This window comes from Microbacterium nanhaiense (assembly GCF_014646015.1).
GTDB classification, from domain to species: domain Bacteria; phylum Actinomycetota; class Actinomycetes; order Actinomycetales; family Microbacteriaceae; genus Microbacterium; species Microbacterium nanhaiense.
In genome coordinates, this window is the sequence record NZ_BMMQ01000001.1 from 388046 (window position 1) to 444452 (window position 56407).

The following is a 56407-nucleotide window of genomic DNA, read 5'->3' on the forward strand; positions in this document are numbered from 1 at the left end:
TAGAAGGACGGCCCCGTCACCAGTGGCAAGGTTGTCGACTGGGTACAGGCGCCAAGTCCACTGTGCGAGGCCAAGCGATGTCAGACGGAGAGTTTCAGGATGCTGTTGGGCGAGGATCAGCATGTCGCCCAGCTTCAATTCGGCATCTTGGGAGGTCCCATCCTTCATCACTAGGACCGCTGGGACACGTACGTTGGCGCGATCGGCGTACCTGCCGCGGTGAAGATGCATGTCGAGGAAAGCCACTACGGCGTCCAGATCTCTGCGCTCCAGCACCTGGCTATTGCGTAGCCTGTTGATAGCAACGACACCGTCGCTCTCGATGCGCCCGTACTCGCTCTCCAAGTCGAGGCTCATGACCTGGGGATCGTAGACGTAGCTCACTACTGAGGCATTCATGATTGACGACGGGTACCCGCGTCCGTGCTGCAGGTCGATTACGTCTACGACATTCTTCTTGTTAGCCCAGGCAGAGATGTAGCCTCTCGTGACCATGTGTCCGCGTCTGGTGCTTGACGCGGCTTTTTTGGTCTGGGTAGGGCGAGCATCGCTCGGGGTCGCGGAGGGGAAGCCTGACATCCTGTCAGGATATGTCCTGAATCCCCTGAGGTGACATGAACCGTGGTCCGCAAAGCCGTGAACTAGGGCGGTCACTAAGCTGGGGGATCATCATCATCAATACAAGAGCTCGTAGCTTGCGAAATTGGGTATGGAAGCCGCGCGCCGTAAGAATTCTTCTGCGGCGACGCAGATCAGGTTCAAAACCTCTGCAAATACGTCGTCATATCAAAGCGCTGAAGCTCCATGTCGTATCGCGCCCGCGACGGATGCCGAGGGTGATGTCTCTTTAACGGGGAGCCAATCGACATCCAGTCGCAGGACGACTGTTCTGCGATCGATGCGATGCTATGGAGCATTTCCGGGAGGTAATCGCGTGTCTCGATCAGCTCGCCCCACGCAGCCAGCAATGTGTGCCTGCCGTTCTGTAGAACTTCGGCAATGTGTTGCTCGTTTTGGGCTTTCAGATACGGAAGATATCGGGAGTGCATGCCTTCTGGTGCCGTCGATCGCTGCGGGTAGAGATTCAGCATGATCCAGCTGTCGAAGTTGCTGTCCCTTGCTCTCTTGGCGACGCGCGTCACCGTAGGATCTAGCCGCTGGGGCGTTGCAGTGCTCGGGTTGACGCCCACGCAGATTAGGGGATTTGTGCCAACCGTGCCTAGGACGTACCGCGCCGTGTTGTCCTGGTTGATTCGGTATAGCCAACCGTCGGGTTGTGTCACTGTGGATCACCAATCTCGAGGGCTCCTGACTCGAGTCGGACCTGCCAAGTGTCGAGAACGAACTCCGCGACGGTGACCGTAGCATTCAGCGCCAGACGGGCGTGACGTGCAAGGGCTTCACTACGCCGTGATTGTCCATGTCCGATACCCAGCGCGTTCCGCAGTTCGGAGAGCGAGTTGATGGTGGTCACGAGCGTGCGCAATATCCTCTGCGACGTCTGGCTCGCTCGGACAGACTCCGGCACTGCCTCTGCGTTCAGCGCGAGGAGGTCCGCGACCTTGCGGTAAAGCTCCGGGACGTCAGCGCTGTGGCTGTACTCCACGTCACTGCGGTCGAGGATGATCTTGAACAGCGACTCGATCAGGTTCTTGCATGAGGAGATTGCCGCCGGCGGGTCTGAGACTAGACCGGCGCGGATCCGGTTGAGGTGTTCTTGGAGAACATCCGGGTCAGTGAGGGGGCGTTCGCTTAGGCGTAGCTCAGGCGAAGTGCCATGGAACGCGTCCAGGCGCCTCCACCCATAGATCGCATGACCACTGATCCAATCGGACGCGTAAAGTTCGTAGCCATCGCGCGAGAGAGCATCATTGAACGCTTTCAGATAGAGCGCCGTCTCAGTCTCGTCCGTTCGCACGACCGGGTGGAGCATCTCGGCGAGGAACACGAGGAGCACTTCGTCGTCGCCGTGCATGAGGCCGAATCTGCTGTCAGTGAAGACCCAATCGTCTTCCCAGTCGTACGGGTTGTTCACGCGGTGTTGCCAAATATCCCCGGCCGCATCTCGGTAGCGGGTATCCGTGCTCGGCAGTGCGCTCAGGTCGTAAATCCGCCCGAGGAAGCTCGGCTCGTCAAGACGCCCGGACCAGCTGAGACCGGAGAGGGAAATCGAGTCAACTAGTTTGCGACGTGTGATGGCGGTGATGCGTTTCGAGCTATGCGGCATGATCTGATCGTATTCATCCGAGCGGCTTTCACTGCCTCTGGGCGCGGCACGCGCCGTCTTTGATTCCCCTCTATGCCCGTTGTATCTGAAACCGGCGACCGCGTGGCGCGGGTATCCGTTAGCGGCAGGATGCAGGGCACACCTGCGTTGCATGACGGTCTCGATGCGAGTGATGAGCGCGGGCGACGGCTACAAGTACCTGCTCCGCACCGTTGCGGCCGGCGATGGGAAGCGGTCGCTCTCGACTCCGCTGACGCGCTACTACAGCGCTGAGGGCACCCCACCAGGCGTATGGCTCGGAGCGGGAGTGTCCTCGCTCGGTTCCGGGGAGATCGCGGCTGGCGACGAGGTCTCGGAATCGCAGCTTCAACTCCTCATCGGGATGGGCGTCGATCCTGTGAGTGGCAGCCCGTTGGGCCGTGCATATCCGACGTACCGCTCCTCGCAGGAGCGGACAGAGGCGCGGGTGTCGCAACTGGATGCGTCACTGGGGGTGCTCGAGCGCGCACAGGCGGTGGCTCAGATCGAGCAGGAGGAAGCGACTGTCAAACATCGGAAGGCAGTCGCGGGATACGACTTCACGTTCTCGATTCCGAAGGCCGCGAGTGTTCTGTGGGCAGTCGCTGATGGAGGGACGCAGGCCCTGATCGCAGACGCGCATCATGCGGCTGTTGCGGAGATGGTTGCCTACATGGAGCGCGAGGTTGCAGCGACGCGCACCGGTACGACCGCACTCGACGGCGCCGTTGCGCAGGCTGACGTCGCAGGCCTGATTGCAACTGCTTATGATCACTTCGACAGCCGTGCCGGCGATCCGCATCTCCACACCCACGTGGTGATCTCGAACAAAGTCAAGACCTTGCTGGACGGACGGTGGCGATCCCTCGACGGACGACCGATGCATGCGGCGACCGTCGCTCTGTCGGAACTCCACGAGGCAGTCTTCGCGGATCACCTCACAAGGCTGTTCGGCGTTGAGTGGGAAGCGCGCTCACGGGGGCGGGACCGAAATGATGCCTGGACCATTGCCGGCGTGCCCGCAGAACTGGAAAAGGAGTTCTCGACACGAGCCCGCGGGATCGACCAGGAGACCGACCGACTGGTGGCGGAATACGTCGAAACGCACGGGCGGCGGCCATCGCCAGCGACGGTGATGAAGTTGCGAGCACAAGCCACGCTGTCGACCCGACCGGACAAGGAGATCCACTCACTGACCGACCTCACGGCATCCTGGCGAGCGCGAGCCGCAGAGATCCTCAAAAGCGACCCGACTGCCTGGGCATCGTCGGTGACTGGTAACGACGTTCCACTGGTCTTGCGTGCCGACGACATTCCTCTCGACGTGATCGCGACACTCGGGCGGCACGTCGTCGAAGCCGTGGGGGAGAAGCGTGCGACCTGGAGACGATGGAACCTCACCGCCGAAGCCGCACGGCAGACGATGCCGTACAGATTCTCGACGACGCAGGACCGGGAGGTCGTCGTTGGCATGATCGTTGACGCGGCCGAATCCGAGTCGCTGCGGTTGACTCCACAAGATCTCGCCGTGACGCCGGCGAATTTCCAACGGACGGACGGCTCGTCCGTGTTTCGTCCGCGCCACTCGACCGTGTCCTCCTCGGAGGCGCTACTCGCGGCCGAAGACCGACTGTTGGCGCATTCTCGCGATTTGAACGGGCCGGCTCTGGATGTGACCTCCGTCGAGCGAGCGATCCGGAAGCGCCTGCCAGGCAGTCAACGGCTCGGCGATGACCAGGCAGAAGCGCTCGTGAAGATCGCGGTGTCGGGCCGAGTCCTGGATGTCCTCGTTGGACCGGCCGGTGCCGGGAAAACCACTGCGCTCCGTGCTCTGCGCATCGCGTGGGAGACGCAGCACGGGCCGCATAGCGTCGTCGGGCTTGCCCCGTCGGCGGCAGCGGCGCAGGTGCTCGGCGACGACCTCGGCATCGGGACCGAGAACACCGCGCGATGGTGGACCAATCACGAACTCACCGGGGCCACCTTCTCACCACGGCAACTGGTCATTATCGACGAGGCGTCGCTTGCCGGCACGCTCTCGCTCGATCGCATCACTGGGCTCGCGGGAAAGGCCGGTGCGAAGATCCTCCTTGTCGGCGACTACGGCCAGCTTCAAGCCGTCGACGCCGGAGGAGCTTTCGGGATGCTCGTCGATGACCGGGAAGCTGACCTTCCCGAGCTCACCGACGTACACCGGTTCTCCAACGACTGGGAGAAGCTCGCGTCTCTCGAACTCCGCCATGGCCGCACCGACGTCATTGATACCTACCTCGAGCACGGGCGGGTGTCTGACGGCGATGCCGAAGCAATGCTCGAAGCGGCGTACGCTGCTTGGCGACACGACTCAGAAAGCGGGAAGCGGAGCGTGCTCATTGCGGAGACGCGCGATGACGTCGCTGCACTCAACAACCGAGCACGCGCAGACCTCATCATGGATGGGGTCATCGAGCCGACGCACGAAGTCGCCCTGCACGATGGCTCCTACGCCGGAGAAGGCGACACTATCGTCACCCGGCGCAACGATCGGAGACTCCGCACCGCCACCGGTCGCGGCTGGATCAAGAACGGCATCACCTGGAGCATCCGCAAGGTGAATGACGACGGCTCGCTCGTCATCCGTCATCCGAGCCGACGAATCGGCGGCAACATCGTCCTGCCAGCGCAATACGTTGCCGAGCACGTCGAACTCGGATACGCCGTCACGGCGCACCGGGCGCAGGGGCTCACAGTCGACACCGCTCACGCCCTCGTCGAACCGACCTCCACGCGCGAGAACCTGTACGTCGCGATGACGCGCGGCAGAGAATCCAACCGCGCCTACGTCGTCACCGACCGGCCCGACGAGCTTCACCGCATCCCGCACCCCGACGATGATGCCTACGCGAACGCGCGTGCCGTTCTCTACGGCGTGCTGCAGCACCTCGCTGCAGAACCCACCGCGCACGAGACAATCACCGTCGAGCAGGAGCACTGGGGGTCGATCGCACAGCTCGCCGCCGAATACGAGACGATTGCGGCCGCAGCCCAACGCGATCGGTGGGCGAGCGTCATCCGTCACGCCCCGCTCAGCACGGAGCAGCAACAGCAGGTACTCGAATCCGACGCATTCGGAGCGCTCGCAGCCGAGCTTCGCGCCGCGGAAGCGAACCGGCATGACGTCGAGGCACTGGTGCCAAGGCTCGTCGCTGCCCGCGGCTTCGACGACGCGGACGACATCGCGTCGGTCCTTCACTATCGGGTGGCTCGAGCGACGGCACGCCCCGCGAGCTCCGGCCATCGCTCTCGAAGCCCCCAGATGATCGTCGGCCTCATCGCAGCAGCGTCCGGACCGATGGCAGCCGACATGCAGCAGGCGCTGACCGAGCGTCAGACACTCATCAACGCGCGCGCGGAGACGGTCCTCAACGATGCGATCAACGACGAGCGGCCGTGGACAGCAGCGCTGGGCACGATTCCCGGGACGCCTGGACCAGCAGAGCAATGGCACAGGGCAGCCTTGACAGTGGCAGCGTATCGGGACCGCTACGGCGTCATTTCGGACGATGCGCTTGGGCCGGACGCGGAAACAGAGACCCACAAGGCAGACCGTGCCCGGGCGCAGCGCGCGCTCGAACGAGCACGTACCGTCGCAGGCGCATCCCGCGGCATCGTTCAACAGGCGCCGCGTCGTCCGGCGCCGGTCGCGGGCATCGGCTTGTGATCATGATGGCGCCAGGAGCGCAATGAACCTGGATCAGAACATGCGGCGCGGGGCCTGGTCAGGGCTCGCTCTGAAGACGGACCGCGTCGGCAACGGGGCCGCCCGATCTGCTTGCAGGAGTCGAACGTCTCGACCGCTTGTGACGAGCTGAGCCGTGCCAGTTCTGATCAGTTGGTGGGCGCCGCTGCTGGCGGAGTTGGTGACCGGCCCGGGGACGGCGCCGATTCCTCGACCGAGCGTTTCTGCCTCGGCCGCGGTGCGGAGCGCCATCGAGCGTGCGCCCGCCTCGACGACGATCGTCGTATCCGAGAGTGCGGCGAGCAGCCTGGATCGAGCGATGAAACGGGCGCGTGTGGGGACAGAGTCCGGCGGCAGCTCGCTGATGACAGCTCCGGTCGAAGCGATATCTGCGAAGAGATCGGCGTGGCCGGTGGGGTAGCGGCGGTCGATACCATTCGCGATGATGGCGATCGAAGGCTTGCCTTCTGCGAGAGCCGAACGGTGCGCGGCCGCTTCGATGCCGTAGCTCCCGCCCGCGACGATTACGGTGCCAGTCTCCGCTAGTTCGCGCGCGATGTCGGAAGACACATGCTCGCCGTATGTCGTCGCCGCGCGCGCCCCGGTGATTGTCGTTTCCCCGCGGTATTGCATCAGATGCGAGATCCGAACGGGCGTCTGCGTCAGAAAGGCTATCGGTCGTTTCGATAGCCCCGCGATTTTCCGCGCGACGAGGTCTGACGGGCTGATAGATTCGCATCTAATGCACGATTAGCGCGTTATGTGGATGGATTGGGTGGTTGATGGGACGAGTTCCACACGGTGCGTCGTCGCTGTATCTTGCGGGCGGGGTGTCGTTCCTCAACGCTCATGAGGCCGTGTTTGAGGCGATGATCGAGGGCTGGCGGATGCAGCAGATCGGTGGCCGACATCTCAAGGAGGATTCGGTGTCGCGCGCTTTGGGCGTGGTCCGGAGGTTCGAGTCGTACGCGGGCAAGAAGCCGTGGGAGTGGTCCGCGGGCGACTTTGACGAGTGGATGGCGCTGCTGGTGTCGCAACGGAAGGTCGAAGCGTCGACGATCCGGTCGTACCAGGGGGCGGTGCGCGCGTTCTGCGATTACATCTGCTCGCCGCACTACGGCTGGGTTGACGAGTGCATGGAGCGTTTCGGGACGCACCCGGTTCAGGTCTGCCATGAATGGAACACGCTCGCGCACCTGCAGGATTACGAGGGCAAGCCGGGGCGACGCCCGTTGACGCGGTCGGAGCTGCAGCGCTTGCTGGATCATGCTGACGCCGAGGTGACGCGGTTGCTGGACGAGCGCCGCAAGGGTGCTCTGCCTGCGTTCCGGGACGCGACGCTGTTCAAGGTCGTCTACGCATGGGGGATGCGGGCGAGCGAGGCGGTTGGGCTTGATGTGACCGACTTCTACAGGAATTCGAAGGCTCCACAGTTCGGGGAGTTCGGTGTGATGCAGATCCGGCACGGGAAGTCGTCGCGGGGCGGGCCGCCGAAACGGCGGGCGGTCGTGTCGTTGTTCGGCTGGGCGGTTGAGGCTCTTCAGGAGTATGTCGAGCAGGTGCGTCCGTTGATGGTCCGGGACGGGTCGCCGGCGCTCTGGGTCTCGGAACGCGGGACGAGGCTGCGCACGCGGGAGCTGGCGTCGAGGTTCGCCGTCTACCGGACGGCGCTGGGGCTGGATGAGGTGTTGACGCCGCACGCGCTGCGTCATTCCTACGTGACCCACCTGATCGAGTCCGGGGTCGATCCCGCGTTCGTGCAACGTCAGGTCGGGCACCTGCACCAGTCGACGACGGCGATCTATACGGGCGTGAGCGCGGACTACATGAACACGATGATGAGTCAGGCGATCGAGAAGACGCGGCACAGGCCGCGCGATGAGGAAGAGAGCGGGCGATGAGACTGATCGGGTTTGAGTGGCGGCTTCGGGAGGTGATGGCGGCGGCGGGAATGTTCTCCACGACGAAGCTGGTCCCGCTGCTGGAAGAGCGGGGCGTCTACTTGTCGACGAGCCAGGTATATCGGCTCGCCGCGGAGAAGCCGGAGCGGATGAACATGCAGGCGCTGGTCGCGCTGCTGGACATCTTCGATTGCACGTTCGAGGAGCTCGCGCCGCGGGTGGTCCTCGGCAGCGCGGTCGCAGCGACCGGGACGACCGATCCTGGGCCGGAGCGGGGCGATTCGGCGACGAACCGACTCCGGGAGTCGGGCCTGAAGCCGCGTAGGGCGCAGATTCTCCCGCCGGATGCTTGACCCGGTCTTCGCCGCGCTGACCACGCAGATCGCCGCCGTCGAGCAGGCTCTTCCGCGTGAGCGGATCGCCGAGATCGTGAACGGCTCGTTCCGGCAGCTGCCGGTTGCCCGCCGGACGCTCGACCTGGTCACGCAGGCACCCGGGCTGCTCACCGCGGCGGATCCGCAGACCACGCCGGCTCTGGCAAGTCTGTTGCTTCGCCTCCACGAGGCTGGAGCGCGGACTGTCCGACCGCCGCGTTGCGCACACTGCGGCGGGCTGCGGAAGCTGCTGCAGCGCACGCCGACCGGGCGGATCTGCGCTCCATGCGGTCGCCGTCTCGCTTCCAGGAGCGGACTCTGTGATCGTTGCGGGCACACCCGCCGCGTGCAGACAGGGCCCGGTGAGAGCGCGTACTGCAAACGATGCTGGGTCGACATGAAACCCGAAGCGGCCGAGCGCATCGTCGAGCAAGTCCGCCGCCATCGCCGTGTCGCGACCGCGACCATCCTTCGAGCGGTGGAGCAGATGGCGGCGGACGGGAGGGACCGCCGAGTGCGGCTGATGCTCGAGCTGCAGGCCCACGGCGCGGAGTGGTTCTCCGACCCGGCCGCGGGCTCTGTGCTGTTCGGCACGTTCTACGACCTTCTCCACGCGGACGGCGCGCGTCTGCCCGAACGACGCTGCGGAGGCTGCGGCACCACGCGCACGCTCACCGAACGCGTCGAGGGACGAGTGAGCTGCCGACGCTGCTACCGGATCGCGCACCATGCCCCCTGCGATGGCTGCGACGACGTCACCAACCTGGAGCGGGTGCTCTCCGACGGGCGGCGACTCTGCCAACGCTGCACGAACAAGCTCCCCGACGAGAACGCCGTCTGCGTGAGCTGCGGCAACCATCGACTGATCGCCTACCGCAGCCCGGAGGGCCCGCTGTGTTCAACGTGTCGGAGCTCCTCCCGGCTGGACACCTGCACGGACTGCGGGGAGCTTGCGCCCTGTTTGTTCCACGGCAGCGAGAAAGCGATCTGCAAACCCTGCTCCGACAAGGCCAGCGTCGACACCTGCACGATCTGCGGGAACGAGCGGCAATGCCGCTGGCCGGGAACCGCGCGCGCCGCCTGCGAGCAGTGCTCCAACCCTCGCCAGCCCTGCGTGAGCTGCGGGGAGGTCCGGCTGCGCCACAAGCGCACCGAAGACGGCTCCGGCTATCTCTGCTGGGCCTGCGTTCCGCCGATCATCGAGACCTGCACAAGCTGCGGAGACGCTCGGATAGTGAACGGCCGGATCGAGGGCCGGCCGTTCTGCCCGCTCTGCTATCCCCGCCAACCGGAGTCGTTCCGCCCCTGCACCAGCTGCGGGACCATCACACGGCTGATCGCGAAGCTCTGCCCCCGTTGCCGAGCCGATCAGATGATCCGGGAGATGGTGCCCGACGAGCTCGCCGCCTCCGATGCACGCATCGCGCATCTGCGAGAGCGGTGGTTCCAGGGTGCTCCGTCGAAGATCGTCTACGCCTTCGAACGCGGCACCGTCGCCTGCACGCTGATCACCCGAGTGCTCACCGCCCCATCCCTGCGCACTCACGCCTACCTCGACCAGGCCGGCTCGGAGTATCAGACCCGAGCGGTTCGGTCCGTGCTCATCGACCACGGGCTGCTCCCACCGCGGGACGAGCTGCTCGCCCGGTTCGAGCTCTGGCTCGACAGCGCACTTGCCGAGATCCCCGACCCGGGTGAACAGCGCACCGTCACCCAATACGCGCGATGGCGACACCTGCGCGCACTGCGCCGCAACACGATGCCGTCCCGATCAGGCCAGCTGTCCTGGCGGCGGCTCGAGATCGCGGGGATCATCGAACTGCTGGAATGGATCCATACCCGCGGAGGTTCTCTCGTGTCCCTCACCCAGGCGGATGTCGATGAATGGCTCACCGGCGGCCGACGCCCGTTCCTGCACCACTTCCTGACCTGGACCGCACGGGCCGGCGCATCCCGACCGCTCACCGCTCCACGCCCGCCATCAGGAGCCTTGAGCCCGCAAGCCATGAGCGACGAGGAACGCTGGCGGCTGCTCGCCGATGTCACCTCCGACCCGTCCATCAACCCGCACACGAAGCTCGCCGCGGGGCTGATGCTCATGTTCGGCGTCCGGGCGGCGAAGATCGTCCAGTTGCGCGCGGAAGACGTCACCGTCACGGACCAGGCCGTGGTCGTCCGCCTCGGCCAGGAACCTCTCGTGCTCCCCGCCGAGCTCGCGCCGGCGGCCGCGGGAGCCGCCAGCAACCGCACCGCGCCTCGCATGTTCGTGGAGAGCATCGAACAGGAGTGGGTCTATCCCGGAACCCGGGCCGGGCATCACATGGCCCCCGACACGCTGAATACCCGGCTCCGCGCTGCCGGCATCCCGCCGCGACTTGCCCGCACCGGCGCGCTGATAGCGCTCGCGCAGGAACTCCCACCCGTCGTTCTCAGCCGGCTGACTGGCCTGGACATCTCCTCCGCGATCGCCTGGTCCAACGCGATCGGCGCGAACAGCACCGCCTACGCCGCCGCGGTCGTCGAGCGCGTCGGCATGCCCCTCCCAGTCGTCCTGCACTGAAATCTGACGATGACGTTTCCAGGGATGTCACGTCGTGAGAATCGGGCGGCACCGATTCTGCTCGGCGGTCAACTCGTCCTGATCGTGGCCGCGCTCTCCTTCGACATAGGCCACGAACAACACCCACGCCGTGTCCGATGATCGGCGTCGGGTGGGAGGGCGTCTGGTGTCCGAGTTCGTCGTTCCGGTCAACCACGTCGTATGACCTTGACGTGCAGGAGCCGCTCAATGCCGCTCGGTCGGCACGCTCGGCCGGTCCCCGGGAGAGTGCGTCGACTGAGGGTCGCAGCAGTCCTCCTCGGTCCTCCGTCCGGAGTTCCGACGGCGTTGATGAAGGAATCCGCTTAGTAGCACGATGAGCACCACGGTGGTAGACAGGCCGGCGATGACGCCGGTGTTGCTTTGGAGCCAGTTCGATATCGTCGCCGAGACAGCGGCGACGTCGGTGCGCCCTGCGGAAGGGGCATCGCCGACGACAACTGGAAACCAGTACCAAGCCAGGTAGACGCCGGTGAGGATCAGGACGGCGGCGGTGACCTTGGGAACGAATCGTGTCAGTGCGGCGATCCGCCTGGACAGCACAGAACCGGCTACGGCGGCGACCACGGCGACAAGCAGCAGGACGGTGGCGGAGCCGGCGGCATAGATGGCGAAGACGAGGAGCAGCCCGACGAAACTGGCTGTCGCCTGGGCCTGGGCGATGACCGCGAGGAGTACGCCGAAGGTGCACGACAGCGAGGCCGCGGCGTAGCCGACGCCGAAGACGACCATGCGCACGGCGCTGGGCAGCCGTTCGATTGCGCGGCCGGGTATGCCGGGAAGCCGGAGGGACATAGAGCGTCCGGCTAGCATCGCCCCGCCGAGCAGCACCAACAGGATCCCGACGGCGAGGCCGAGGGCTGGGGCGGCCTGGATCAGGCCCCGTGCGCCGGCGCTTACCGCGACGCCAGCCAAGGCGAGCGTGCCCGCAAACCCGATCGTCAGCGCGAGGCCAGCCCGTAGGGCGCGCAGCAGGCGCACCGGGGCTGAGGAAGAGGCGGCGTCGCCCAGCGCATGGGTGATCCAGGCCGGGAGCAGCGCGAAGCCGCAGGGATTGACGGGGGCGATCATCCCGGCGGCGAAGGCAAGGGCGAGGAGTCCGCCCATCGCTCAGGCCCCGGCCTTGTGGAGCGCGGAGACGATCGTATCGGCGTCGGGGTCGGTGGCGCGGAAGGTCACCTGTCCGTCACTGTCGACGATGATCAGTGTAGACAGCGCGGCGACCCCGAAGCGCTGGGACAGCGCCGCGCCCTCGTCGATGGCGGCGGGGACATGCACGGCGTCGACGTACTCCATGAACCTCTGAATGGTCTCGGTAGGTTCGCGCGGATCCATGTCGACGGCGAGGAACTGGGCATCGATGCCGGCCTCCTCGGCCGCGGCTGCCGCCTGACCGAGGGATCGGACTCCGCCGACGCATTCGCCGCAGCCGACGGAGAAGAAGAACACCGCGGTGGGCTTCCCGGCGGCGGGCAGGCTGATCCGCTGAGCGTCGATGCTGGTCACCGTCGCGGCGGTGGCAGTCTCGGCAGAGACGGGATCCTTATCAACGGTGCCGCAGGCGGTCAGGATGAGCGAGCCTGCGAGCAGGAGGGTGGCGAGCGAACGACGGGCGCGGGAGCTGATCATTGGTTCTGTTCGCCCTTCGGGTCGGTGCGGTGAGCGGATTCGGTGGGCGGGCAGCAGTCAGGTTCGACACGGCCGCGGCGGGTTCGGCGGCGGACGACGACGAGCAGCACGATCGCGAGGAGCGCAATGCCCACGCCGATCACCCACGGGTTGCCGAGAAGGAGCCCGCCGATGCCAGTAAGCATTCCGCCGGCGATGAGCACGGGCAGCGCGCAGCAGATCGTCATGAGGAGCACGGCACCGGCTCCCAGGAGTAGGCCACCGCCTCGCGTTCGGTCGTCGTGTTTGGAGGTCATAGCGTTCTCGAATCCTTCTGTGTCGCGGGTCAACAGCAGCGGGGACAGTCGTCGGCCACCGGGGTGTCGTCCTGAAGCAGGTCGAGCAGGCTCGTTGTGAGCTCGTTGCCGATCCGGTAGGCCTCGGCCACCGACACCACCTCGGCACCGGGATGCTCAGAGAGCCACCCGGTGGCGTCGTCGACGGAGGCGAAATAGTGCACCTGGTTGCAGAAGGCCGAGCGGATCGAGGTGATCTGCTCCAGGTTCACCAGCGACACCACGGCGCTCGGGGGTGTGACGCCGGTGACACCGGCAACCGGATCGATGGTGACGCGGATCGTCTCTCCGCTGGCCGGGGAGACGGACTCCACGCGCGCTGGGCGATCGAGGAGGGCCGGGAAGATGAGGGTGTCCAGGGCGCACCAGGTGTAGAGCTCCTCACCGTCGACGGTGAACCGGTGCGGTGTAGGGCGCAGCGTGAGGCCCTGGCCGACGATTCGGCCCTGGTCGTCGTACTCGGTGTCCTGCATCGCGGCCAGTCCGAGCCGTACCTCGTCGATCGTGCGGCCCGCAGCCACGGACAGCTGTTGGACGGTGACGGGGTCACCGTCGGCGAGCAGCCGCAGCAGCGGGATGAGCAGGCCGGTCTCTCCCAGTCGGCTGAGCCGCTCGGGCAGTTGCATGCTGAGGTCAGACATCGTGGGTTCCTCCAGTTCGTTCACGCGCAGCACGACAGGAGCGACGGGTCGGTGGTGAAGGCCTTGGCGGCGATCCGGATGCCCTCGGCCATGGTCAGGTAGGGGGCCCAGGCGTCGGCGACCTCGGCGACCGTCTTGCCGAGCACGTGGACCCCGGCGGCGGCGAGCTCGCCGGCGTCCTTGGCGACGGCGGTGATGCCGAGGATCTTCCCGGTGTCGGCGTCCACGACGATCTTGACGAAGCCGCGGGTGTCGCGGTTGACCAGTGCGCGGGGCACGTGGTGCAGGGGCAGGACGCGGCAGTCGCAGCGGATCCCGGCGGCGACGACGTCCTTCTCGGTCATCCCGACCGCGCCGATCGCCGGGCCGGTGAACGTCACCCTCGGCAGTCGGGCGTAGTCCACGGCCCGATCGGCGTCGGCGAACGCGTTCTCGGCGACGAGGGTGCCGTGGTGGGCGGCGACGTAGACGAACTCGGGGTGGCCGGTCACGTCGCCCGCGGCCCAGATCCGCGGGTGGGAGGACTGCATCCGGTCGGAGACGACCACCTCGCCGAGGTCCCCGGTCTTGACCCCGACCCTGTCGAGGCCGAGCCCATCGGTGGCCGGTCGTCGTCCGAGGGCGACGAGCACCTGGTCGGCGCGGAACTCCTCCCGGCCGCCGGCGACGTCCGCGGTGACGACGGCCTGCCCGGTCGCGGCGTCGCGGGACACCCGCGTCGGCAGCGCGCGGCGGACCACCCGGATGCCCTCGTCGGCGAACACCTCCTGCAGCGTCCTGGACACCTCCGGCTCCTCCTTCGACGCGAGCCGGGACCGGACCAGCACGGTGACCTGGGAGCCGAGCCGGGCGAACAGCTGCGCCTGCTCCAGGGCGACGTAGCCGCCGCCGAGCACGAGCAGGGACTCAGGGAGTTCGGTCAGCTCCATCGCCGTGGTCGAGGTCAGGTACCCGGTCTGGTCCAGGCCGTCGATCGGCGGGGCCCACGGCCGAGAGCCGGTCGCGACCAGGTAGTGCCCGGCCTCGATCGTCTCGGTGCTCCCGTCGTCCCCGGCGACCTGGAGGACCGGTGCGTCGGGGGTGCCGGCGAACGCGGCGTCGCCGCGGCGGACGGCCCAACCGTAGGAGTCGGCGACGTCGGCGTACTTCTCGCCCCGCAGCGACTCGACCAGCGCCTGCTTCCCGGCGATCAGGGCGGGCATGTCCACTGGCCCCGCCGTCGTCGCGATCCCCGGGAACCGGTCGGCGGCGTCGGCCGCGGAGTGCCGTGCGTCGGCCGCGGCGATCAGGGCCTTCGACGGCACGCAGCCGGTGTTCACGCAGGTGCCACCGAGCGTCCCGCGCTCGATCATCACCACCGACTTGCCGAGTGTGGTCGCGCGGATCGCGGCGGCGAACGCACCACCGCCCGATCCGATGATGGCGAGGTCGTACTTCGTGGGCATCGCAGCTCCCGTCACTTGGGTTTCTCTTCTTTCTCGGCCATACTGGACCTTCCAGTGCAGGGGAAGGTCAAGAAGGCTTCTGCCGAAAGAAAAGGGGGCCTGCGATGCGCATCGGGGAACTCGCCGAGCGGGCGGGAACGACGGCGAAGACGCTGCGGTTCTACGAGGAGCAGGGCCTGCTGCCCCCGGCCGAGCGCACGCCGTCCGGATACCGCGACTACGCGCCCGAGACGGCCGCCCGGATCGACTTCGTCCACCGCGGCCAGGCCGCGGGCCTCACCCTCGCCCAGATCCGCCAGATCCTCGACATCCGCGACGGCGGCGCTGCTCCCTGCGAGCACGTGCGCGATCTCCTCGACGCGCGCCTCGCCGAGATCGAGCAGCAGATCGCCCAGCTCACAGCGCTCCGAGACACCATCGCCGAGCTCAGGCACGACGCCGCGCAGCCCGACCCCGACTCGTGCAGCGCGGACCAGGTCTGCCGGTACCTGTAGCTCACGGAAAATCCTCTCGGCTCTCCCAAGCGACGAGAACGGAAAGTCGTGCAGAATCCCCCGTCCGCCAAATAGCGCCAAATCAAATAACGCGCACTACCAATACCGTTCGTACGCCGGTCGCGAGAGCAGCGAAGCATCGCCCGCGACCCAGATCGCGAGGGGAGCCCGGGCACGGAGATCATTCAAACTCGTCGGCCAGTCGTCGTCACGGGGAACGAGCACACCTGCCGGATCAGTATTGATCTCGTACCTGAGATCCCGGGCCTTCGCGGCCAGCTGCTCTTGCCACAGCAACGAGTCAGCATCGTTCAAGCCGGGCACCATCAACGGGGACTCAGCGAGCTTCAGCGCTTCGAGCGCGCCGGCGCGTCGCACCACCGCGCTGGTGCGTTCATCGCCGGGCTCGGAGAGGTGGGAGAGCACGATACGCGCGCTCCGTTCATCGGAAGCAAGATCCGACAGATGAGTGGTCATGGTGCGGCCTCCGCGTGGCTGGTGATGCGAGAGAGGTGCACTGTGCACGAACAAGTGGCTGAGAGTAGGCATTGTTAGCGATCGGAATAGCGGCACAGGGCGTTAAGGCTCCGCTTCCTTAGATCCCCTTCAGATGCTGGCGAAGCAATGTTGCTAGCGGCGTAGCAAGTCGCAGCGATCGTGCCGTAGTGACCGCTTGCGGGAACCCTGCCAATAGATCCACTTAGCATTGAATCGTGACGATTGTCGTGCTCGATACCAACGCGCTACCCCGCGGACATTTTTCGGTGGCAGCCATAGAACGGGTAGTCGACGAGGTGGGTGGAGAGGCGATCGTCGTTGTCCCTGAAGTGGTTGTATGGGAGTGGGCAGAGCACGCACGAGCGTCGTATGTGGCGTTTGAAGAAGCTGCTAGATCCGTGCATACGGATCAGCTGATCATCCCTCGCCCCGAAATCGCGGCGGCGCCACCTATTGACGAGCTTGTGGACCGCATCCAGCGGAATCTTCCTCGTCATGTGCAGGTATGGTCGCCACCGGATCACGTCTGGCGCGACGCGGTGCGTGAGCAAGTGTTGCAAGTCGGATCAGGTGAGTTGAAGGTAAACATCAAGACAGGCGCTGCGGATGCGATCGTCTTGGCGTGCGCGGAAGCTGAATCGGCAACGGGGGACGAACTAGTCCTACTTGTGACGAACGATAAGAAGCTCAGCAGAAACGCACGCAGTCTCGAGAACGTACGGTGCGCAACGGGTTACAAGGGCCTTCTAGAGGCGATGTACTCGTTTGTCCCAGCAACTGACGATCTTGCCGTTGCTCTGGGGGAAACCCTCCCGGACTACTTCAACGTTTTCCTTTCGGAGCACGGCGAAGCGATTTCCTTCGCAGAGCACGGCGTTGCTGTGCACGTTAGTCCCGGGCCGTGGAACTGGCCGGCCGACGCGGTGCTCACCACCGTTCATCTAAAACGCATCGATATCGTCGAAGTACATGACCTCGAAGTCGAGACAGGGGAGCGGACGCGACGTGGGCTGGCAGAACTTCGTCTGTTCGGCGACATCGCTGGAACGGTCATCGAGCAACACGCCGAGAACCTCGGGCACACCTCGGCCACGCGGAGAGTCGTCGATTTCAGCCAAGAGTTCGTTGATGTAACCGTCGAAGTCCGATGGGATCGGCATTGGCGTGTCGAGGAAGTACGAACAACCGGCGCGGCAGTGGTTGTGCTCGTCGACCCGCGGATAAGCGACGAGCTCGATGACGGGTACAGATTCTGCGCGACGGCAGACAGTTGAGTCACGACCGCACGATCTAGCCCTACTTCTTATCGAGCTTCGAGGGCAGCCCCGTCAGCTCACCAGATTTGGTTCGGGCCCGGTGGGGGAACAGATGACATCGGCGCTTCCAGAGCCAAGTCGTGCTGGAATGCGGTGGTTCCTCTAATACGCGGACCACACTGCCGGACGGCCCTTGAGGTGGGCGACAGCCACGGCAAGCGTGGTGAGACTCTTGGCATGTAGATCGGCGCGGGCAAGGTTATTCCCGTACCCTTCGCGGTCGACGGACGTGGAGAGGTACCGGTATGGGGCGCGAGGGGGGCGGGCTTCCCGAGGAGAACAGCCAAGATAGCGGCCCAGCGCGCCTCTGGTGCCGATTTTGGGGGAATGTGCTCGCTCGAGCGCGAGGCGCGTCCGGTGCAGGTTCGCTCGTACGGCGGTGCTGTCGTCGGCCTCGTTTATGGTGACGGTTATGACAGACGCGCGCGCCCCACTGATCAACCTGGCTCTCGACGGATTTGGCGCGGACGCTGATCCGGCGTTCGTCGGTGCATTATCTTTCATGATTGAGCAACAGGGACTGCTACAGACCCTGCTGACAGGGGTCGTCGAGTTGGTCCCGGACATCACTCGATGGCGGCTAACGCTCACCGACGACATAATCTCGACCGTGAACAGTGTTTCGGGGCGTGCCGATGACGACCCCTACACTACCGACCGCGGTGCCGGCCACGCCGGCGCGATCACCCTCCCACGCGATGACGGCACCTTTGACATCGTGGTCTCCGCAGACGTGCTGTTCGCCACGAGAGAGGAGCTAGCAACCGTTGACGATCTGGCCGCGCACGTGAGTGCCGCGGCTGCCCACATAAGCCGACATGAGGCCGGGCATGCCGCTTTGCGGCTGCGTGGCGAGGACGCCGACTCCTACCAAGACGTTCAGGGCCTGAGCAACAGCGACGCCGCCTGCCGCAAGCCGCTAGCAGCGCATGTCGATGATAACCGTATCGAGCAATACACCGCCCTCCACGCTCCTTCGCCGCTGCACCATGTTGACCACCTCACGGACGCGATCGCGCACCTGCGCGCGGAGCTCAACGAAGCCAAGCGCACCTGGCGGGCCGATATCGGTGCGGCTGCCTACCGCACCCTGACCGCCGCGAATGGTTTGGTCCGTGTGTTCGCCTACCTCTCCCCAGAACTCGGCCTGGACGAGAACGGCACGCCGCGCCGACCGGACCCGCTGCCGGATGGCTGGGAGGAATACATTGAGCACAGCTGGGACGACTGGAGCCTGACATTTCACCGACTCCGGCCCGTCGACGAGCGCATGACCACCGATGAGATCGGCACGGTCCTGGCCGACCTATGTCGGCTCATGAACTCGTGGATGAGCTCGATCGGCGTGGACTGGGGCCTCACCGAGGACGACCGGGAATACATTTTCTGGCGGAAGAACCGCTACTAGGCGAACGCCAGCAGTCCCGACGCCGATTCCGGAACACTTGGTGCCCCTTCAACAACGGGTATTGCGCGACGCCCAACAGCGCGACATGCCAGGCCCCTTCGTACACCGCTTGCGAAAGCCGCGAGGCATCGTCCGCGACTCAGATCGCGAGCGGCAACCCGTGCGCGGGATCAATCGAGTTCTTCGGTCAGCCGCCGTCGCCGGCCACGAGCACACCTGCCGGCTCAACATCAATCTCGTACCTGAGGCCCCGGACCTTCGCGGCAGTCTGCTCTTGCCACAGCAGTAAGTCGGTATCGTTCAAGCCGGGTACGAACAATGGCGACTCAGCGAACTTCATCGCCCCGAGCGCGCCGGCACGTCGGAGCACGGAGCCGCTGAGTTCAGCGCCGGGGTCGGAGAGATGGGAGAGCACGATACGCGCGCTCCGATCATCGCAAGCAAGATCCGACAGATGAGTCGTCATGATCCGGCCTTCTTGTGTCTGCGATCAGGGAGAGGTGCACCTAGCTTCAGCGGCGCGTCGCAGTCTGCGCGATGTAGGACTCCGCGTGCAGCACGAGAACTGCGTGGGACCGCAGAAGTGGTGGGCGGCGCGAGACGCCGTTGCGGTCCGTCGGAGGACTGCACTGTGGATAACGTGCTGCGTCGACGTCCTTGTTCCTACGGTCGGTGGCACGACCGATCTCGATGAGAGAACTGGATGAGGGGACGAGGGCGATGATTCTGTATCTGAGTTTCAGGCTCGCTGGATTTCTGCAGGTGTTCTTCCAACGATGCATGCCGACGAACATCCTCATCAACGTGCTGCGCACCCGCCGCGGCTTGAAGTGGTCGATGGTCACCTGGCTGATCGCGCCGATCTACTATCTCCTCGCGCGCTGGTTCGCGGAGATCATCGAAGCAGGCGGTTCTGGATGGGTCTACATCGTGATGGGGATCGCGAGCTGGGACGCGCTCAAGATGTTCGTCGCCGGGCCGACGCTTTCGGTCGTGCTGCTCGTGACGAAGATCCGAGAGGCGGTGTCGATCACGAGGTCCGAAGATCCGTCCGTAAACCCGTCCGAAAACCCGTCCGTTTACTCCCGTAGACGTCCGTAAACCCCCAGAGATAGAATGGGCCCCAAGCAGCGGCTTGCTGCCTGGGGCCCAGTCAATCACTGGCCTCGAAGCCCATCGGAACGTGCTTCGGGAACCGTCAGGATTCACACACCATAGTAGAGCTCGAACTCGTACGGGTGCGGGCGCTGCGCCATCGGCAGGACCTCGTTGTTGTACTTGTAGTCGATCCAGGTGTCGATGAGCTCCTGCGTGAACACGCCGCCCTCGAGCAGGTAGGCGTGGTCGTTGCGGAGCGACTCGAGGACCTCGGGGAGGGTCGTCGGAACCTGGGGGATGTTCTTGGCCTCCTCGGGGGGAAGCTCGTAGAGGTCCTTGTCGATCGGGTCCATCGGCTCGATGCGGTTCTTGATGCCGTCGAGGCCCGCCATGAGCTGCGCCGCGAAGGCGAAGTAGGGGTTGCCCGACGCGTCCGGCGCGCGGAACTCGATGCGCTTGGCCTTCGGGTTGGATCCGGTCAGCGGGATGCGGATCGCGGCCGAACGGTTGCCCGCCGAGTACACGAGGTTGATCGGCGCCTCGAAGCCCTTCACCAGGCGGTGGTAGCTGTTGATGGTGGGGTTCGTGAACGCGAGCAGCGACGGGGCGTGCTTGAGGATGCCACCGATGTACCAGCGCGCGATGTCGGAGAGCTGACCGTAGCCCTGCTCGTCGAAGAAGAGCGGCTTGCCGTCGAGCCACAGCGACTGGTGGGTGTGCATGCCCGAACCGTTGTCGCCGAAGATCGGCTTCGGCATGAAGGTGGCGGTCTGGCCCCACTCTTCCGCGGTGTTCTTCACGACGTACTTGAACTTGAGCACGTCGTCCGCGGCGTGCACCATCGTGTCGAAGCGGTAGTTGATCTCGGCCTGGCCGGGGGCGCCGACCTCGTGGTGCGAGCGCTCGAGCTGAAGGCCCACGCCTTCGAGCTTCAGGCAGATCTCGTCGCGCAGGTCGGCCTGCTTGTCGACGGGCGCGACGGGGAAGTAGCCGCCCTTGACGGAGGTCTTGTTACCGAGGTTTCCGCCCTCTTCTTCGCGGCCGCTGTTCCAGTGCGCCTCTTCCGAGTCGACCGAGTAGAAGCTCTTGCCGCCGGTCACCTCGTAGCGCACGTCGTCGAAGATGTAGAACTCCGCCTCGGGCGCGAAGTACGCCGTGTCGGCGATGCCGGTGGAGGCCAGGTACTTCTCGGCCTTCTTCGCGACCTGGCGCGGGTCCTTCGAGTACACCTCGCCGTTGCGCGGGTTGTAGATGTCGAAGATCATCACGAGCGTCTTGTGCGTGCGGAACGGGTCGATGTACGCCGTCGTCACATCCGGGATGAGCTGCAGGTCCGACTCGTCGATCGAGGCGAAACCGCGGATCGAGGAGCCATCGAACATCTGGCCCGTCGTGAAGAAGTCTTCGTCGACCGTCGACGCCGGGATGTTGAAGTGCTGCTGCACACCGGGGAGGTCGGTGAAGCGGATGTCGAGGAACTTGACGTCCTCTTCCTTGATATAGGCGAGAACTTCGGACGGGTCCTTGAACATGAGTGCTCCAGATTGGGAGAGATGTCGGATCAGCGCCAGCCGGGCTGATACATCGAAACTATCGCCGCACGATTGCTCCGGCATGTCTCGTGTGTTTCCCCGATGTTACGGGGGTAACGGTGCGGTACTCAAACCCGCACCGCTCCCAGAGGCGGCACAACGCCGCCGAATAGGCTGGATCCGTGACCAGTTCTGCATCTTCGTCCGACTATGTCGGCAAGTCGCTTGGGCTTCCGCAGAGCGGGCCCGGAAGCCTCGCCACCTTGCCACGCAGGATCGGCGCGTTCGCGACCGACTGGGCCGCCGTCGTCCTGATCTCGGCCGCGTTCTTCGACTACACGTGGTGGTCGGAGCTCATCATCTTCTTCGTGCTCCAGGTGGTGTTCATCCCCACGGCGGGAGGAAGCCCGGGGCATCGGATCTGGGGCCTGCGCGTGACCCGGGCCGACGGATCCTGGACGGGCCTGTGGCGACCGATCGTTCGCGCGGCCCTGACGGTCATCGTGATCCCCGCGGCGATCTGGGACGCGGACAACCGCGGCCTCCACGACCTGGCCGCGGGCACGATCCTGGTCCGCGCCCGGTAACGCAGAAGGGTCCCGCCACGCGGCGGGACCCTTCTGCGTTACCGGAGCGACTAGCGGGGCGTCTTCGGTGCGCGGGCGCGCATGGGGTCGATGCCCTTCGGGATGGGCAGAGCCGTGGCGCCGCCGCGCGAGATCGACTCGGTCCGGGCGACGAGCTGTGCCATACCGTTGCGGTCGACCTTCTTCGGGAGCTTCTTGATCTGCTTCGCGAGCTGATCGATGGCGACCTCGCCCTCGCCCTTGCCGATGAAGAACTCCGTCACCGGCACCGAGTCATGCGTGATGCGGCGCGCGACGGTGCGCTCCTTCTTCATGAGCTTCTCGAGCTTCGAACGGGAACCCTCGCCGACCAGGACGACGCCGCCGCGGCCGACCGCACGGTAGACGACGTCCTGCGTCTTCGGGTTGATGCCGACCGGCATCTCCTCGCCGCGCCAGTTCCGCCCGAGCATGTTCGAGACGACGTGGCCGCCGGCGCCGGGCATGCCGTCGAGCTTGATGTACATCGCCTTCGTGGCGAGCCGGTTCATCGTGAGCATCGCCACGATCATGCCGACCATGAGGCCGAAGAAGCCCCAGAGGATCGCGAACCACCAGCGCTGCTGGGTGAGCAGCGCGAACAGCACGCCCAGGCCCGTGCCGAGGACGAGGATGACCGGCAGAACCCACACCACCCACGGGAACGGATCCTTCGTGAACGTGATGAGCTGTTTGATCGTGGAGAAGATGCCGGGGCGCTTCTCGGGGGCTGCCGTGCGTGATGCCATACCCCCAGTTTACCTAGCTCGGGCTGGGGTATGTATGCCGGGGCAGCGCGTGCACAGGGCGCGAGTGCCGGGCAGTTATCCACAATGCGCGGCCGCACCGCTCGCGGGCGCGGCCGCGCGCGTCATGCTGGGGCCATGGACGCGACCGTACCCACCATTGAGGTGCTCGACCTGGCCGTGCATCGGATCCGCCGGGTGGCCCCGCCCGAGGCGCCGTATCCCGCGACGCGCGCAACGGTGGGCGGCGAGGAGACCGTGCTGCTCGTCGACACGGACGCCCTCCAGGGGTGGCGGGGTTGGCGCTGCCGCGGAACGCAGCACCTCCTCGCGCCACTGGACATTGTGCGGTGCGACGACGGGCACGAGGCCGTCTTCCCGGACCTGCGCGAGCCGGTGTCGCGGGCATGCGGCGAACGCGAGGCCGCCGGGGTCGGCTGGCGGCGAGGCGAGGCCGTGACCCTCCTGGTGTCGCTCGTGCGGGGCGTGGCCGAGGCCGCGGCCATCGATGCCGTCGAGGGGCCCGGTGAGTGGTGGATCGCCGCCGACGGCCGCCCCATGTTCGTATTCGTGGACGGAGCGGGCGACACCGTCGTGTCCGCCGCACGAATCTTCGTCGACAGGGTGGCCGCGCAGATCGACGACCGCGTTCTGGTGCGGGCGATCGACGATGTTCGGGCGGGCCTCGACCGACCCGAAGCACTCGCGCGCCGGCTCGATGACCTGGAGGAGCCGTTGTTCGACGCGGCCGCGCCGCAACCGATCGAGAGCGAGGCGCGGCCCACTGGCGAGGGTCGAACGGGGCGCGCGATCGGGTTCGACGCCGAAGACGCCGACGTATCGGGGTCGTGGCTCCGTGATGCCCTCGACCGCCACATCGATTCATCCCTGGGCGAGCTGCTTCGCGACGCCGTCAGCTCGGTCACGGACCGGCTCGCGTCTCGTCGGGCCCGGCGGGCGTCGAGCACGCGGCCGCGTGGGCGCCGCCGGAACGGGGGAGCGCGCGCGGAAAAGGGGGCGCGGTGGCCCCTCGCAGTCGTCGGATCGGCTGTCGTCGCAGTCGTCGTCGGCGCGGGGATGCTGTGGCCCGCGGGAGCCCCGGATGCGCGTGCGCGCGAGGAGGGCCCCGCGCCCGTCGCTCCCACGCAGGCGGCTCCGTCTCCGACCGCGGAACCCGAGCCCGACGTCGACGATGTGCACGGCGACGATCCTCTGCGGGCCGCCGACGCTCTCCTCGCCGCGTGGGACGCGTGCGGCGAGGCCTGTGGGGCTCCCGATCATGTCGGACGGGCGGGCGCGGCGGCGCACGAGGCTCGCGCGCTGCGTCTCATCGACGACTACGGGGCAGTGGCGCTCATCGAAGTGACGGCACCCGAGACCCGAGCGCAACTCCTCGTCGTCGAACTCGTCGGCGAGGTGTGGCGGGTCCGCGATCTCTACGACGCACCCGAATAACGCCGGAAGGGGCCGCGCCGGACGGCGCGACCCCTTCCAGGGACGGAACTCGATTCACATACCGAGGTTCGCGGCGAAGTTCGCCTCCTCGAGGCGGTTCTTGACCGCCGAGAGGTAGCGGGCCGCGTCGGCGCCGTCGATCGTGCGGTGGTCGTACGACAGCGCGAGGTACACGTACGAGCGCACGCCGATCGCGTCGACGCCGTCGACCTTCGTCACGCCGGGGCGCTTGTAGACGATGCCGGTACCCAGGATCGCCGACTGCGGGAGGAACACGAGCGGCGTGTCGAAGAGCGCGCCGCGCGAACCCGTGTTGGTGATCGTGAAGGTACCGCCGGCGAGGTCGTCCGGCTTCAGCTTGCCGTCGCGCGTGCGAGCGGCGAGATCAGCGATACCCGCCGCGATCTCGGCGATCGACTTCGACGAGGCGTCGCGCAGCACGGGCGTGTACAGGCCCTTGGGCGTGTCGACCGCGATCGAGAGGTTCTCGTGGTCGGGGTAGACGATGTTCTCACCGTCGACCGTGGAGTTGATGATCGGGTACGCCTTGAGCGCCTCCACGGCAGCCAGCGAGAAGAACGACAGGAAGGACAGCTTCTGTCCGGTCTTCGCGAGGAAGTCGTTCTTGTACTGGTCGCGGAACTGCGACAGCTTCGTCACGTCGACCTCGACGACGGTCGTGAGCTGAGCGGTCGTGTTGAGCGACTCGACGGCGCGCGATGCGACGACCTTGCGGAGGCGGCTCATCGGCTGGGTCGTGCCGCGCAGCGGCGAGGTCTCGAGAACCGTCGACGGTGCAGCGGCCGGGGCTGCGGGAGCCGTCGATGCCGGGGCAGCCGGTGCGGTGGCCGACTTGGCGGCGGCGAGGACGTCCTCCTTGCGGATGCGACCGCCGACGCCCGTTCCGGTGACCGTCGACAGGTCGACGCCGTTCTGGGCGGCGATCTTGCGCACGAGCGGGGTGACGTAGGTCTTGCCGCTGGCGTCGGCGGGTGCCGCCGGAGCGGCGCTCGCGGACGGTGCGGGCGCGGGAGCCGGAGCGGCGGGTGCCGCAGGTGCCTCGGGAGCCGGAGCGGCGGGCGCGGCCGGAGCCTCGGCGGCGGGAGCCGGTGCGGCGGGGGCCTCGGCGGCCGGGGCGGCGGGGGCGCCGGATCCGATGCGGGCGAGGACTGCGCCGATCTCGACGGTGTCGTCCTCGGGCGCGAGGAGCTCGAGAACGGTGCCGGCGACGGGCGAGGGAACCTCGGTGTCGACCTTGTCGGTGGAGATCTCGAGGAGGGGCTCGTCGACCTCGACGGTGTCGCCGACCTGCTTGAGCCAGCGGGTGACGGTGCCCTCGGTGACGCTCTCGCCGAGTTCGGGGAGCGTGACGTCGGTGGCGTCGCCGGATGCGGCGGGAGCGGCCGGGGCAGCGGGTGCCTCGGCGGCGGGAGCCTCGGGAGCCGGAGCGGCGGGCGCGGCCGGAGCCTCGGCGGCGGGAGCCGGTGCGGCGGGGGCCTCGGCGGCCGGGGCGGCGGGGGCGCCGGATCCGATGCGGGCGAGGACTGCGCCGATCTCGACGGTGTCGTCCTCGGCCGCGAGGAGCTCGAGAACGGTGCCGGCGACGGGCGAGGGAACCTCGGTGTCGACCTTGTCGGTGGAGATCTCGAGGAGGGGCTCGTCGACCTCGACGGTGTCGCCGACCTGCTTGAGCCAGCGGGTGACGGTGCCCTCGGTGACGCTCTCGCCGAGTTCGGGGAGCGTGACGTCGGTGGCGTCGCCGGATGCGGCGGGAGCGGCCGGGGCAGCGGGCGCCTCGGCAGCGGGAGCGGCAGGAGCGGGAGTGGCCTCGGCGGCTGCGGGCTCGGCGGCCGGGGCAGCGGGCGCGGCGCCCGTGCCGGAACCGTCACCGACGATCGCGAGCTGGGCGCCGACCTCGATCGTCTCGTCCTCCTCGGCGAAGATCGCCTCAAGGACACCCGCGACGGGCGACGGGATCTCGGTGTCGACCTTGTCGGTCGACACCTCGAGCAGCGGCTCGTCGACCTCTACGGTGTCGCCGACCTGCTTCAGCCAGCGAGTGACCGTTCCCTCGGTGACGCTCTCGCCGAGCGCGGGGAGGACAACGGAAGTACTCATATGTGAGTCTCCTTTATAAAAAGGTTGAATTCTTGTATCAGCTTAGGGCACCGAGCCCACTGCCACGTAAGTGCCAGGTGGGCGCGGCGTCACATCGTGTGAAGAGGAGAACCCGCCAGCGCGAGGAATGCTTCCCCGAGCGCTTCGCTCTGCGACGGATGGGCGTGGATCAGCGGTGCGAGGTCATCGGCGCGCGCCTCCCACGCCACCGCAAGCTGGCCCTCCGTGATGAGTTCGCCGACGCGTTCGCCGACGAGGTGGACTCCCAGGATCGGACCGTTGTCGAGCGCGACGATCTTGACGGATCCGGCTCGCACGGGGCTACCCGCGGAAACGATCTCGCTCTTCGCATTGCCGGCGAGCGATACCTCCTGCGTGACGACCCTCTCGCCGTGAGCCTCGCGAGCCTGCGGTTCGGTCATGCCCACGGACGCGATCTCGGGGTTCGAGTAGGTCACCCGCGGGTAGAGCGCGTCGTCGAGCGGTGCCGGCGTGCGACCGGCGATCGTCTCGGCGACGAAGATGCCCTGCCGGAAGCCGCGGTGTGCGAGCTGAGGGCCGGCCACGATGTCGCCGACCGCCCACACGCGGGACGCCGCCGTGCGCAGCTGAGCATCGGTCTGCACGAAGCCGCGCTCGAGCGTGATGCCGGCCTCCTCCAGGCCGAGCCCGGCGGTGTTCGGGCCGCGCCCGACGGCCACCAGTACGACATCCGCCTCGATGCGCGACGCATCGCCGTCGCGCTCGATCGCGACGGTGACGCCGTCCGCCGACTCCGTCACGCCCGTCACCCGTGCGCCGAGCTCGAGGGCGATGCCGCGGCGCCGGTACGCCTTCTCGAGAGCGGTGCGCGATGAGGGATCCTCGTTCGCGACGAGGTGATCGAGCGCCTCGACGATCGTGACGTCTGCGCCCAGCGAACGCCAGGCGCTCGCGAACTCGACGCCGATGACTCCGCCGCCGAGAACCGCGACGCGCGCGGGAACCGATTCGAGCGCCAGCGCGGCCTCGGAGTCGAGGACGCGATCCGAGAACGCGATGCCCGGAATGGACCGGGAGGACGCCCCCGTCGCGACCACGACATCGGAACCGATGTATCGGTCGCCGTCGACGGCGACAGCGGGGCGGCCGTCGACCGACGTCAGTGTTCCGCGACCCGTGACGAGCTCGATCCCGCGCGCCCTCACGAGCGAACTCAATCCGCGGTGCTTTCCCTCGACGAGCGCACGGCGCCACTCGAGGGCGGCGGTCGCGTCGATGCCGTCGAGGCTCGCCGTCACGCCGACGGCCGCCGCGTGCCGCACGCTGTCGGCGACCTCCGCCGTGTGCAGCAGGGCCTTGGTGGGAACGCAGCCGCGGTGCAGGCAGGTGCCGCCGAGCAGGTCTTGCTCGACGACGACCGTGCGCGCACCGAGCTCGGCAGCGCGCAGCGCGGCGGCGTAGCCGCCGCTGCCGCCGCCGAGGACGACGAGGTCGAAGGTGTAGTCCGTCACGAGCGGATCCGTTCTCGCGTGGTCAGGCGACGTCGCCGCCGGCGACGACGAAGTCGATGAGCGCGCGCGTAGAGGCGCCCGTCGGACCCTTGTCGGTGAAGCCATAGGCGGAGGAGGTGCTCATGCCGCTACCCGCGATGTCCAGGTGCACCCACGGAATCCGATCGGCTTCCGGGTCGTTGTCGATCCGGCCGACGAAGCGCTGCAGGAAGAGCCCAGCGAACACCGTGCCCGCGGCGCGGTCGCCGACGTTCGCGTTCTGCATGTCCGCCACGCGCGAGTCGAGCGCGGGCTGCATGTGCTCCATGAGCGGCAGGGCCCAGGCGTGCTCGCCCGTTCGGTCGGCGGCGAGGAGGAAGGCATCGGGGGCGTCGCCGTGACCCATCACGCCGGTGTGCCGCGTGCCGAGCGCGATGATGACGGCGCCCGTCAGGGTGGCGACATCGACGATCACGTCGGGGTTCTCGCGGCTCGCCGCGACGAGACCGTCGGCCATGACGAGGCGGCCCTCGGCGTCGGTATTGGTGACCTCGACGGTCGTGCCGTCGGCCATGACGAGCACGTCGCCGGGCCGCGTCGCCTTGCCCGAGGGCATGTTGTCCGCGATGCACATCCACGCCGTGACGTGTACGGGCAGCTCGAGCTGCGCGGCCGCGCGGACGACGGCCAGCACCTCGGCGGCGCCCGTCATGTCCTCCTGCATGCCGATCATGCTCGCGGCGGGCTTCAGCGAGAGGCCGCCCGTGTCGAAGGTGATGCCCTTGCCGACGAGGGCGACGTGACGCTCGGCGCCTTCCGGTGCGTAATCGAGGCGAACGAGGCGCGGCGGACGGTCCGAGCCGGCGCCGACGCCGAGGATGCCGCCGAAGCCGCCCTCCGCGAGGGCCCGCTCGTCCCAGATCGTGGCCTGGATCGGCAGAGCGGCGACCGATTCGGCGGCGTAGTCCGCGAGCTGAGCGGGGCTCTGACGGTCCGCGGGAGTCGAGACCAGGTCCTTCACCATCGCGACGGCCTCACCCGCGACGCGCGCCGGGCGGAGATCCTCGTCCGAGACCGACTCCGGCGCCGTCACGAGCACCCGGCTCGCGCGGCGCGACGCGGCGCGCTCCTCGTCGGAGAGGTTCTTCAGCGAGTCGAACGCGTAGCCGCCGAGGATCGCACCCTCCGCGGCGCCCCGCCATGCGCCGTCGATGTCATCGGCGACGTCGACCGCGACGGTGTCGAAACCGGTCAGCTGGCGCACGCCGGCACCGATCTGCTCGCGCACATCGTGCACGCTGGCGTTCTCGCCGATGCCGACGACGGCGAGGGGCTTGTCGGTGTACTCGGGTGCGTGGACGCGCTGGTAGGAGCCCTTCTTGCCCGTGAACGCGATGGCGTCGAGCGCGGTGCGCAGACCGGGGAATCGGTCGGCGTCGAGGTCTTCGACGCTGGCGACGGCGAGCACGAGGGCGTCGGCCTCGGCATCGCGGAAGGGAACATGCGAGATCGAGATATCAGGAATCGGCATGATTCCATCCTAGGTCGGCCGCCGGCCCAGGCGGCGGCTCGCGGAATTACGATAGAGGGATGCCTGAGATCTTCGAACGTGTCGCGAGTGCACCGGTCGTTCCGCCGCGCCTGCCGCTGGTCGTCCTCCTCACGGGCTTCACCGACGCGGGCGCGACGGTGCAGACGACGATCGAGTACATGCGCGAGAAGCTGAAGCCCCAGCCCGTCGCGGTCTTCTCGAACGATGCGCTCCTCGACTATCGCGCGCGCCGCCCGATCGTGACCTTCGATCAGGATCACCTCACCGAGTTCCGTCCGCCGCGCCTGGAGCTCTCGCTGGCGCACGACGCCCTCGGACAGCCGTTCCTCCTGCTCGCCGGCTACGAGCCCGATTTCGTCTGGGACGCATTCACCGACATCGTGGTGGCGCTCGCGGACGAGTACGACGTGCTCACGATGACCTGGGTGCACGCGATCGCGATGCCCGTGCCGCACACGCGGGCGCTGGCGACGACCGTGAGCGGGTCGCGTCACGAACTGATCCAGGCGCATTCGGCGTGGAAGCCGCGCACGCAGGTTCCCGCCACGGCGGGGCACCTGCTCGAGTACCGGCTGTCCGAGCAGGGCTTCCCTGTCGCGGGCTTCGTCATGCTCGTCCCGCACTATCTCGCGGAGACCAGCTACCCGGCCGCGGCGCTCGCGGCGCTCGACAAGATCATGACCGCGACGGGGCTCGTCTTCGGCCTCGACGGGATCCGGGAGGAGGATCGCGACTACCTGCAGCGGATCGGCGAGCAGATCGCCCGCAACGACGAGCTCGCCCAGATGATCGCGACCCTCGAGCGCCGGTTCGACGCGTACATGGCCGGTGAGCTCGACCAGGCGCGCCGCGACGCGCACCCCGGCTTCGAGGAGGGCGACTTGCCGAGCGCCGACGAACTGGCGGCGGAGCTCGAGCGCTTCCTCGCCGACCGTCCGGACGACGACTTTCGCCTCTAGTCCGGAATAGGCGTCGCGCGGACCGCGTTATCTCATACTGCGACGTGCCGGGTCAAGAACCCAGCCGAATGTATGAGAGAATGAATGCCCGAGCCGTTGTCAGGTCGATCCTTCGGGATCATCCGCTTGACAAGGGCCTTAATCGTGTTCGAACACACCCGAGTGCGGGCGCCAGGCGCACCCGGGGAAAGGTGAAACGTGACTCCTGCCACGAAGACCACGAAGACCGACGAGCCTGAAGAGGCTACGCCGGCAGCGAAGAAGACTACGGCCAAGAAGACGACCGCCGCCGCCAAGAAGGCGCCGGCAAAGAAGAACACCCGCGCCAAGGGCGACGCGGTTGACCAGATCCTCAACGACGGCGCCGCGGAGCCCGACGAGGCGGACGAGCCGAAGGCCGCAAAGGCCGAGCAGGTGGAGCCGCTGCCCTCGGGCGCGATCGTGATCTCCGCGTCCGAAGAAGAGGACGTCCCGGTCTACTCGACCCAGATCACGGGTGCGACCGCGGATCCGGTCAAGGACTACCTCAAGCAGATCGGTAAGGTTCCGCTGCTGAATGCGGCCGAAGAGGTCGACCTCGCGATGCGCATCGAGGCGGGCCTGTTCGCCGAAGAGAAGCTGTCGCACATGTCGGCGGCCGAGAAGCAGACGCAGCTCGGCCTCGACATGCAGTGGGTCGTCCGCGACGGTCGCCGCGCGAAGAGCCACCTGCTCGGTGCGAACCTGCGCCTCGTCGTCTCGCTCGCCAAGCGCTACACGGGTCGCGGCATGCAGTTCCTCGACCTGATCCAGGAGGGCAACCTGGGTCTCATCCGCGCCGTCGAGAAGTTCGACTACACCAAGGGCTTCAAGTTCTCGACCTACGCCACGTGGTGGATCCGACAGGCCATCACGCGCGCCATGGCCGACCAGGCCCGCACGATCCGCATCCCGGTGCACATGGTCGAGGTCATCAACAAGCTCGCCCGCGTGCAGCGGCAGATGCTGCAGGACCTGGGACGCGAACCCACGCCCGAGGAGCTCGCGCACGAGCTCGACATGACGCCCGAGAAGGTCGTCGAGGTGCAGAAGTACGGTCGCGAGCCGATCTCGCTGCACACGCCCCTCGGCGAGGACGGCGACAGCGAGTTCGGTGACCTCATTGAGGACACCGAGGCCGTCGTGCCCGCGGACGCCGTGGGATTCACCATGCTCCAGCGCCAGCTCGAGGGGCTCCTCGACTCGCTCTCGGAGCGCGAAGCGGGCGTGATCCGCATGCGCTTCGGCCTGGGCGACGGACAGCCGAAGACCCTCGACCAGATCGGCGACACCTTCGGCGTCACGCGCGAGCGGATCCGCCAGATCGAGTCGAAGACCATGGCGAAGCTGCGGCACCCCAGCCGTTCGCAGTCGCTGCGGGACTACCTCGAATGAGCGAGGCGAACGAGGGCAAGGCCCTTCAGGTTCACGTCGACGGCATCGACTTCCTGCGCATTCCCGTGCGCACGCGCGTCATCATGCCGGGCGACACGCTCGACGAGGTCATCCGCACCTATGCGGTGGACCAGGTTCAGCCCGGCGATCTGCTGTTCGTGACGGAGAAGATCGTCGCGATCATGCAGGGCCGCTCGTACATGATGAGCGAGATCAAGCCGCGTAAGCTCGCGACCTTCCTGTCGCGCTACGTGACGAAGACCGCGTACGGCATCGGACTCGGCATTCCCGAGACGATGGAGTTCGCTCTGCGCGAGGTCGGAACGCCGCGCATCCTGTTCGCGGCCGCCGTCTCCGCCGTCACGAAGCTGTTCGGGCGCCGCGGCGACTTCTACCGCATCGCGGGGGAGAAGGCGCGCGCGATCGACGGGCCGACGCCCGGGACGATCCCGCCCTACAACGAGGCCGTCGTGCTCGGGCCGGAGCGCCCGCGCGAGGTGGCGTTCGAGGTCAAGAAGATCGTCGGGTGCGATGTCGCTGTTGTCGACATCAACGACATCGGGGGAAACATCCTCGGCTCGACGCTCGACAAGACCGCGGAGCGCCAGCTGGTGAAGATCCTGAGCGACAACCCGCTCGGACAGGGCCACCAGTCGACGCCGATGGGAATCATCCGCAAGGCCTGACGGCCGGATCCAGAAAAGGCTCGCATGGGACTCGCTCGCGCGAGCGCCATGATCGCGGCCGGGACGCTCGCGTCCCGCGTCAGCGGTCTGGCGCGCACGATGGTACTCGTCGCGGCGGTCGGCAGCGTTGGCCGTGCCGGTGACGCATTCGGCACGGCCAACCAGCTTCCGAACAGCATCTACCAGGTCATCTCCGCGGGCATCCTGACGGGCGTCATCGTGCCGCAGGTCGTGCGCGTGAGCGCCCAGAAGGACGGCGGACACGCCTTCCTGCAGAAGATCCTGACGCTGGGTGCGACGTTGATGGCGGTCATCACGATCGCCGCGACGCTGGCGGCGCCGCTGTTCGTCGACCTCTTTGCGTCGAACTACAGCGGCCCGCAGCGGGCCCTCGCGACGAGCTTCGCGTACTGGTGCATTCCCCAACTGTTCTTCTACGGAATGTTCGCGCTGCTCGGCGAGATCCTGAACGCGCGCAAGGTGTTCGGGCCATACGCCTGGGCACCGGTGATCAACAACGTCGTGTCGATCGCCGGTTTCGTTGCGTTCATCGTGATCTTCGGCGGCGACCAGACCGAGGTGTCGGCGTGGACCACTCCCATGATCGTGGTCCTCGCCGGGTGTGCGACGCTCGGTATCGTCGCGCAGCTCGTCGTCCTGATGGCGTTCTGGCGGCGGCTCGGGATCCCGCTCCGCCCGGATTTCCACTGGCGCGGGATGGGCCTCGGCGCGATGCGCAACCTGGCCTCGTGGACCCTCGTGACGACCCTCATCGGACAACTGGTCGGCATCGTGCAGCAGCGCACGATGTCGGAGGCCTCCGGTGACTTCCCATCGGTCTTCGCCTCGCAGAACGCGTGGCTCGTGTACATGGTGCCGTACTCGGTGCTCATTCTCGCGATCGGGACCCCGTACTTCACGCGCCTCAGCGAGCACGCCGCGGCGGGCCGTCACGACGAGCTGCGCGGCGACATCAGCCAGTCGATCCGCACGCTCGGCTTCTTCGTGGTCGCGGCCACCGCGGCCGTCGCCGCCGCGGCCGTCCCCGCGTCGCGCATGTTCAGCAACAGCGCCGACAGCGCCGTGTTGATCGCGCCCGTCCTCGTCGGCTATCTGGTCAGTCTCATCCCGATGGCCGTGCTGTACATCGTGCAGCGCACCTTCTACGCCTATGGCGACGCGCGAACGCCCTTCGTGTTCACCGTAGTGCAGGGCGCGCTCGTGCTCGTCTTCACCCTGCTGATCGCGGCCTTTGCTCCGCAGGAGCACATCACGTCGCTCGTCGCCCTCGCTCAGTCGACCGCCGGCATCGCGCAGACCATGCTCGCGACGGTCCTGCTGCGCCGCAAAATCGGTCCGCTGGGGCTCGGACCCACGTGGCTCGCGCTCGTGCGTTTCGGCGTCGTCGCCGCCGTTGCGGGCGCGGCCGGCTGGGGCACCTATCTGCTGCTCGGCTCCAGCGAGGGGTGGATGCTCGCGAACCGCTTCACGGGCGCCGCGGGAGCCGTCATCGTTGCAAGCGTCGTGGGCGTCGTGTACGTCGCCATCCTGGCGCTCCTGCGGGCGCCCGAGGTGAAGGCCGCGATCGCGCGGATCCGCCGCTGAATCCGACGGTCGGACTCAGCGTCGCTTGTCGAGGACGCCCGGGCCGATCGCCTCGCGGTAGCGGTGCAGCAGACCCGTCCGCACGCCCGAGGCGGTGGGCTTCATCTGGAACACGCTGGAGTTGTGGTTCGCCTCGATGAGCGCAGGGCCGTTCGCGGTGATCGCGATGTCCCACCCGACGTACGGGATCGTGGGGAGGCGCTTCGAGGCCTCCTCGACCATCTCCAGGATCTTCGCGAAGTGCGGCACACGGAAGCCCGTGATGCTGGTTCCCGTGATCGGGTGCTCGGGGTAGACGTTCGACTGCTTGTCGACACCCGGGTACAGAGCGACGCCGTCGTCGTCGAGCATCGTGAACATGCCGCCGGAGGCGAAGTTGTCGATCACGGATCCGTTGCCGATGCGCAGCACCGATGCGATGACGTGAAGGGTGCCGTGCGGGTCGCGGTACGTGATCATCCGCACCGTGTTCACGCTGTCGGGGTACAGCCGGTCAAGATCGGGGTGCTGCTGCAGCACCTCCTCGACGAGCGTCTGGTCGTTGTTGATGAGGCTCTGCCGGAAGACCGCGGGGTCGTCGACGTCCGCGGTCGCGACGATCGAGATCCCCGCGCCGCCCTCGCCGCCCGCGGGCTTCGCGATGACGCGGTCGTGGCGGGCGAGGAAGGCGGCGAGTTCGTCATCGCTCGCGGTGGCGGCATCGATCCACTCGCGGCCGATGAGATCGGCGAAGTCGTTCAGGAAGCGGATCTTGTCGCCGACGATGGCGCGCGAGTCCGGACCGTTCAGGGTCGAGTTCAGGCGGAACGCCTTGGGGTGGGTCATCCAGGTCTTGCGCTCCGAGGCGGTGAGCAGGCGGATATCCCACACCAGGTAGTCGCGGAAGGCCATCTCATAGCGCACGGAGCACCAGAGCATGTCGGCGATGATCACGGGCAGCGGTGCCTTCGAGACACGCTTGACACCCTTGGCGATATCGATCAGCTGGGTGGGATTGAGGCGCCGAGCCCGGTTGAAGAGATACTGCACGCGCAACTGCTTCTGGTCCACCGCGCAAGGCTAGCACGCGGTCATTCAGCCTGAATCAGAGGGCGCCTCGGTAAAGTGGGTGCTTCCGAGACCCGCCCAGGAAAGGTCCTTCGTGTCCCCAGCTGTTGCGCCCGTGCGCCGCCTCAAGTACTTCGTGAGCCGACTCGCTTCGTTCAACCTGTCGCGCCCCTGGGGCTTTGCGAAGCAGATCGCGGAGGAGCAGGGCAAGTGGGCGCCCGGCGTGCTCGCCGACATGATGATCTGGGCCGCGTTCCACGACACCGCGTACATCGACTTCTACGAGGCCGACTTCGCGCTCCTGACGAAGAAGGAGCGCAAGACCTTCATGACGGCGCTCGTGCAGCACCACCTCGCCGACACGCTCAACGATCCGGTCGACGTCCTGATCCTCGAGAACAAGATCTCGTTCCACAAGCGTTTCGCCGAGTATGCGCGCCGCGAATGGCTCGATCTCGAGAACTCGACGCTCGCCGACTTCCAGGGCTTCGCGCAGCGCCACCCGGTGATCATCGCGAAGACGCCCGTCGGGCGCGAGGGCAAGGGCGTGTTCCGTTACGACATGGCGGAGGTCGCCGACGCCGAAGCATTCCGCGCGGAGCTGATCTCAAAGGGGCAGACCCTTCTCGAAGAGCCGATCGTGCAACACCCCTACCTGGCGGAGTACTGCGCCGGCACCGTCAACACGACCCGCGTCGCGACGTTCTTCGACGGCGAGAAGGTGCACATCCTCATGGGTGCGCAGAAGTTCGGCCGCGGTTCGGTCTCCGACCAGTTCACCTGGGGCGGCTTCTTCACGATGCTGGACGAGAACGGGCGCTCCTTCGGGCCCGGCCACACCGGCAAGCACGTCAGCAAGTACGAGACCCACCCCGAGTCGGGCAAGTCGATCGTCGACTTCCAGGTGCCGATGTGGGACGAGGTCGTCGCCTTTCTCGACCGCGCGGCCCGCGAACTGCCGACCGTACCGTACGTCGGGTGGGACATCGCGGTCGGCCCCGACGGGCCGATCCTCGTGGAGGGAAACTGGACGCCGGGGCTCTACGAGACCCGCGTGAGCGCGACCGGGATCCGCACGGGTTCGCGCGCGCGTCACAAGCCGGTCCTCGACGCCGCGGCCTCGGCCTCCTCCCGCCGCTGACGATGAGTTTCGGATCCTCGAGCGCACCCATCGCGCGGATCTCGCGCTCCGCGCTCGCGCGGAACGTCGCGATCGCGCACGCGAAGGATCCCTCGGCGGCGATCGACCTGCGGCGCGATGCCTGCGGCCACGGCGCGGACATCGTCGCCGCGGTCGCGCGCGAGGCGGGGGTCGGCACGGCGCTGCGCGACGGGGAACCGCCCGTGGCGACGCTTCCCGTCGAGGACGTCTTCGGACTCGAAGGTCGCGGCGAGCCGGCGATGACCCTCGTCGCGCCCGTCCTGCAGACGAAGCTCCTGCTCGAGGGCGAGGGCGTCTCCTACGGGTATCGGTATCGACCCGAACGGGATACCCGCATCGCGCTGGTCTCGGGCGGATACGCACAGGGCATCGCGCGGGCGATCGGCTGGACCGACGACGAGCCCGCCGGTACGGTCGCGGTCGACGGCGAGGAATGCCCCATCATCGGTCGGGTCGCGATGGACGTCTGCGTCGTCGAGCTGGGGGACGCGGAGGTCGAACCCCGCGACGAGGTCGTGTTCTTCGGCGCCGGGATGCCGCACCTGTTGCGCCAGTGGGCGCTGGCCACCGGTTGGACGGAACTCGAGCTCGCCGCGATCGCGGGCCTCCACGCGCGACGCGAGGAGGTCGTATGAGCGCCGAGCTGCGCGTGAATCTCGATCGGTTGCGCGCCAATGTGCGTGCCGTGCGGGAACGCATGGCGCCCGCGGAGGTGCTCGTCGTCATCAAAGACGACGCTTACGGGCAGGGCGTCGAACCGATCGTCGGCGCCGCGCTCGACGCGGGCGCGAGGTGGTTCGGCGGGATCGACGTCGACAGCGCCGTGCGCGCGAAGAGCGTGGCGGGCGATCGGGCACGGGTGTTCTGCTGGATGACGGTATCGGACGACGAGGCTCGCGCCGCGATCGCGGCCGGCCTCGAGCTCGGCGTCGGCGACGCGGCGTACCTCGAGCAGGTCGCCGCCATCGGCGGACCCGCAACGGTGCACCTGAAGATCGACACGGGCCTCCGCAGGAACGGCGTGCGGCCGGAGCGGTGGCGCGCCTTCTGCGCGCGCGCCGCCGAGCACGAGCGCGCCGGGCGGATCCGGGTCGCGGGCATCTGGAGCCACATCGCCGAGGCCTCCGACGCGGACGACGACGTCTCGCGCGCGCTGTTCGATGCGGCCGTGACGGTGGCGCGCGGGGAGGGACTCTCGCCCGAGATCCGCCATCTCGCCGCGAGCGCGGCCGCGTGGCATCGGCCGGAGTTCCGCTATGAGATGGTGCGGATCGGCGCGTTCTGCTACGGCGTGCGATCGGCCGACGGGCCCGACATCCCGGGAACGGCGCCCATCTCGTCGCTCGTCGCGAAAGCGATCTCGATCGGCGAGGACGTGGAGATCTCGCTGGGCGCGGTCGACGGATACCCCTCCGCCCTCGCCGGGCGAGCGCACGCGGCGACCCCGGGAGGAGCACGGCCCGTCGTGCGGGTGGATCCGTTCTCGTCGCGCATCGAGGCATGGCCCGGTGCCGCGGTGGGGGATGAGGTGATCCTCTTCGGTGACGGCGGCCACGGTGAGCCCACACCGACCGACCTTGCGGAGCTGATCGACACCGTGGGTGAGGAACCGCTCCTGCGCGTCTCGCCCCTCGTCTCTCGCGTCTACACGCCGTAGCGGGCCCGGCGCCCTCGAGAACCGAGCCCGCTCTGATCAGGCGTTGGGCTGTCCTCCGCCCTGGGGTGCGGTCCGATCGCCGCCGGAGTCGGAGCCACCTCCGGGGAACCCGCCGTCCGGCGCCTGCCCGGGGGCACCGCCCATGCCGCCCGGTCCGCCCGCGGTCTGCCCCGCCTGCTCGGGGTCGACGAGTTCGCCGTTGGCGGTCACGGTTCCCTCCGCGATCGTGACGGTGCCGTTGCCGTCGAGGGGGCCGTCGCCGCCGTTCGCGGCGCTCGTGATGGCGACCTCGCCGGCGGAGACCGTGATCGTGCCGTTCGAGTCGAGACCGTCCTTTCCGGCGTCGATCGTGATGGATCCGCCGGAGATCTCGAGCCGCTCGCCCGAGTCGGACTCGCGGTCGGTGCCGCCGGCGTTCAGGCCCGCGGCGTTGATGCCGTCGTCGGATGCCGTGATGTCGATGGCGCCGCCCAAGATGCCGATAGAGATCGCCTGCAGGCCCTCGTTCGACGCATCGATCGCGATGGAACCTCCCCCGATCGACAGGATCTGTCCGCCCTGGAACGCGTGATCGGCGGCGCTCGCGACGATCTCGCCGCCGGTCACGATGGTGTCGGTCGCGGCCTGGATCGCCTCGTCGCCGGCCTCGATCGAGAGGCTCCCGCCCGCGACGAGAACATAGCCCGCGGTCTCGTCGTCCTCCTGGTCGCTCGCGAGCCCGTCGCCGGCGGTCGCGATCAGCTCGAGGATGCCGCCCTCGACGACGAGCGAGTCCTTGCCGCGAAGCGCGTCGTCGGCGGCGGTCACGGAGATCGCGCCCGAGAGGACGACGAGGTCGTCGGTGGAGGAGATGCCGTCGTTGCCGTTGCCCGAGACGCTCAGGCTGCCCTCGCCGGAGATCGTGAGATCGCTCTCCGCGTGGATGGCGGCCTTGGCAGCGGCATCGTCGGCGTAGCTCGCCGCATCGGAGACGATGTTCTCGCTTCCTGCGACGAGATTGATGGCCACGTCGTCGGCCGTCTGCACGTCGATGGCGGCGCCATCGGCGTTGGCGATCTCGGCACCGTCGAGCATCAGCACTACCTGTGCGTCGTCGGGGGCCGCCACGACAACGGATCCGGCGAGTTCGCCACTGACGCGGTAGACGCCCGCGGCGGTCACCGTCACGGTGGATCCCTCGATCTCGACTCCGTCGCCGCTCGCGGTTGCGGAGGATCCCTCGAGCGTGATCTCGACGGCGTCCGCGTCCGACCACTCGTCATCGTTCACGGTCGTGTAGTCCGCATTCGCCGCACGCACCTCGTCGGGGGAGAGATCGTCCGTGACCGTTGTCGTGGACGAGGCGGACTCGGCCGTCTCGGTGGTCGACGATGCGACGCTGGATGCCGCCGCGCCGGTCGAATCGGCGTCGTCGGATCCCACGACGGTGCATCCGGCGAGCATCAGGCCCGCGGCGGTGACGACGGCGAGGGGAAGCATGGCACGCGAAAACGTCATGAGAACTCCTTAGTTGTGTGCGAACGGGCCGCGCAGGGTTCGCGACCACTTGTTGTCGGGCAGCTCGGGGCGAAGCGCCGCCGTGCCGATGCCGAACTTGCTGATCCCGCTGGGGCGATGTCCGGCGCGCCAGAGGAGGCGGTCGAGCTCGTTGGGTCGACCCGCCGATTTGGATTCGACGATCGCGTAGCCGGGGAGGTCGATCGCGTCGCCGGACGGGCAGGACCAGTGCAGCTCCGTGTCGATCGTGGCGCGGCTGCCGCAGTCGAGGAGGAGCGTGGTGCGGCGATATCGGCTGCCGAGGGACGGGCGCATCCGAGCCACGAGCGCGGGATCGTGTCCTTCCTCGCCGAGGAGGGCGGCGATGTAGGCGCTGCCGTCCGGCGTCAGCCGCGTACGATCGGCGGCGTCGTAGGGGATGCGGCGTTTGACCGTGGTGCCCCTGCCACTCTTCGTCTTGAGCTCGAGGAAGGAGCCCCCGGTGTCGAGGTAGGTGCGGGTGCGGAGCTTGAACCGTCGGCGGCGCCTCTGCGCCGTGAGGCGGTAAGCGAGGTGATCGGGAGTGTCGAAATAGACGGAGTCATAGGCGAATCCGCGCATACCGTCGATCTCGAGCACCCGAGTGCCTTCGGACAAGAGCGTGAGGAGCTCGGCGGCGTGATCCTCCGGCAGGAGGTACTTCCGGTCGACGCGCGTCAGCAGGGCGGCCTCGGAGACGAGTTCTTCGAGCGGTACGGGCGCGAAGCCCGCCGCCGCCACGGCGGCGTTCATCGCGCCACCCTGCTCGCGATCCGCGCCGCGTCGAGACGGTAGCGGACGTCGACGAGCGTCGAGTCGTTGACGAGATCGAGCTGCTGAACGGTGAGCGAGGTGACGGCGCCGCCCAGACGCGCCTCGAGCTCGTCCCGGAGCTCCTCTTCGTCGGCGATCGCGCGGTCGAGCCGCACCACCTGGTGGCGGCTGCGAGAGAGAAGCGCGGGGTGATCCGCGATCCACATCGTTCCGAGGATCAGCGCGATGAGTACCGCCGGGACGGCGACGTCCGCCGAGCCGAGCCCGCCGATCAGGCCCATCGCCAGCGCCGCGAAGTAGTAGGCGACCTCGCGCTGGGTGATCTCGGAGGACCGCAGGCGAATGATCGACAGCACCCCGAAGAGACCGAGGCCGAGTCCCGCGGCGACCTGCGTCGATCCGAGCATCGTCGCCACGGCGAGGACACCGATGTTCACGCCGAGGAACGCCACGACGAGGTCTCGGCGGCGATGTCGCGGGTAGTAGACGCCGAAGGCGAGGACGGCGGCCGCCACGAGATCGACGGCGATGAGGATGAGGTGTGGGATGGTCATCGGGAGTACTCCTTGGGGTGAACTGATCTCAGCTCAGGGCGCGTTTCTTTGGAATGGCTATGACGAGACGCGGGACGAGGTGAATTGCGGCGAAGAGTCTGCGCGGGCGGCATGCGAACGTACTGCGTTCGCGGTACGCGGGGCGAAGACCGCGTTCTTCTGTGCGCGATAGCTCAGCGCGAACAGCCCGAGCTCCGTGACGACCTTGGCGAGCCAGAGGGGCAGGCCCGCGCCCGTCAGGAAGCTCATCCACGCCAGGTTCGAAGCGAGGAGCAGCGCGGCGAGCACCGCGTACGCGGCGAGGTGGCGAAACAGGTGTTCGCGGCCGCGCCGGCGGAACACCACCCGCCGGTTGAGCACGAAGGTGATGCCCGCACTGATCACGCGCGCGGCGACCACCGACGGCACCAGCGCGCCGGTCACGGCATAGATGAGGAACAGGGCGGCCGCGTCGACGACGAATCCCGTCAGCGAGGACGCCGCGAAGGCGATCGTCGGCGCCATCACCCGGATCGAGTCGGCGATGGGTCTGAAGTGGCTCGATGCGTTGCCGTCGAGATACACGGTCTCGATCGGCACCTCGACGGCCGAGAACCCCGCGCGTGCGAGCCGGAGGAGCACCCACTGCTCGTAGTCGAATCGCTCGCCCGGAACCTCGAGGAGCCAGGCGATCATCGCGGGTGGGATCCCGCGGAGCCCCGTCTGCGTATCGCTCACGCGCCAGCCCGCCGCGACCCGAAACGCGCCGCGCGCGATGGCGTTGCCGACGCGGCTGCGCGCCGGAACGTCGCCGTCGAAGGCACGGCACCCGAGAACGAGCGCGTTGCCCTCGACGTCGACTCGCGCGGCGACGGCGAGGATGTCCTGCGGCGTGTGCTGACCATCGGCGTCCGCCGTCACGACGGCGTCGAGCGGCGCGCGGGCGCGGATCCATGCGAGCCCGCTGCGCAGCGCCGCACCCTTGCCGCGGTTATGGGGGTGCCGGATGATCGCTGCGCCCGCCGCGGCGGCGCGGTCGAACGCCTCGGCGTATTGCGGGCCCGATCCGTCGTCGACGACGAGCACGCGGAGCGTCGGGTCAGCGTCGCGCAAGCGGGCGACCAGCCGGGGGAGGGATCCGGTGGGTTCGTAGGCCGGGATGAGCACGTGCATGGCTCACGCGCCTAGATAGAGGATGTCGCTCGTGGCACGCTCGCCGCCGTTCGACGGGCGATTGATGACCGTGCCGTCGAAGTACATCGTCGACGATCCGCCGCCGTCGATGTTGTACGCCGTCCGGGCGCCCAAACCCTGCATGATCCCGGCGAGCTCCGTCATGGTCGCCCCGCGGCTGTAGCCCTCGTCTCGTCCGTCGACCACGACGAGCACGAGATGGTTGGTATCGATGATGCCGATGGCGGTGCGGGGCTGCGCCCCCTGGATCGAATGGTTGCCGAAGTTGGTGTCGACCTCGACCTCGTCGATTCCCGGCAGGATCTCCCCGCCGTCGACGAGCGCGGGTCCGAAACTCATGGTGTTCCAGACGCCCTCCGCGACGAGCTCGTCGGCCGTGGTCGCCGTCTCGTCGTAGATCCTCGCGGTGCCGTCGGTGTACATCGCGAGCCCGGTGCGGGCGGGAACATCGCGGTAGGCGACGCCGTCGCGGATCACGATGCCGGAGTCGCGAAAACCGTAGTAGTCGCCGTTGATCGCGAAGATCGCCGAGTGCTGGGTAGCGATCTCGCTCGTGCGGGCGGTGATGTTCTCGCCGAACGCGTTCTCCGCGAAGGCGGATCGGAGCTCCGTCGCGTCGCCGAGGGTGACGTCGGCGACGAAGTAGGTGATCGTGTCGTCGCCGACGGCGGGGGAAGGGTGGATGCCGCCGAACTGACGGCGCGGGCGGTACGCGCCCGTACCGCGTCGGGAGTACGCCGATGGGCCGCCTCCCGGAGGAGACGGCCCATCGATGTCACGCGTTTAGTCTTGGAGCCTGTCGGTCTCGTCGTGCCAGCTGGTCGCGACGGCGCGGAGCTTCTCCTCGAACTTGCGGCCGTGGTGGGCGCAGTAGAGCAGTTCGCTGCCGCCGACCTCTGCCGCGATGTAGGCCTGCGCTCCACATGCGTCACAGCGGTCGAGTGCCGTGAGGCGGTGGGAGACAGGGGCCTCTGCTGTCGTTGCTGCAGTCATCGTTCCGTCTCCTTCTTCGTTCGTCCTAAATGACGGGTCATGTCCCATACAACCACGGAGCACCGACAAAACATCCCGATCGAGGCAACGTTTCGCCTACGGCGTACGGGATGCGGGGATTGGGGGTGTTGTCGCCGGGATCGTCGCCCTTCGAAGATAAGATCGAATATTGTGACCGCCGAGTACTCCGCCCATCATCTTCAGGTCCTCGAAGGCCTCGAGGCCGTGCGCAAGCGCCCCGGCATGTACATCGGATCGAACGGATCACCGGGGCTCATGCACTGCCTCTGGGAGATCATCGACAACTCGGTCGACGAGGCGGTCGCCGGCAACGGTGATCGCATCGACGTGATCCTTCACGACGACGGCAGCGTCGAGGTGCAGGACCGCGGCCGCGGCGTGCCGGTCGATGTCGAGCCCCGCACGGGCCTCACGGGCGTCGAGGTCGTGTACACGAAGCTGCACGCCGGTGGAAAGTTCGGCGGCGGGTCCTACGCCGCGTCCGGCGGCCTGCACGGCGTCGGCGCCTCGGTGGTCAACGCCCTGAGCGAGCGCCTGGACGTCGAGGTTGATCGCGGCGGGAAGACCCACGCGATGAGCTTCCATCGCGGCGAGCCGGGCGTCTTCGACGACGACGGCGGCCGTGCGCGGCCCGATGCGCCCTTCACCCCCTTCGAGAACGGTAGCGAGCTGCGCATCGTCGGGAAGACCAAGCGCGGCGTCACGGGCACCCGCGTGCGTTACTGGGCGGATCGACAGATCTTCACGAAGGACGCCGCCTTCCAGTACGACGAACTCGTCACGCGCGCGCGCCAGACCGCGTTCCTCGTGCCGGGGCTCGAGATCGTCATCCGCGACGAACGCCACGCGACCGACCCCGAGGTCGGGGTGCGCGAGACCAGCTACCGCTTCGACGGCGGGCTGACCGAGTTCGTCGAGTTCCTCGCGTCCGATGCCCCGGTGACGGAGACCTGGCGCTTCGAGGGCGAGGGCAACTTCACCGAAACCGTGCCGATGTTGCAGGCGGACGGATCCATGCGGTCGACGGAGGTCGAGCGCACCTGCCGCGTCGACATCGCCCTGCGCTGGGGCACGGGATACGACACCACGACCCGCTCGTTCGTGAACATCATCGCGACGCCGAAGGGCGGCACGCACCAGCAGGGCTTCGAGCAGGAGCTCACGAAGCAGTTGCGCGCCGAGGTCGATAAGAATGCTCGGCGGCTCAAGGTCGGCAACGACAAGCTCGAGAAGGACGACGTGCTCGCGGGCCTCACTGCCGTGCTGAACGTGAGCCTTCCCGAGCCGCAGTTCGAGGGGCAGACGAAGGAGATTCTGGGCACGCCCGCCGTTCGCCCGATCGTCGCCAAGGTCGTCCGCGAGGGGCTCAAGGAACGTTTCGCCTCGACGAAGCGCGACGACAAGAACCAGGTCTCGATGCTGCTCGACAAGGTCGTCAGCGAGATGAAGGCGCGCGTCTCGGCGCGCGCGCACAAGGAGACGCAGCGCCGCAAGAACGCGCTCGAATCGTCGTCGTTGCCCGCGAAGCTCATCGACTGCCGCACGACGGACGTCTCCAACACCGAGCTGTTCATCGTCGAGGGCGATTCGGCGCTCGGCACCGCCCGCAAGGCGCGCGATAGCGAGTACCAGGCGCTCTTCCCGATCCGCGGAAAGATTCTGAACACGCAGAAGGCGTCGATCTCGGACATGCTCTCGAACGCCGAGTGCGCCGCGTTGATCCAGGTCATCGGCGCCGGGTCCGGGCGCACCTTCGACATCGACACGGCGCGTTACGGCAAGGTGATCATGATGAGCGACGCCGATGTGGACGGCGCGCACATCCGCACGCTGCTGCTGACGCTCTTCTACCGCTACATGCGCCCGCTCATCGAGCACGGCCGGGTGTATGCCGCGGTCCCGCCGCTGCACCGCGTCATCGTGATCAACCCCGGTTCCAAGCCGAACGAGACGATCTACACCTACAGCGACCGCGAGCTGAACGCGCTCCTCGCGCGGCTGCGCCGCTCGAATAAGAAGTGGCAGGAGCCGATCCAGCGCTACAAGGGGCTCGGCGAGATGGACGCGGATCAGCTCGCGGAGACGACCATGTCGCGCGATGGCCGTCTGCTGCGCCGCGTGCGGATGGAGGATGCGGAGGCGGCGGGCAAGGTCTTCGAGATGCTCATGGGCAACGAGGTGGCGCCGCGCCGCGAGTTCATCGTCGCCGGTGCCGCTCGGCTCGACAAGGACTCGATCGACGCGTAGCCGCCCCGATCTCGACCGTGTCAGCGCGTCGCGCGGTGCGGGGTTTCCCCGATGACGGGCACGGATCCCGTCGTCACCGCGACCGGCGGTGGATCCGCCTTCCCGCGCGAGGCGAGCGCGATTCCGACGCTCGCCCCGGCGACGAGCGTGATCGCCGCGATCTTGAGGGGACCGATGGCCTGCTGCAACAGGATCCAGCCGAAAAGCGCCGCGAAGACCGGCTCGAGACTGATGAGCACGCCGAAGACACGCTGCGGCAGGCGGCGGAGGGCGACGAGCTCGAGCGTGTAGGGCGCGACGGACGCGAAGACCGCCGTGCCGACCGCCAACCAGACGAGCTCCGGGCGCAGCGCGAGTTCCATCGCCGCGGGTACGCCGAATGGGAAGAGCGCGATCGACGCGATCGAGAGCGCCACGGCGAGGCCGCCGACACCCGGGATCAGCCCGCCGACCCGCGCGCTCGTCCGGATGTAGCAGACCCAGAATGCGGCGGCGACGAGGACGAGGGCGACCCCGATGGGGGAGAGCGGCTCGGATCCCAGCACGCCGTCGAGGCCGAACAGCGCGATGCTGGCGACGGCGAGCCCCACCCACGCCATATCCACGAGCCGGCGCGAGAGAACGGCGGACAGCACGAGCGGCCCGACGTATTCGATCGCCACGGCGGGGCCGAGCGGCAGGTGTTCGAGCGCGGCGTAGAAGAATCCGTTCATCGCGCCGAGCGAGAGGCCGAAGCCGACGACGGAGAACCACTGCCGCCGGCTCCACGCGAGGAAACGGGGGCGTCCCGCGAGAAGCAGGATGACCGCGGCGATCGAGAGACGCACCGCCGTGACGCCCCACGTTCCGAGCCCGGGGAACAACTGCACGGCCAGTGCGGCGCCGAACTGCAGGGAGACGCAGGAGCCGATGATGAGCGCGATGGGCGTGGCGATGGAGCCTGACGGCGAGGCGGGGGTGGGCACCCTTCGATTCTTCGCCAACACGTATCGTTAATCCAGCAACCGCTTATGAAGGAAATCATTAAGGAAATTTGATGCTCAGCCTGCCCCGCCTCCGGGTCCTCAGCGAGCTGTCCCGCCGCGGCACGATCGCGGCCACGGCTCGCGCGCTGTCGTACACACCGTCCGCCGTATCGCAGCAGCTGGCTCTCCTCGAGCGCGAGGCGGGCGTTCCCCTGCTCGAGCGGGTCGGGCGCGGGGTCCGGCTGACCGACGCCGCCGCGGTCCTCGTCGAACACACCACGGCGGTCATGGCGAGGCTCGACCTCGCGGAGTCTGAGCTGGCGGCCTCGCAGCGAGAGCTTCGCGGGCGCATGCGGGTGGCGTCGTTCCAATCGGTCGTGCTGAGCCTCGTGCCCGGGGCGCTCGACCGCATGGCCGATGAGCACCCGCGGATGCGGGTCGATATCGTGCAGCGCGAGCACGGCCAGGCCTTCGAGGGGCTTCTGTCGCACGAGTTCGACCTCATCCTGGGGGAGGAGTACCCGGGGCAACCCGATCGCCTGCGCGACGGCATCGACCGCTCCGATCTGCTCGCCGACCCCCTTCGCCTCGCCCTGCCGCTTTCGGGGCAGTTCGCGGGCAGGCCGCGCCGGCTCACCGAGCTCGCCGAGGCGTCCTGGGTGCTCGATCCGGACGACACACCCACGGGGCGATGGGGGCGAGAGGTGTGTCGTCAGGCGGGCTTCGAACCGCACGTGAGGTTCGAGAGCCCGGATCCGCTGCTGCACGCCGAGCTCGTACGCACCGGCCACGCGGTCGCGTTCCTGCCGGAGCTCATCTCGTCCCCGCACCTGGCGGGCCTGACCTTGGCCGCGCTGCCGGGCGAGCCGCATCGGGTGCTGTATACCGCGACGCGCGCGGGCCGCGCCGCCCACCCCGCCGTCCGCGCCTTCCGTGATGCGCTCGCACGCGCACTCGAGGAACGCCGGCCCGGCGATCCCGCGTGGGGCGTGCGGGTCAGCTGAGGAGATCCTCAAGCGCCGCGCGCAGGGTCGGGAAGCGGAACTCGAAGCCCGCCTCCGCGAGCACCGTGCTCGTCGTGTGCCGGCCGGTGATGGCGAGTTCGGGATCCGTGCGCAGCGCGAACGCCGCGATCCGCATAAGAAATGCCGGCGTCGGCAGACCGAACGGCACGCGCGCGGCGCGCCGCAGCTCCCGCATCAGCTCGGCGTTGCGAACGGGGTTCGGCGCTGCGGCGATGACCGGGCCGTCGGGGATGACGATCCCCGGCTCGAGCCCGAGGCTCGCGCGAGCGATGCGCACCCAATCGTCGATGTGGATCCAACTGAACCACTGGCGGCCGCCCGCGATGGGACCGCCGAAGCCGAGCCGCGCCGGGAGGAGAAGGCGGTCGAGCGCGGGGGTGTGCGCATCGAGCGCGATCGACGTGCGGATCGTCACCCGCCGTGCGGCGTTCGCGCCTCGGGCGGCCGCCTCCCAGGGCAGTACCACTCCGGTCATCTGGGGCAGGCCGTCGGTCGGATCCGGCGTCTGCTCCGTGATGCGAAGATCGCCCGTGTCGTCGAACAGGCCGGAAGTGGACCCCTGCAGCCAGCGGTCGACGGGGCGCGACAGCCGCTGAGAGGCGGCGACGAGAGCCTCCGTGGCGCGGACGCGCGAGTCGCGCAGCTCCCGGATGTTTGCCTCCGTGGGGCGGCAGTCGACGAGCTTTCCCGCGAGGTTCACAACGGCGACCGGGCCGTCCGACTCGAGCACGTGCGCCCACGGGGCGGCGTTCGCGGGATCCCACCCGACCTCGGCCATTCCCGGCCGCGGACGCCGGCCCGGCGTGCGGGTGAGCACGACGACCTCGTGTCCGTCCGCGACGAGTGAGGCACCGAGCGAGGTGCCGAGGGTGCCCGCGCCGCCGGCGATGACGATCTTCATACCAGCGAGGCTACTCGCTCCCGCTACAGGGCCCGCCCGATCGTGTCGACTTCCGCCTCGAGCAGCTGACCGGATCCGTCGCGCTTGGACAGGGTCATCGGCAGCTTCCGGACGGATCCCTTCGCGTCGAGCGCATACGCGGGATCCGGGCCGGCCCAGCCGAGCTGGAGTCGATCCTCGCCCTTCAGGAACGCGTGGGCGCGCACGCCGCCCGTCGCGCGGCCCTTCGACGGGTACTCGCCGAAGTCGCTGATCTTCGCGCGGCCGGGGTCCGTGCCGGGCAGCGCGGACGACGACGTCGAGATGGTCACCACGACGTTTCCGTCCCCCGCGACCGACCCGAAGAAAATCGCGGCCGCTCCCGCGGAGAGCTTGATGCCCGCCATGCCACCGGCCGACGCGCCCTGCGGGCGCACGGAGGAAGCGGCGAAGCGGAGGAGCTTCGCGTCGTCGGTGAGGAAGACGAGATCTGACTCGTCGTCCGCGGGCGCGGCCCCCACCACGCGGTCCTTCGGCTTGAGGGCGACGACCTCGAGCTCGGCCCGGGCGGGCAGGGCGGAGGGGACGATCCGCTTGACCACGCCCTGGGCGGTGCCCAAGGCGAGCGGGGTGTCCGAATCGAGCTCGACGAGCCCGATCACCTGCTCGCTGCGGTCGGTGAGGCCGATGTAGTCGCGCAGTCGCGCACCGGCGCTGAGCGAGATGGACGACAGGGGCACGCTCGGGAGATCGACGGGGGAGAAGCGCACGAGGCGGCCGTGCGTGGTCACCGCACCGAGTTCCCCGCGCACCGTGCCGCGAGCGGTCGAGCGAACCGCGTCATGCTTGCCCCGGCGGGCGGGCGCGACGATCTCCTCGCCGCCCGGCGTGTCGATCCGGATCGCGCGGCCCGTCGTCGACAGCGCGACGAGAGTCGGGGAGTCCGCGATCTGGAGGTCGGCCTCGGCCTGCTTCGCCGAGCGCTTCTGGGCGGGCGCGGCGTTCATGAGGACGGTGCGGCGCGGCGTGCCGAGCTCGTCGGCGACGGCCTCGAGCTCGTGCGCGACCTGGCGCCGGATGAGGGCGTCCGAGCCGAGCAGCTCCTCGAGCTGCGCGATCTCGGCCTTCAGCTCGTCGCGCTCGGTCTCGAGTTCGATCCGCGAGAACTTCGTCAGCCGGCGCAGGCGCAACTCGAGAATGTACTCGGCCTGCGTCTCGTCGAGGTCGAACACCTGGCACAGGCGGCTCCGCGCCTCCTCGCTCGTCTCGGACGAGCGGATGACCTGGATGACCTCGTCGATGTCGAGGATCGCGATCAGGAGGCCCTCGACGAGGTGCAGGCGCTCCTGTCGGCGCGCCAGCCGATAGCGGGTGCGCCGCGTGACGACCTCGATGCGGTGGTTGACGTACACCACGAGCATGTCGCGCAGGCCGAGCGTCGACGGCTGCCCGTCGACAAGGGCGACGTTATTGAAACCGAAGGAGTCCTCCAGCGGCGTCAGCCGGTACAGGCGCTCGAGCACCGCGGCGGCGTCGAAGCCCGTCTTCACGCCGATGACCAGACGCAACCCGTTCTTGCGGTCGGACAGGTCGTTGACGTCGCTCACGCCCTGCAGCTTCTTCGACTGCACGGCGTCTTTGAGCTTCTCGATGACGCGCTCGGGGCCGACCATATAGGGCAGCTCCGTGACGACGATGCCGGTGCGGCGCGGTCCGATTTGTTCGATCGATGCCTTGGCGCGCACCTTCACGGATCCGCGACCGGTCTCGTAGGCGTCGCGCACGCCGTCGAGGCCCATGATGATCCCGCCCGAGGGGAAGTCGGGGCCGGGAACGAAGCGCATCAGCTCGGCCGTCGTGGCATCCGGGTTCTCGAGCAGGTGGGTCGCGGCGTTCACGACCTCGATCAGGTTGTGGGGGGCCATGTTCGTCGCCATGCCGACCGCGATGCCGGTCGCCCCGTTGACGAGGAGGTTCGGGTAGGCCGCGGGCAGGACCTCTGGCTGCTGGTACTGGCCGTCGTAGTTCGGGACGAAATCGACGACGTCCTCGCCGAGATCTTCCGTCATTCGCATCGCGGCGCGATCGAGACGCGCCTCGGTGTAGCGGGAGGCGGCGGGGCCGTCGTCGAGAGAGCCGAAGTTCCCGTGCCCATCGACCAACGGCAGCCGCATCGCGAAGTCCTGCGCGAGCCGGACGAGGGCATCGTAGATCGCGCTATCGCCGTGCGGGTGCAGCTTGCCCATGACGTCGCCGACGACGCGCGCGCTCTTGACGTGACCCCGCTCGGGGCGCAGCCCCATCTCGGCCATCTGGAACAGGATGCGTCGCTGCACGGGCTTGAGCCCGTCGCGCGCGTCGGGGAGCGCGCGCGAGTAGATCACGGAGTAGGCGTATTCGAGGTACGAACCCTGCATCTCGCTCTCGAGCGCGATCTCCTCGATGCGCTCCTCCACGGGCGGGGCCGGTTCCTTCTGACGCGCCATCTGTGCCTCTCTCCTGAAACGACGAATTCCGGGCCCTCAACGCCACGTGTGCGAGACTGGCCCGGATGTCAAGAATTCTACCCGCGGGGCCCGACACGGCCCGGGATCTCGCCGGAGTGGCGCAGCAGATGCTCGCATCGCTGACGGGGGAGAGCGACTGGTTCTCGCCCGCCCGCTCGGCCATCGTCTTCCTCGTCGACGGGCTCGGCGCGATCCAGCTGCGCGCGCACGCGTCGCATGCTCGCCACCTGGCGCAGGCGATGCCCAAGAAGCACACGGCGCGCACCGTAGCGCCCTCGACGACCGCCGCCGCGCTGACCTCGCTGCTCACCGGTGCCGCGCCCGGGGAGCACGGGATCCTCGGCTACAGCACGCTCGACCCCGCGCGGCGCATCGTGACCAATCAGCTGAGCGGTTACGAGAACCAGGGGCTGGATCCGGAGACCTGGCAGCTCGCCGAGACGATTTTCGAGCGGGCGTCGGCGCGAGGGATCCGCCCCTTCTCGGTCGGGCACTCCGAGTACCGGGCGACGGGATTCACGCGGGCCGTGCAGCGCGGAAGCGAGTTTGTCGCGGAGAACGATCTCGAGGCCCGCGTGCGCGTCGCCTGTGCGCTCGCGGCGCAGACGGCGGGGGCGCTCGTGTATTGCTACATTCCGGAGCTGGACAAGGCCGGGCACAGGTCCGGGGTGGACTCGGACCGCTGGCGCGCGACCCTCGAGAGGATCGACAGCGCGCTGCGTCCCGCGCTCGCGCTCCCGGCCGGCGTGGGCGCGATCGTCACCGCCGATCACGGGATGGTCGACGTCCCTCCCACGCGACACATCCTGCTCGGTGAGGGGGACCCGCGCCTCGACGACGTGCGGCTGATCGGCGGCGAGCCGCGGTTCCTGCACCTTTACCTCGACGAGAGCTCCGACGCCGATCGCGTCGCGCAGGTGTGGCGAGAGGCGAACGGAAAAGTCGCGGACGTGTCCACGCGCGAGGAGGCGATCGCCGACGGCCTCTTCGGACCGTTCATCGCCGACGAGGCGCGAGACCGCATCGGCGACGTGCTCGTCGCCGCGCGCGGCCTCTGGGCGTTCTACGACGACCGCCTCGCCGACAAGCGCGCGCAGACGATGATCGGACAGCACGGAGCCCTCACGCCGGAGGAGACGACGGTGCCGCTGATCCGGCTCGGTGCCTACGGCTGATCGTCGCCGCGCGCGCCGAAGACGATCTCGTCCCAGGACGGCATCGACGGGCGGCGGCGGCGCTTCGCGCTGTCTCCGCTGTTCGACGACGCGTCGGCCTCCGGCTGCTCATCGCTCTCGGACGGGGCCTTCGCGCCCTCCTCGGAGGAGTTCAGGAGCGCGACGGGGCGAGCGGATGGCTCCTCGGTGCGCTCGTCCGAGGCGGCGGGCTCGCGCTGCCCGCGCTTTCGCCGGAGCGCCTCGAGGAGGTCGGCCGTGTCGGACACCCGCTCCGGCTCGGGCTCGGGCTGGGGCGCGTCCTCGTGGAACGACTGCTCGTCGAAGGTCGACACGTCCTTCTGATCCTCGACGGCGTCCAGCGCCCGGAGGCGGGGGATCAGCCCGTCCTGAACCTTGCCCTGACGGGACAGCTGCGTGGCGTCGTCGTTGGCGGGGGCCAGCGCGCTGCGGCGCGGATCGTAGGTCCAGCGCGCGTCTCGCTCAATGCCGCCGGCCTCGAAGGTGAGCTTGATGACCCACCCCTCCTCGGCCTTCCAGCTGGTCCATCGCTCGGACATCGCGGAGAGGTCCGCGAGCTTCTCGCGGATGACGGTGCCGAAGGTCGGATTCTCTTCCAACCCCACCTGCACGCTGCGCAGCACCGGCATCGCGAGCGCCCGATCCACGATGTGCTCCCGCTCGGCGAGAACCGGTCCCTCGAACGGGCGCACGCGCTCCACGTCGCACTCGAGGAGTTCGGCGACTTCCTCGGCGGAGAGCCCGGCGCGGATGTGCGCCTGGATGTCGCGAGGGTTCGGCCCCTTCGCGGGCGGCTTCGGCTCGGTGATGGCGCGCGTTCTGCGGACCTCGCCGCGGAGCATGTCATCGATCTCGAGGGTGAAGCGCTGTCCGTGCTCATTGGCGAGGACGAGCGTCGTGCCCTCCGTACCCACGATGGTCAGCTGTTCCATCCTGCTCCTCTCCTCGCGTCGCGCGAGCGACCGCACCGACACATGGTGTCACGTCCGGGCCGTAAATGGCCGGAATAACTATGGCGTGCCGCGGGTTTGTCTCGCCGCAGGCATCACCGCACCTGCCGCTCCCAGGGAACGCATTTGCGAATTCAGCTTGCGTCATGCAAACTATCGCCGCCACGCACGCACTCGTTCGGTATGAGAGATACCTGTCGAACCCCGATCGCTCCCGGTCGCGTGGGCCCCGAACCACCCCCATGAAAGAAGTGACGCCCAGTAATGGCAACTGATTACGACGCACCGCGCAACAAGAACGAGGACGAGGGCAACGAGTCGATCGAGGCCCTCAAGGCCGCGCGCTCGAACCAGAGCAGCGCGGTCGAGTCGGAGGACTCGGACAACCCCAGCTTCGTCCTCGGCGGTACCGACCTGTCGAACGTCGAGCTCGACGTCGTGGTGCTCCCCCCGCAGCAGGACGAGTTCACCTGCATGGAGTGCTTCCTTGTGAAGCACCGCTCGCAGATCGATCACGTCGGCGACTCGGGCCCGATCTGCAAGGACTGCGCCTAAGACGCGTGCTGCGCGCGCCGGATCGCCGCCGCCAGGCGATCCGGCGTACGCGACGACACCGTCCAGGTCGTGACGGGATCCGCGGGATCGATGTTCTCCACGAGCACGATGCCGTCGATACCGCCGCGAATGAGGTACCAGCCGCGCGGATCCAATCCCACGCCGCGCGCCTTGGCCGCGTCTTCGCCCGTAAGGATCTGCGGATCGCCGAGGTGGGCGACGTCGATATGGGCGCGTCCCGCGATGAGCTCGCCGTTCTCGACCCGCACCCGAGGAGCGGTGCCGAGGAGGATCCAGATGAGGATCGCCGCCGCGAGCACGCCGAACACGAGTGCGGCCGCCTGATTGAAGCGCACGAACACGAGCGACACCATCGGGGCGATGATCGCGGCACCGACGATGAACTTGAGGGACGGGGTCAGGCGTTCGCGGTAGGCGGACGTCTGCTGTCGGCCGGTTCCTGCTGAGGCATTCAAGACGTGCATTACCCTCGAGTCGTGAGTGATTCCGTGGACATCCCCATTGTCGCACCCTCGATTCCGGCGTATGCGCACCCCGGCGACGCCGGGGCCGACCTGATTTCGACGATCGACCTCGTGCTCGAGCCGGGAGAGCGTCGGCTCGTGCCCACCGGCGTTCGCATCGCGCTGCCGGAGGGTTGCGCCGCGTTTGTCGTTCCCCGCAGCGGGCTCGCGGCGAAGCACGGCATCACCATCGTGAACGCGCCCGGCACGATCGATGCCGGTTATCGCGGCGAGATCAAGGTGGCGCTGCTGAACACGGACCGCGAGAACCCCTATACGATCGCGGCGGGGGATCGCATCGCCCAGCTGATCGTCGCACCCGTGCTGCGCGCGAACTTCCTTCCCGTCGACGAACTCGACGATGGCATCCGCGGAGAGGGCGGCTTCGGTTCGTCCGGCTACGCCGCACCCGCTCATTGATCTGAGAGACATAGGCGAACAGATGACTGATTCCCAGGAAAACCCGGTTCAGACGGAGAAGTCGGCCCCCGCCGACCGCGCGGAGCGCGGACCCTTCGACGCGAGCGAGGCCAACCCCGTCCGCCCCTACATCGACATCGGCGGCATCAAGGTGCTTCCGCGCGAGGGCCTGAACCTGCGCCTCGAGGTCGAGGAGAAGACGCAGCGGATCGTCGCGGTCGGTCTCGACTACGCCGACTCCACCCTGCAGGTGCAGCCCTTCGCCGCGCCCCGTTCGACGGGACTGTGGCACGAGACGCGCGAGCAGATCCGCGCGCAGGTGGCGGGGCAGGGCGGCCGAGTGGAGGAGCGCGAGGGGCCGTTCGGACCCGAGCTTCTTGCCGAGGTGCGCGAGCCCGCGGGCACGCGCGTCGTGCGTTTCGTCGGCGTCGATGGGCCGCGATGGTTCCTGCGCGGCGTCATCGGCGGCGCGGGCGCCAGCTCGCCGGAGGCGGCGGAGCGGGTCGAGGACCTCTTCCGGTCGCTCGTGGTCGTGCGCGGCGCCTCGCCGATGCCCCCGCGCGATCTCATCCCGCTGACCATGCCCGTCACACCGGGGTCCTGATGACCGAGCGCCCGGAGAACGACGCGCCCGAGGGCGCGAGCGCCTCGAGCGTGCTCGGACAGGCCTTCGGCGAGGCCGCGCGCCGCGCGGGACTCGACCCCGCCCAGTCCACCTCGACGGGCGCCGCGGTGTGGAAGGCGATCGGGGGAGTGCGCGGCATCGTCGAGTCGGTGCTGCCGCTCGTCGTGTTCCTCGTCAGCCTGACGATCTGGCCCGACAACAACGTCCTCGCGGTCGTCGCCTCGGTTGCGGCGGCGGCCGTCTTCACCGTCGTTCGCCTTCTTCAGCGCCAGGCGCCATCGGCCGCTCTCGGCGGGCTCGTGGCAGTGGGAGTGGCGGGAGCCCTCGTGCTGTTCACGGGGCGTGCGGAGGACAACTTCATCCCGGGCTTCATCACGAACGTCGTCTACGGATCCGCCTTCCTCGTGTCGGCGGTCGTGGGGTGGTCGATCATCGGTCTCGCCGTGGGCTTCCTCATGGACGACGGTGTCGCCTGGCGCAAGGACCGGCGCAAGAGCCGGGTGTTCTTCTGGCTCGCCATCATGTGGGCGGCACTGTTCTTCCTGCGGCTCGGCGTGCAGTTTCCGATGTGGCTCGCCGGCGGCGACGACGTCGTGCAGGCGCTCGGCACCGTCAAGCTCGTGATGGGGATCCCCCTGTTCGCGCCGCTCGTAGCCGTCACCTGGCTCGCCTCTCGCGCCGTGTACAGCGATCGCCGATAGTCGACGCTGATAGTATTTATCTTGACATCAAGATAAATTGCGCGCGTTAGGTCGACCTTCCTAGCACCATCGGCCTCAGAGGAGGAGGATGGGAGCGCAATGCTGCGGTCGACCATAAGGAGACATCCGTGTCTACGGTGAACAGCTTCGGTGCTCAGAGCACCCTTTCGGTCGGTGGCACCGACTATGAGATCTATCGCATCGATGCGGTTGAGGGGTATGAGAAGCTCCCCTTCAGCCTCAAGGTGCTCCTCGAGAACCAGCTCCGCACGGAGGATGGTGCGAACGTCACGCGCGAGCAGATCACGGCCCTCGGCCAGTGGGACGCGAACGCCGAGCCCAGCACGGAGATCCAATTCACGCCGGCTCGCGTCGTGATGCAGGACTTCACGGGCGTGCCGTGCATCGTCGACCTCGCCACCATGCGCGAGGCCGTCACTGCGCTGGGCGGTGACCCCAACAAGATCAACCCGCTCTCGCCCGCCGAGATGGTCATCGACCACTCGGTCATCGCCGACCTCTTCGGTCGTCCCGATGCCCTCGAGCGCAACGTCGAGATCGAGTACGAGCGCAACGGCGAGCGCTACCAGTTCCTGCGCTGGGGCCAGACCGCGTTCGACGACTTCAAGGTCGTCCCCCCGGGCACCGGTATCGTCCACCAGGTCAACATCGAGCACCTCGCCAAGGTCGTCTACGACCGCCCGGCGAACGGCGTTCTCCGCGCCTACCCCGACACCTGCGTCGGAACCGACTCGCACACGACGATGGTCAACGGCCTCGGCGTGCTCGGCTGGGGCGTCGGCGGCATCGAGGCCGAGGCCGCGATGCTCGGCCAGCCCGTGTCGATGCTGATCCCGCGCGTCGTGGGCTTCAAGCTCACGGGCGACATCCCCGCCGGTGTCACGGCGACCGACGTCGTGCTCACGATCACCGACATGCTCCGCAAGCACGGCGTCGTCGGCAAGTTCGTCGAGTTCTACGGCGAGGGCGTCGGCTCGGTGCCGCTCGCCAACCGCGCCACCATCGGAAACATGAGCCCCGAGTTCGGCTCGACCGCCGCCATGTTCCCGATCGA

The 56407-nt window shown here is 67.9% G+C and carries 52 protein-coding genes and 1 pseudogene (2 of these 53 cut by a window edge); 25 read left to right on the forward strand and 28 right to left on the reverse strand.

Annotated features, from left to right (window positions below; all coding sequences use genetic code 11):
- The 3 genes from IEX05_RS01980 to IEX05_RS01990 all read right to left on the reverse strand — a co-directional run.
- Window positions 1-495, reverse strand: the 5' portion of a protein-coding gene (locus IEX05_RS01980; RefSeq protein ID WP_188699713.1) for a DUF4238 domain-containing protein. Its footprint begins 213 nt before the window's first position; only the first 495 of its 708 coding nucleotides appear in the window; its start codon is at window positions 493-495; its stop codon lies beyond the left edge, outside the window.
- A gap of 263 nt (window positions 496-758) precedes the next feature.
- The gene (locus IEX05_RS01985; protein ID WP_188699714.1) at window positions 759-1283 is read right to left on the reverse strand and encodes a DUF1643 domain-containing protein; all 525 of its coding nucleotides are present in this window, start codon (window positions 1281-1283) and stop codon (window positions 759-761) included.
- Window positions 1280-2380: an abortive infection family protein gene (locus IEX05_RS01990; RefSeq protein ID WP_308423392.1), complete on the reverse strand. Its 1101-nt coding sequence runs from the start codon at window positions 2378-2380 to the stop codon at window positions 1280-1282. The genes IEX05_RS01985 and IEX05_RS01990 overlap by 4 nt, the downstream gene beginning before the upstream one ends.
- On the opposite strand from IEX05_RS01990, the gene mobF reads away from it, so the two are divergent.
- Window positions 2379-5945 (forward strand): MobF family relaxase, encoded by a 3567-nt coding sequence (gene mobF, locus IEX05_RS01995; protein ID WP_188699716.1) that lies wholly within the window; start codon window positions 2379-2381, stop codon window positions 5943-5945. The genes IEX05_RS01990 and mobF overlap by 2 nt on opposite strands.
- A 33-nt stretch (window positions 5946-5978) precedes the next feature.
- On the opposite strand, the gene IEX05_RS02000 is transcribed toward mobF, so the two are convergent.
- Complete coding sequence (locus tag IEX05_RS02000; RefSeq protein WP_188699717.1) at window positions 5979-6596, reverse strand: DNA-processing protein DprA; 618 nt, start codon at window positions 6594-6596, stop codon at window positions 5979-5981.
- Between the two features lie 197 nt (window positions 6597-6793).
- Between IEX05_RS02000 and IEX05_RS02005 the strand changes: the two genes are divergently transcribed.
- Genes IEX05_RS02005 through IEX05_RS02015 form a run of 3 tightly spaced genes read left to right on the forward strand, consistent with a single transcriptional unit; the run spans window position 6794 to window position 10798 of the window.
- Window positions 6794-7864: a tyrosine-type recombinase/integrase gene (locus IEX05_RS02005; RefSeq protein ID WP_229119376.1), complete on the forward strand. Its 1071-nt coding sequence runs from the start codon at window positions 6794-6796 to the stop codon at window positions 7862-7864.
- Window positions 7861-8217, forward strand: coding sequence for a helix-turn-helix domain-containing protein (locus IEX05_RS02010; protein WP_010155374.1), 357 nt, complete (start codon window positions 7861-7863; stop codon window positions 8215-8217). Before IEX05_RS02005 ends, IEX05_RS02010 begins: the two co-directional genes overlap by 4 nt.
- Window positions 8210-10798 carry a site-specific integrase gene (locus IEX05_RS02015; RefSeq protein WP_131940745.1) on the forward strand — a complete coding sequence of 863 codons (2589 nt, stop codon included), beginning with the start codon at window positions 8210-8212 and terminating at the stop codon, window positions 10796-10798. Before IEX05_RS02010 ends, IEX05_RS02015 begins: the two co-directional genes overlap by 8 nt.
- Window positions 10799-11023: 225 nt before the next feature.
- On the opposite strand, the gene IEX05_RS02020 is transcribed toward IEX05_RS02015, so the two are convergent.
- Genes IEX05_RS02020 through merA form a run of 5 tightly spaced genes read right to left on the reverse strand, consistent with a single transcriptional unit; the run spans window position 11024 to window position 14887 of the window.
- Entirely contained in the window at window positions 11024-11944 is a 921-nt protein-coding gene (locus IEX05_RS02020; protein WP_006947554.1) for a cytochrome c biogenesis CcdA family protein, read from the reverse strand.
- Between the two features lie 3 nt (window positions 11945-11947).
- Window positions 11948-12466, reverse strand: coding sequence for a TlpA family protein disulfide reductase (locus tag IEX05_RS02025; RefSeq protein ID WP_006947551.1), 519 nt, complete (start codon window positions 12464-12466; stop codon window positions 11948-11950).
- Window positions 12463-12762, reverse strand: coding sequence for a mercuric ion transporter MerT (merT, locus tag IEX05_RS02030; protein WP_006947549.1), 300 nt, complete (start codon window positions 12760-12762; stop codon window positions 12463-12465). The genes IEX05_RS02025 and merT overlap by 4 nt, the downstream gene beginning before the upstream one ends.
- Window positions 12763-12791: 29 nt before the next feature.
- Entirely contained in the window at window positions 12792-13442 is a 651-nt protein-coding gene (gene merB / locus IEX05_RS02035) for an organomercurial lyase MerB (RefSeq protein WP_010155369.1), read from the reverse strand.
- A gap of 20 nt (window positions 13443-13462) precedes the next feature.
- Window positions 13463-14887, reverse strand: a complete 1425-nt coding sequence (gene merA / locus IEX05_RS02040) for a mercury(II) reductase (protein ID WP_010155368.1) — start codon at window positions 14885-14887, stop codon at window positions 13463-13465.
- A 104-nt stretch (window positions 14888-14991) separates the two neighbouring features.
- Here merA and IEX05_RS02045 point away from each other — a divergent pair, with 104 nt between their 5' ends.
- Window positions 14992-15381, forward strand: coding sequence for a heavy metal-responsive transcriptional regulator (locus tag IEX05_RS02045; RefSeq protein WP_010155367.1), 390 nt, complete (start codon window positions 14992-14994; stop codon window positions 15379-15381).
- Between the two features lie 96 nt (window positions 15382-15477).
- On the opposite strand, the gene IEX05_RS02050 is transcribed toward IEX05_RS02045, so the two are convergent.
- Window positions 15478-15858, reverse strand: coding sequence for a hypothetical protein (locus IEX05_RS02050; RefSeq protein ID WP_188699718.1), 381 nt, complete (start codon window positions 15856-15858; stop codon window positions 15478-15480).
- A gap of 236 nt (window positions 15859-16094) precedes the next feature.
- On the opposite strand from IEX05_RS02050, the gene IEX05_RS02055 reads away from it, so the two are divergent.
- Entirely contained in the window at window positions 16095-17153 is a 1059-nt protein-coding gene (locus IEX05_RS02055; RefSeq protein ID WP_188699719.1) for a hypothetical protein, read from the forward strand.
- Between the two features lie 454 nt (window positions 17154-17607).
- The gene (locus IEX05_RS02060) at window positions 17608-18603 is read left to right on the forward strand and encodes a hypothetical protein (protein ID WP_188699720.1); all 996 of its coding nucleotides are present in this window, start codon (window positions 17608-17610) and stop codon (window positions 18601-18603) included.
- Window positions 18604-18790: 187 nt separating this feature from the next.
- Here IEX05_RS02060 and IEX05_RS02065 read toward each other — a convergent pair whose 3' ends face one another.
- On the reverse strand, window positions 18791-19069 hold the full coding sequence (locus IEX05_RS02065; protein ID WP_188699721.1) for a hypothetical protein: 279 nt from the start codon (window positions 19067-19069) through the stop codon (window positions 18791-18793).
- 314 nt (window positions 19070-19383) lie between these two features.
- On the opposite strand from IEX05_RS02065, the gene IEX05_RS02070 reads away from it, so the two are divergent.
- On the forward strand, window positions 19384-19704 hold the full coding sequence (locus tag IEX05_RS02070) for a hypothetical protein (RefSeq protein WP_188699722.1): 321 nt from the start codon (window positions 19384-19386) through the stop codon (window positions 19702-19704).
- A 104-nt stretch (window positions 19705-19808) separates the two neighbouring features.
- Here the strand turns inward: IEX05_RS02070 and glnA are convergent, their stop codons facing one another.
- Window positions 19809-21233, reverse strand: coding sequence for a type I glutamate--ammonia ligase (gene glnA / locus IEX05_RS02075; protein ID WP_188699723.1), 1425 nt, complete (start codon window positions 21231-21233; stop codon window positions 19809-19811).
- 182 nt (window positions 21234-21415) lie between these two features.
- On the opposite strand from glnA, the gene IEX05_RS02080 reads away from it, so the two are divergent.
- Window positions 21416-21820 (forward strand): RDD family protein, encoded by a 405-nt coding sequence (locus IEX05_RS02080; protein ID WP_188699724.1) that lies wholly within the window; start codon window positions 21416-21418, stop codon window positions 21818-21820.
- A gap of 50 nt (window positions 21821-21870) precedes the next feature.
- Here the strand turns inward: IEX05_RS02080 and IEX05_RS02085 are convergent, their stop codons facing one another.
- Window positions 21871-22587, reverse strand: coding sequence for a DUF4191 family protein (locus tag IEX05_RS02085; protein WP_188699725.1), 717 nt, complete (start codon window positions 22585-22587; stop codon window positions 21871-21873).
- A 135-nt stretch (window positions 22588-22722) separates the two neighbouring features.
- Between IEX05_RS02085 and IEX05_RS02090 the strand changes: the two genes are divergently transcribed.
- A complete protein-coding gene (locus IEX05_RS02090) occupies window positions 22723-24039 on the forward strand; it encodes a hypothetical protein (protein WP_188699726.1) in 1317 nt (438 codons plus the stop codon).
- A gap of 54 nt (window positions 24040-24093) precedes the next feature.
- On the opposite strand, the gene sucB is transcribed toward IEX05_RS02090, so the two are convergent.
- The 3 genes from sucB to IEX05_RS02105 all read right to left on the reverse strand — a co-directional run bounded on the left by sucB (window position 24094) and on the right by IEX05_RS02105 (window position 29160).
- Window positions 24094-26157 (reverse strand): 2-oxoglutarate dehydrogenase, E2 component, dihydrolipoamide succinyltransferase, encoded by a 2064-nt coding sequence (gene sucB / locus IEX05_RS02095; RefSeq protein ID WP_188699727.1) that lies wholly within the window; start codon window positions 26155-26157, stop codon window positions 24094-24096.
- Between the two features lie 89 nt (window positions 26158-26246).
- Window positions 26247-27650 (reverse strand): dihydrolipoyl dehydrogenase, encoded by a 1404-nt coding sequence (gene lpdA / locus IEX05_RS02100; protein ID WP_188699728.1) that lies wholly within the window; start codon window positions 27648-27650, stop codon window positions 26247-26249.
- Between the two features lie 22 nt (window positions 27651-27672).
- Window positions 27673-29160: a leucyl aminopeptidase gene (locus IEX05_RS02105; RefSeq protein ID WP_188699729.1), complete on the reverse strand. Its 1488-nt coding sequence runs from the start codon at window positions 29158-29160 to the stop codon at window positions 27673-27675.
- 59 nt (window positions 29161-29219) lie between these two features.
- On the opposite strand from IEX05_RS02105, the gene IEX05_RS02110 reads away from it, so the two are divergent.
- The 4 genes from IEX05_RS02110 to murJ all read left to right on the forward strand — a co-directional run bounded on the left by IEX05_RS02110 (window position 29220) and on the right by murJ (window position 33844).
- Window positions 29220-30140, forward strand: a complete 921-nt coding sequence (locus IEX05_RS02110) for a proteasome assembly chaperone family protein (protein WP_188699730.1) — start codon at window positions 29220-29222, stop codon at window positions 30138-30140.
- Window positions 30141-30338: 198 nt separating this feature from the next.
- Entirely contained in the window at window positions 30339-31553 is a 1215-nt protein-coding gene (locus IEX05_RS02115; RefSeq protein WP_188699731.1) for an RNA polymerase sigma factor, read from the forward strand.
- Entirely contained in the window at window positions 31550-32239 is a 690-nt protein-coding gene (locus IEX05_RS02120) for a coenzyme F420-0:L-glutamate ligase (RefSeq protein ID WP_188699732.1), read from the forward strand. Before IEX05_RS02115 ends, IEX05_RS02120 begins: the two co-directional genes overlap by 4 nt.
- A 24-nt stretch (window positions 32240-32263) precedes the next feature.
- The gene (gene murJ / locus IEX05_RS02125; protein ID WP_188699733.1) at window positions 32264-33844 is read left to right on the forward strand and encodes a murein biosynthesis integral membrane protein MurJ; all 1581 of its coding nucleotides are present in this window, start codon (window positions 32264-32266) and stop codon (window positions 33842-33844) included.
- Between the two features lie 15 nt (window positions 33845-33859).
- Here murJ and IEX05_RS02130 read toward each other — a convergent pair whose 3' ends face one another.
- Window positions 33860-34894, reverse strand: coding sequence for a sugar-transfer associated ATP-grasp domain-containing protein (locus IEX05_RS02130; protein ID WP_188699734.1), 1035 nt, complete (start codon window positions 34892-34894; stop codon window positions 33860-33862).
- 91 nt (window positions 34895-34985) lie between these two features.
- Between IEX05_RS02130 and IEX05_RS02135 the strand changes: the two genes are divergently transcribed.
- The 3 genes from IEX05_RS02135 to IEX05_RS02145 are packed head-to-tail and all read left to right on the forward strand — an operon-like array spanning window position 34986 to window position 37710.
- Window positions 34986-36032, forward strand: coding sequence for a sugar-transfer associated ATP-grasp domain-containing protein (locus tag IEX05_RS02135; protein WP_188699735.1), 1047 nt, complete (start codon window positions 34986-34988; stop codon window positions 36030-36032).
- A gap of 2 nt (window positions 36033-36034) precedes the next feature.
- Window positions 36035-36688: an alanine racemase gene (locus IEX05_RS02140; RefSeq protein ID WP_188699736.1), complete on the forward strand. Its 654-nt coding sequence runs from the start codon at window positions 36035-36037 to the stop codon at window positions 36686-36688.
- Complete coding sequence (locus tag IEX05_RS02145) at window positions 36685-37710, forward strand: alanine racemase (RefSeq protein WP_188699737.1); 1026 nt, start codon at window positions 36685-36687, stop codon at window positions 37708-37710. Before IEX05_RS02140 ends, IEX05_RS02145 begins: the two co-directional genes overlap by 4 nt.
- Before the next feature lie 36 nt (window positions 37711-37746).
- Here the strand turns inward: IEX05_RS02145 and IEX05_RS02150 are convergent, their stop codons facing one another.
- From IEX05_RS02150 to IEX05_RS02175, 6 genes and pseudogenes are all read right to left on the reverse strand, one after another.
- Entirely contained in the window at window positions 37747-39207 is a 1461-nt protein-coding gene (locus IEX05_RS02150) for a carbohydrate-binding domain-containing protein (protein WP_188699738.1), read from the reverse strand.
- Window positions 39208-39216: 9 nt separating this feature from the next.
- A complete protein-coding gene (locus tag IEX05_RS02155; protein ID WP_188699739.1) occupies window positions 39217-39978 on the reverse strand; it encodes a polyphosphate polymerase domain-containing protein in 762 nt (253 codons plus the stop codon).
- Window positions 39975-40553 carry a DUF4956 domain-containing protein gene (locus IEX05_RS02160; RefSeq protein WP_188699740.1) on the reverse strand — a complete coding sequence of 193 codons (579 nt, stop codon included), beginning with the start codon at window positions 40551-40553 and terminating at the stop codon, window positions 39975-39977. The genes IEX05_RS02155 and IEX05_RS02160 overlap by 4 nt, the downstream gene beginning before the upstream one ends.
- Window positions 40554-40610: 57 nt before the next feature.
- Complete coding sequence (locus IEX05_RS02165) at window positions 40611-41705, reverse strand: glycosyltransferase family 2 protein (RefSeq protein ID WP_188699741.1); 1095 nt, start codon at window positions 41703-41705, stop codon at window positions 40611-40613.
- A 3-nt stretch (window positions 41706-41708) separates the two neighbouring features.
- Window positions 41709-42389: pseudogene (locus tag IEX05_RS02170) on the reverse strand (phosphodiester glycosidase family protein); the annotation flags it as partial.
- 120 nt (window positions 42390-42509) lie between these two features.
- Window positions 42510-42719: a DUF7455 domain-containing protein gene (locus IEX05_RS02175; protein ID WP_188699742.1), complete on the reverse strand. Its 210-nt coding sequence runs from the start codon at window positions 42717-42719 to the stop codon at window positions 42510-42512.
- A 171-nt stretch (window positions 42720-42890) separates the two neighbouring features.
- Between IEX05_RS02175 and IEX05_RS02180 the strand changes: the two genes are divergently transcribed.
- Window positions 42891-44987 (forward strand): DNA gyrase/topoisomerase IV subunit B, encoded by a 2097-nt coding sequence (locus IEX05_RS02180; protein ID WP_188699743.1) that lies wholly within the window; start codon window positions 42891-42893, stop codon window positions 44985-44987.
- Window positions 44988-45007: 20 nt separating this feature from the next.
- On the opposite strand, the gene IEX05_RS02185 is transcribed toward IEX05_RS02180, so the two are convergent.
- Complete coding sequence (locus tag IEX05_RS02185) at window positions 45008-45952, reverse strand: EamA family transporter (RefSeq protein ID WP_188699744.1); 945 nt, start codon at window positions 45950-45952, stop codon at window positions 45008-45010.
- 71 nt (window positions 45953-46023) lie between these two features.
- Here IEX05_RS02185 and IEX05_RS02190 point away from each other — a divergent pair, with 71 nt between their 5' ends.
- Window positions 46024-46956 carry a LysR family transcriptional regulator gene (locus IEX05_RS02190; protein ID WP_188699745.1) on the forward strand — a complete coding sequence of 311 codons (933 nt, stop codon included), beginning with the start codon at window positions 46024-46026 and terminating at the stop codon, window positions 46954-46956.
- Here the strand turns inward: IEX05_RS02190 and IEX05_RS02195 are convergent.
- A complete protein-coding gene (locus IEX05_RS02195; RefSeq protein WP_188699746.1) occupies window positions 46949-47878 on the reverse strand; it encodes an epimerase in 930 nt (309 codons plus the stop codon). The two genes, IEX05_RS02190 and IEX05_RS02195, sit on opposite strands and share 8 nt — an antisense overlap.
- Before the next feature lie 23 nt (window positions 47879-47901).
- Entirely contained in the window at window positions 47902-50343 is a 2442-nt protein-coding gene (locus tag IEX05_RS02200) for a DNA gyrase/topoisomerase IV subunit A (RefSeq protein ID WP_229661071.1), read from the reverse strand.
- 65 nt (window positions 50344-50408) lie between these two features.
- Between IEX05_RS02200 and IEX05_RS02205 the strand changes: the two genes are divergently transcribed.
- A complete protein-coding gene (locus IEX05_RS02205) occupies window positions 50409-51539 on the forward strand; it encodes an alkaline phosphatase family protein (protein WP_188699747.1) in 1131 nt (376 codons plus the stop codon).
- Here IEX05_RS02205 and sepH read toward each other — a convergent pair.
- On the reverse strand, window positions 51530-52489 hold the full coding sequence (gene sepH / locus IEX05_RS02210; RefSeq protein ID WP_188699748.1) for a septation protein SepH: 960 nt from the start codon (window positions 52487-52489) through the stop codon (window positions 51530-51532). The two genes, IEX05_RS02205 and sepH, sit on opposite strands and share 10 nt — an antisense overlap.
- 282 nt (window positions 52490-52771) lie before the next feature.
- On the opposite strand from sepH, the gene IEX05_RS02215 reads away from it, so the two are divergent.
- The gene (locus tag IEX05_RS02215) at window positions 52772-53062 is read left to right on the forward strand and encodes a DUF4193 domain-containing protein (RefSeq protein WP_188699749.1); all 291 of its coding nucleotides are present in this window, start codon (window positions 52772-52774) and stop codon (window positions 53060-53062) included.
- Here the strand turns inward: IEX05_RS02215 and IEX05_RS02220 are convergent.
- Entirely contained in the window at window positions 53059-53547 is a 489-nt protein-coding gene (locus tag IEX05_RS02220) for a DUF3093 domain-containing protein (RefSeq protein ID WP_188699750.1), read from the reverse strand. The genes IEX05_RS02215 and IEX05_RS02220 overlap by 4 nt on opposite strands.
- Before the next feature lie 12 nt (window positions 53548-53559).
- Between IEX05_RS02220 and dut the strand changes: the two genes are divergently transcribed.
- The 4 genes from dut to IEX05_RS02240 all read left to right on the forward strand — a co-directional run.
- Window positions 53560-54006 (forward strand): dUTP diphosphatase, encoded by a 447-nt coding sequence (gene dut, locus IEX05_RS02225; RefSeq protein WP_188699751.1) that lies wholly within the window; start codon window positions 53560-53562, stop codon window positions 54004-54006.
- 22 nt (window positions 54007-54028) lie between these two features.
- A complete protein-coding gene (locus IEX05_RS02230; RefSeq protein WP_188699752.1) occupies window positions 54029-54610 on the forward strand; it encodes a DUF3710 domain-containing protein in 582 nt (193 codons plus the stop codon).
- Window positions 54610-55332 (forward strand): DUF3159 domain-containing protein, encoded by a 723-nt coding sequence (locus IEX05_RS02235; RefSeq protein ID WP_188699753.1) that lies wholly within the window; start codon window positions 54610-54612, stop codon window positions 55330-55332. The genes IEX05_RS02230 and IEX05_RS02235 overlap by 1 nt, the downstream gene beginning before the upstream one ends.
- A gap of 128 nt (window positions 55333-55460) precedes the next feature.
- Window positions 55461-56407, forward strand: partial view of an aconitate hydratase gene (locus tag IEX05_RS02240; protein WP_188699754.1) — the 5' end (the start) only. It continues 1870 nt past the right edge of the window; 947 of the gene's 2817 nt are visible here — the first part of the coding sequence; it begins with the start codon at window positions 55461-55463; the stop codon falls past the right edge of the window.

Bases quoted from the DNA above. Each gene is read 5' to 3' on its own strand.
- sepH (WP_188699748.1), bottom strand. From the start codon at position 52,489: ATGGAACAGCTGACCATCGTGGGTACGGAGGGCACGACGCTCGTCCTC.
- glnA (WP_188699723.1), bottom strand. From the start codon at position 21,233: ATGTTCAAGGACCCGTCCGAAGTTCTCGCCTATATCAAGGAAGAGGAC.
- IEX05_RS02200 (WP_229661071.1), bottom strand. From the start codon at position 50,343: ATGGCGCGTCAGAAGGAACCGGCCCCGCCCGTGGAGGAGCGCATCGAG.
- sucB (WP_188699727.1), bottom strand. From the start codon at position 26,157: ATGAGTACTTCCGTTGTCCTCCCCGCGCTCGGCGAGAGCGTCACCGAG.
- murJ (WP_188699733.1), top strand. From the start codon at position 32,264: ATGGGACTCGCTCGCGCGAGCGCCATGATCGCGGCCGGGACGCTCGCG.
- IEX05_RS02000 (WP_188699717.1), bottom strand. From the start codon at position 6,596: ATGCAATACCGCGGGGAAACGACAATCACCGGGGCGCGCGCGGCGACG.
- IEX05_RS02145 (WP_188699737.1), top strand. From the start codon at position 36,685: ATGAGCGCCGAGCTGCGCGTGAATCTCGATCGGTTGCGCGCCAATGTG.
- IEX05_RS02215 (WP_188699749.1), top strand. From the start codon at position 52,772: ATGGCAACTGATTACGACGCACCGCGCAACAAGAACGAGGACGAGGGC.
- IEX05_RS02090 (WP_188699726.1), top strand. From the start codon at position 22,723: ATGGACGCGACCGTACCCACCATTGAGGTGCTCGACCTGGCCGTGCAT.
- IEX05_RS02235 (WP_188699753.1), top strand. From the start codon at position 54,610: ATGACCGAGCGCCCGGAGAACGACGCGCCCGAGGGCGCGAGCGCCTCG.
- IEX05_RS02085 (WP_188699725.1), bottom strand. From the start codon at position 22,587: ATGGCATCACGCACGGCAGCCCCCGAGAAGCGCCCCGGCATCTTCTCC.
- IEX05_RS02160 (WP_188699740.1), bottom strand. From the start codon at position 40,553: ATGACCATCCCACACCTCATCCTCATCGCCGTCGATCTCGTGGCGGCC.
- IEX05_RS02065 (WP_188699721.1), bottom strand. From the start codon at position 19,069: ATGACGACTCATCTGTCGGATCTTGCTTGCGATGATCGGAGCGCGCGT.
- IEX05_RS02015 (WP_131940745.1), top strand. From the start codon at position 8,210: ATGCTTGACCCGGTCTTCGCCGCGCTGACCACGCAGATCGCCGCCGTC.
- IEX05_RS02155 (WP_188699739.1), bottom strand. From the start codon at position 39,978: ATGAACGCCGCCGTGGCGGCGGCGGGCTTCGCGCCCGTACCGCTCGAA.
- IEX05_RS02045 (WP_010155367.1), top strand. From the start codon at position 14,992: ATGCGCATCGGGGAACTCGCCGAGCGGGCGGGAACGACGGCGAAGACG.
- IEX05_RS02010 (WP_010155374.1), top strand. From the start codon at position 7,861: ATGAGACTGATCGGGTTTGAGTGGCGGCTTCGGGAGGTGATGGCGGCG.
- IEX05_RS02190 (WP_188699745.1), top strand. From the start codon at position 46,024: ATGCTCAGCCTGCCCCGCCTCCGGGTCCTCAGCGAGCTGTCCCGCCGC.
- IEX05_RS02110 (WP_188699730.1), top strand. From the start codon at position 29,220: ATGCCTGAGATCTTCGAACGTGTCGCGAGTGCACCGGTCGTTCCGCCG.
- IEX05_RS02120 (WP_188699732.1), top strand. From the start codon at position 31,550: ATGAGCGAGGCGAACGAGGGCAAGGCCCTTCAGGTTCACGTCGACGGC.
- IEX05_RS02060 (WP_188699720.1), top strand. From the start codon at position 17,608: ATGACAGACGCGCGCGCCCCACTGATCAACCTGGCTCTCGACGGATTT.
- IEX05_RS02025 (WP_006947551.1), bottom strand. From the start codon at position 12,466: ATGATCAGCTCCCGCGCCCGTCGTTCGCTCGCCACCCTCCTGCTCGCA.
- IEX05_RS02220 (WP_188699750.1), bottom strand. From the start codon at position 53,547: ATGCACGTCTTGAATGCCTCAGCAGGAACCGGCCGACAGCAGACGTCC.
- merA (WP_010155368.1), bottom strand. From the start codon at position 14,887: ATGCCCACGAAGTACGACCTCGCCATCATCGGATCGGGCGGTGGTGCG.
- IEX05_RS02165 (WP_188699741.1), bottom strand. From the start codon at position 41,705: ATGCACGTGCTCATCCCGGCCTACGAACCCACCGGATCCCTCCCCCGG.
- IEX05_RS02105 (WP_188699729.1), bottom strand. From the start codon at position 29,160: ATGCCGATTCCTGATATCTCGATCTCGCATGTTCCCTTCCGCGATGCC.
- merB (WP_010155369.1), bottom strand. From the start codon at position 13,442: ATGTCTGACCTCAGCATGCAACTGCCCGAGCGGCTCAGCCGACTGGGA.
- IEX05_RS02175 (WP_188699742.1), bottom strand. From the start codon at position 42,719: ATGACTGCAGCAACGACAGCAGAGGCCCCTGTCTCCCACCGCCTCACG.
- IEX05_RS02050 (WP_188699718.1), bottom strand. From the start codon at position 15,858: ATGACCACTCATCTGTCGGATCTTGCTTCCGATGAACGGAGCGCGCGT.
- IEX05_RS01990 (WP_308423392.1), bottom strand. From the start codon at position 2,380: ATGCAACGCAGGTGTGCCCTGCATCCTGCCGCTAACGGATACCCGCGC.
- IEX05_RS02020 (WP_006947554.1), bottom strand. From the start codon at position 11,944: ATGGGCGGACTCCTCGCCCTTGCCTTCGCCGCCGGGATGATCGCCCCC.
- merT (WP_006947549.1), bottom strand. From the start codon at position 12,762: ATGACCTCCAAACACGACGACCGAACGCGAGGCGGTGGCCTACTCCTG.
- IEX05_RS02140 (WP_188699736.1), top strand. From the start codon at position 36,035: ATGAGTTTCGGATCCTCGAGCGCACCCATCGCGCGGATCTCGCGCTCC.
- IEX05_RS02070 (WP_188699722.1), top strand. From the start codon at position 19,384: ATGCCGACGAACATCCTCATCAACGTGCTGCGCACCCGCCGCGGCTTG.
- mobF (WP_188699716.1), top strand. From the start codon at position 2,379: ATGACGGTCTCGATGCGAGTGATGAGCGCGGGCGACGGCTACAAGTAC.
- IEX05_RS02150 (WP_188699738.1), bottom strand. From the start codon at position 39,207: ATGACGTTTTCGCGTGCCATGCTTCCCCTCGCCGTCGTCACCGCCGCG.
- IEX05_RS02230 (WP_188699752.1), top strand. From the start codon at position 54,029: ATGACTGATTCCCAGGAAAACCCGGTTCAGACGGAGAAGTCGGCCCCC.
- IEX05_RS02195 (WP_188699746.1), bottom strand. From the start codon at position 47,878: ATGAAGATCGTCATCGCCGGCGGCGCGGGCACCCTCGGCACCTCGCTC.
- IEX05_RS02205 (WP_188699747.1), top strand. From the start codon at position 50,409: ATGTCAAGAATTCTACCCGCGGGGCCCGACACGGCCCGGGATCTCGCC.